The following is a 56,423-nucleotide window of genomic DNA, read 5'->3' on the forward strand; positions in this document are numbered from 1 at the left end:
TTCGCGCGCCAGAAGCTGGATGAGCTGGCGATCCTCAAGCTTGCACTGGTCGAAGGCCCGTCTGTCGTGCAGAAGGCGCTTGATGAGAACCGCGCCGCCATCGCCTCACGTACCGAATCGCGTCGCGTGCACAACGCAGGCGTCAAGAAGCGCGTGGCCGCGATCCGCGCAGAAGATGCCGACCGCGCCGCGCCCTACGCTGCCCGCGCTGAAGCGCAGCAAGCCCGCCTGAACCTGCCGCTGCTGCCGACCACCACCATCGGCTCGTTCCCGCAAACGGCCGAGATTCGCCAGGCACGCGCACAGCACAAGCGCGGCGAACTGCCCGCGTTGGATTACCTGCAACGCATGCGCGCCGAAATTACCGATGTCGTGCGTCGCCAGGAAGCCCTGGGCCTCGACATGCTCGTGCACGGCGAAGCCGAGCGCAACGACATGGTCGAATACTTCGGCGAGCTGCTGTGGGGCTACGCCTTCACCGCCAACGGCTGGGTGCAGAGCTACGGCTCGCGCTGCGTGAAGCCGCCGGTCATCTACGGCGACGTGTACCGCCCCGAAGCGATGACGGTTGAATGGTCCAAGTACGCGCAAAGCCTGACCGCCAAGCCGATGAAGGGCATGCTGACCGGCCCCGTGACGATGCTGCAATGGTCCTTCGTGCGCGACGACCAGCCGCGCGAGCAGACCGCACTGCAGATCGCCCTGGCCCTGCGTGACGAAGTGTGCGACCTGGAAGCCGCCGGCATTGCCGCCATCCAGATCGACGAGCCGGCTTTCCGCGAAGGCCTGCCGCTGCGCGCGTCTGACGTGCCGGGCTACCTGGAATGGGCGGCGCGCGCGTTCCGTGTGTCGGCCTCCGGTGTGCGCAACGACACGCAGATCCACACGCACATGTGCTATTCGGAGTTCAACGACATCCTTCCGGCTATTGCGTCGATGGATGCTGACGTGATCACCATCGAGACGTCGCGCTCGAACATGGAACTGCTCGACGCGTTTGGCGAGTTTGCGTACCCCAACGAGATCGGCCCGGGCGTGTACGACATCCACTCGCCGCGCGTGCCGCGTGTGGAAGAGATGGAAGCGCTGCTCGACAAGGCCGCGCAGGTCGTGCCGGTGCAACGCCTGTGGGTGAATCCCGACTGCGGCCTCAAGACCCGCGGATGGCCGGAAGTGGAAGCGGCATTGCAAGGCATGGTGGAAGCCACGCGCCGCCTGCGTGCCAAGCATGCGAATGCGCAGCATGCTGGCAGCAAGGCCACGCAGGATGAAGGTGCGACGGCTTAAACCTCAGTAGCGTCAAAGAAAAAACGCCAACCATTTTGTTTCAGGTTGGCGTTTTTTTCCTCAGGCTGAGGTGTTCATTCCTCCGTGCCGCCCAGCGCCACCCACAAATCGCGCTGCGCCTTCCACCCCTTCGGCAAAGACCATCGGCGTACCTCGCGCTCCTTCCTGCTGCAACGCTGCCGCCAACGGCAAATCCCACTGTGCGTACGCCGACGCCCGATCGGCCAGCATGCATTGCTGCGGAAACGCGGCGATGTCTCGGGCAAGCTTCTGCGCCGCGGCCAGCGACTCGCCGGGGCCGACCACGCGATTGGCAAGCCCCATGGCGAGCGCCTCGTCAGCGGGCACAGCACGGCCGGTCAGGATCATGTCCAGCGCGCGACCCATGCCAATGATGCGCGGCAAGCGCACCGTACCACCGTCGATGAGCGGCACACCCCAGCGGCGGCAAAACACGCCGAACACGGCGTCGCGCTCCATCACGCGCAGGTCTGCCAGCAACGCAAGTTCCAGCCCGCCCGCCACGGCATAGCCGCTCACTGCAGCGATGAGCGGCTTGGATAGCGCCATACGCGACGGGCCCATCGGGCCGGGCATGCCGCCATAGGGATCGAGATGATTGCGTCTTGAAGGATCGCCCACAGCCGTCAGATCGGCGCCGGCACAGAAGTGGCCACCGCTGCCGCCCAGCACGGCAATGCGTAGCGCGCCATCGGTTTCGAAACGCTCGAACGCGTTGAGCAGCGCCGCGGCAGTCGGCCCGTCCACCGCATTGCGGCATTCGGGCCGATTGAGCAGGATGGTGCAGACCGGGCCATCGGTCTGGAACAGCACGGCATCGGGCATGGGCGGTCTCCACAGCGCGGTACGTTGACAGACCGCCCGATGCTACACCTAGCGCGGGCCGTGCTCCGACGCAGCTTCCGCCCCGTGCCCGTGGTGGCGCACGCCACGGAACTTGCGCAGCGTCCACTCCTTGAAGTCATCCACCTTTTCGAAAACCACCGGCACCACCAGCAGGCTCAGCAGCGTAGAAGTCAGCAGCCCACCGATCACCGCCACGGCCATCGGCGCGCGGAAACCCGCATCGCCCTCCAGGCCCAGCGCCATCGGCACCATGCCGGCCGTCATGGCCACCGTGGTCATGACGATGGGACGTGCGCGCTTGTGGCATGCATCAATGATCGCCTCGGTGCGCGACATGCCGAGATCGCGCCGCGCAACGATGGCGTATTCGACCAGCAGGATCGAGTTCTTGGTCACGATGCCCATCAGCATGAGCAAGCCGATCAACGCTGGCAGCGACAGGCTGAAACCGAACAGCGCCAAGAGCCCGAACGCGCCGCCCACCGACAGCGGCAGCGCCGCCAGGATCGTCACCGGCTGCGTGAAGTCGTGGAACAACAGCACCAGCACTGCATACACGCACAGCACCCCCGCAAACATGGCGAGGAAGAAGCTGCTGAACAGCTCCTGCATGCCCTCCACATCGCCCGAGGCAATACGGCGAACGCCTTGCGGCAAGTTCTTGATGGACGGCAGCGCCTCCACCGCCATGTTCGTATCGCCCAGCGCCCGCCCCTCCAGCCCGACGCTGATGGTGACGTTGCGGCTACGGTCATACCGGTCGATCTGCGCGGGGCCGCTGCCGATGGAAATATCGGCAATGTTCTCCAGCGGCACAGCGCCGTTACGGCCCGGCACGCGCAACTGGCGGATCGTGTCGATCTGGTTGCGCGCCTTCGGGTCGAGTTCAACGCGGATGTACACCTGTCGCTCCGGCAGGTTCAGCTTCGGCAGGTTGACGTCGTAGTCGCCGGCGGTGGCCACGCGCACGGCCTGGCCGATGGCGGCGGCTGTCACACCTTGCTGTGCCGCGCGCGCAAAGTCCGGGCGGATGACGATTTCGGGCCGCAGCAGACTTGCGGACGAGGTCACCGCGCCGAGCCCCGGCACGGTACGCAGATCGCGCATCACGTCGCGCGCGGCCTGCTGAAGCGTGGCGGGGTCGTCGCCGGTCAACACCACCTGGAGTTGCTCGCCGGAGCCCACGGCGCCGAACGAGATCCGCACGCCCGGCACGCCTTCGAGCATTTCGCGCAGCTGGCGCTGAACGTCCTGCTGCTTGATGTGCCGATCATGCCGGTCGGTCAGCGAGATCGTGAGCGTGCCGTTGCGCACCTCGCCGCCGCTGGAGCCCGGCACGCCAGCCATCACGCCCGAGCCGATGGCCGTATAGACGTGGCGGACTTCCTTGTGCTGCATCACGATCTTGCGCACACGCTCGGTGTTGTCGCGTGTCTGGGCGATCGTGCTGCCGGGCGGGCTTTCCACCGTCATCTGGAGCTGTGCCCAGTCTTCGGGCGGCAGGAACGTTGCGGGAATCAGCCCGATGATGGCGACCGACACGACGAAGAACGCCGCCGCCATGCCGCCCGTTTTCCAGGGGTGCACGAGACACCAGCGTGCCGCCTGCAGGTAGCGCGTCATGATCCAGCCGTCGCGGTTGGGCTCGTCCTGCGGCTTGAGCATGTAGGCCGCCATCATGGGCGTGAGCAGCCGCGCCACCAGCAGCGAGGCCAGCACCGCCAGCGAGGCCGTCCACCCGAACTGCTTGAAGAATTTGCCCGAGATGCCGCCCATGAAGGCCGTCGGCAGGAACACCGCCACCAGCGTGAGCGAGGTCGCCACCACGGCCAGGCCAATCTCCTGCGCCGCTTCCATGGCCGCCTCCAGCGGCTTCTTGCCATCGCGCAGGTGGCGCACGATGTTCTCCACCTCCACGATGGCATCGTCGACAAGGATCCCGACCACCAGCGTGAGCGCCAGCAGCGTGATCCCGTTGAGCGTGAAGTCGAGCAACTGCATGGCCGCGAATGTCGGGATGATCGACAGCGGCAGCGCCACGGCTGACACAAACGTAGCCCGCCAATCGCGCAGGAACAGCCACACGACGATCACCGCCAGGATGGCGCCCTCGTACAGCGCGTGCATCGACGCGGTGTATGCATCCGACACCGGCTTGACCATGTTGTAGACCTCGGTCACATGCACGTTGGGCCGTTCAGCCTGCAGTGCAGCCAGCGCCTCGCGCACGCCCTTGGCCACCGAGATTTCGCTCGCGCCGCGCGAGCGGAACACCTGGAAGCTCACGACCGGCTTGCCGTCGAACAGCGCCATCTGGCGTGGCTCGGCCGCCGTGTCGCGCACGTCTGCAACATCTGCAAGGCGAATGCGCCGGCCGTCCGACAACGGGATGTCCATCTGCGCCAGCTCGCGCGCGCTCTTCACGGTGCCCAGCGTGCGCACCGCCTGCTCCTGCCCGCCGACGTTGCCGCGCCCACCTGGCGCTTCCTGCTGCATGCCGCGCACTTGCGCGCTGATGTCTGCCGCCGAGACATTCAGCGCCTGCAGGCGCACCGGGTCGAGCTGCACGCGCACTTCGCGGTCCACGCCGCCCTGGCGCGTCACCTTGGCCACGCCATGCACCGATAGCAACCGCTTGTTGACCGTGTTGTCGACAAACCAGGAGAGGTCCTCCGCGTCCATGTCGGTCGCTTCCACGGCGTACGTCAGCACGGGCATGCTCGCGAACGTCACGCGGGAGATGACCGGCTCCTGCACGTCGGACGGCAATTGCGCGCGGATGCGGCTGACCGCATCGCGCACGTCATTCACCGCTTCCTGCACATCCTTCTCAAGCTGGAACTCGACCATCGTGGTCGAGCTGCCGTCGTTGATGGTGGACGTGATGTGCTTGATCGCGCCGATGCTGGCAATGCTGTCTTCGATCTTTCGCGTGACTTCGGTTTCCATCTGCGTGGGCGTGGCGCCCGGCAGGCTGGCCGTCACGGATACGGCAGGAAAATCGATGTCCGGAAAGTTCTGGATCGACAGCATCTTGAACGACACCAGCCCCGCCACCGTGATCAGGATGAACAGCAGGATCGACGGGATCGGCTTGCGGATCGCCCAGGCAGAGAAATTCATGGCTTGGCTCCGGCTGCGGGCGACGATGCGGCGGGCGCGGAGGCTGTACCGGCGGCGGCCACACGCACCACATCGCCATCGCTCAGGAAGGCCGCGCCTGCAGCGACCACGCCGTCATTCGCGCCGATGCCCTGCACGATTTCGACTTGCCCGTCCTGGCGGCGGCCAACCGTTACCTTGGTCTGGCGCACGCGGCCTTGCTGGCCGATCACCATCACGTAGTCGTAGCCATCGCGCGAGAACACGGCGGTCTCCGGCAATGTTGCGGCCGGCGCATCGCCCAGCAGCACATCGCCTGAGAGGTACATGCCCGCCTTTACGCCCGAGGCTGCAGCTTCCGGCGGCAGGTCGACATAGACGAGACCATTGCGCGTGTTGGCGTCGACGGTGGGGGCGATCTGGCGCACGCGGCCGTTCACCAGGCCGCCATCCATGCGGCGCAGGCGCGCGGCCTGACCGGGCTGGATGCGGGGCAGGACGTCGCCGTGCATTTCAGCGCGCCATTCCAGGCGGTTCTTGCGGATGAGCTTGAAGAGTTCGGTGCCGGACGACACCACGGCGCCCACGGTTGCCGTGCGAGCGCTGATCACGCCATCGTCGGGTGCGACCACACGCGTGTAGCGCAAGCGCAATTGCTGGCTCTCGAACTGCGCGCGTGCTGCGGCCAGCTTGGCAGCCGCAGTCTTGGCCTGCGTGTCGTACTGGATCAGATCCTGTTGGCTAATCGCACCGCTCTTGTCGAGTTCATGCGCACGGTGGGCCTCGCCGGCAGCTTGCGCGGCCGACGCCTCGGCTTCGGCTAGGCTGGCGCGTTGGGCGGCCACATCGGCGCGCACGGTTTCATCCGACAAGCGCGCAAGCAGTTGGCCTTGCTTGACCACATCGCCCACGTTGACAAGCACTTCCGCCAGCTTCAACCCGTTCACCTCGGCGCCGATGCTGGCTTCCTGCCACGGCTGCACGGCACCGCTGGCCGTGGCAGCGCGCGGCCATACCTGCTGCGCGAGGTGCGCGACGTTGACGGCCAGCGCCGGCTTGGCAGGCGGCTGTTCCTTGTTCTTGCTCTCCGCAGATTTGCCGCACGCAGCAAGCGCGCCGGCCAGCATCACCGCCAGCGCGGCCATCCAAACTCGTTGTCCTGTCATGAAGCGCTTCCGGTATGCGCGCGGCCCTGTGCGGTCGGCGCAGTGGTCTTGTTATCGGGATAAGCGTTGGGCGCATCGTCGCGCCAGCCGCCACCGACGGCCTTGTACAGCGCCACCCAGGCCTGCGCGCGTTCGAGCTTGACGGCCGCCAAGGACTGCGAAGCCTGCAATGCCGTGCGCCGCACGTCTTCCAGCTGCAGCAGGCTGCCGGCGCCCAGGCGATAACGGGCGTTGGACGCTTCCAGCACCTTTGCGTATTGGGCGTCGGCCATCGTGGCTGCGTCGACACGGCGGTCGGAAGCGTCCAGGCGCACCAGTGCGTCTTCCACCTCCTGCACCGCCTGACGCACCTTGCTGCGATAGCTGGCCAGCGCCTGGTCGTAACGGGCCCGCGCTGTTTCCACGCGCGCCGCACCCGAGCCGCCGTCAAAGATGGGCAACGACACCGACGGCCCGAACGACCAGGACTTGGTCGTCAACGATTGCCCGCCAAGGCGGTAAGAATTGATACCGATGGAGCCCGCCAGCGTGATCGATGGCAATCGGCTTGCGACCGCCACACCGATATCAGCGCTTGCTCCCGCCACCGCGCGCTCGGCCGACGACACATCCGGCCGTTGCGACAGCACCTGCGCCGGCACATCGGGCACGCCGGCATCGGGCGGTGCCGGAATCTGCGCGCTGGCCTTGGACAGCAGGCCGTTCAGCGCATCGTGGTCAATGCCGGTGAGCGTGACGAGCTTGTCGATGCCCTGCGCACATTGCGCACGTTGGCCTTCCAGCGCATTGACGGCATCGCCTACCGTGGCTTGCGCTTGCGCAAAATCGGCCGGCGCGACAAAGCCCGCGCGGAACTTGCGTTCGGTCAGTTGCAGCGTTTCCTGCCGAGACGACAGTGTTGCCGCGCCAATGTCGACCAGCGCCTCACACTCGCGTTGCTGCAAGTAGGCATTGGCCACCTCGGCGGCGAGCGAAACGCGCGCGTCGTGCCAATCGGCTTCACTGGCGGTCAGACGCGCATCGGCGCCTTCCAGGCTGCGGCGTTTGCCGCCGAAGAGATCGATCTCCCACGACGCATCGGCCTGCGCCGCCAAGGTGGTGATCGTGCCCAGGCCCAGCGTGGGGCTCAGCGCACCGGCAGACAGCCCGCCCGCGCCACCGGCGAACTGGCTGCCGCCAAACCCGCCCTGCCGCGTGGCAGAGCCGGTGCCTTTCAGTTGCGGAAGCAGCCCCGCCTGGCTGGTTGAAACGCTCGCACGCGCCTCACGCACGCGGCCGACAGCCTGCGCGATCGTCGGGCTGGTCGCGTCCGCCTGCTCCACCAGTTGGGTCAGCACTGGGTCGTGAAACTGCTCCCACCAGTGCGCCAGCGCCATGCGGCTGCCGTGGTGCGGCAGCGTGGCGTGCCAAGCTTGCGGGGCTTCGGTGCCGCTCAGGGGCGGCGTGTGGTATTCGGGCCCGACCGCGCAGCCGGCCAGCACCAGAGCCAGCATCAGCGGAGCGAATCGGGCACGACCGCCGGGCGCGCGGCTAACAGCGTGTCGACCTGTCTTCATGGGAAGTGTCCTTCGGGAACGCAGCTGGGATTATGCCCAGTCAAGCGCCTGCAAGACACCTGCCCCGCTATGGTGCTCAGCCAACCCTCGGCAAGCGGTCAGGCGATGCTCAGAACCATGCGCACATCGGCATCGACGCGTGGCGTCAGATATAGCCCAGCAGCACAAGAATGACCACGATCACCACGATCAGCCCGAGCCCGCCCGTGGGCCCGTAGCCCCAACCTCGGCTGTACGGCCACGACGGCAGCGCGCCGATCAACAGCAAGATGAGAACGATGATGAGAATGGTGCTCAACATGATGCCTCCTGTTTCTGTGTTGGTATGCCGCCGTTCCGTCGTGGCGCAGCGGCTTACCCGGCATCTAGCACGCCCCGTTCCCGTGCTGGCTCTATCTACGGTTTTCCTGAATGCCTGGCGGTTAATTGCGAATTTGTAGAAACGGCGGATGTCCCGTGTGCCAGTTCTTACGTCAGGCGGAAGACTTGGGCGAAGACAACGTCTTTGCGCGACCACCACGCGTGGCAAGCCAGCACAGGATCGACCCTGCAACCACCATCGACGCGCCCTTCCAGAACGCGAACGACAGCGGGGCATGCAACAACGAAGCGGCCAAGGCAGCGGAAAACACGGGGATGAAATACGACGCGGTCGCCAACACCGTGACGTTGCCGTGCAAGATGCCGACGTTCCAGGCCGCGTAGCCGAAGCCCATTGCTGATGCCGCCAACGCAAGGTAGACCAGCGCCGACACGCTGAAATGCATCGCCCCGCCGCCCGTGGCGAAAAACTTGATCCACAGGGCCAGCGCCGTCAGGATGAAGAACAGCGTTGCACCGTTCTTGCCCTCGGCGATCCGGCTTGTGACCGTGCAATACGCCGCCCAGATCACCGCGCCCGTGAACGCCAGTCCATAACTGAGCGGGTTGTCCTTGACGTTCTCGGCCATGCCGCCGATATCGAGCCCTTGATCACCGCCAAGCACGAAGCAAATGCCGAGGATGGAAATAAGGACACCCGGCACGATCAGAGCATTCGCCCGCTGTTTGTTGAAGGCAATGGCCGACAGCATCGTGAACGTCGGCCACAGGTAATTGACCATCCCGACTTCGATCGCCTGCCGCCCGCTGTTGGCGTAGCCGATCGACAGCGAGAGGCACAGCTCGTACGACACGAACAACAGGCTGCCCCACACCAGATAGCGCCGCGGAAAGGTCTTCAAATTATGGAAGCCGACGGTGAATACCAACAGCACCGACGCGACGGTATAGATCATGGCAGCGCCACCCACGGCCCCCAGATGCTGGCTCACGCCCCGGATCAACCCGACGATCGAACTCCACAACAGCACCGCGATGAGCCCGATGAGGGTTGCCCTACTTTTGCTTTGCTTAACGCCTGCCTGCACTGACATGTCCGCCTGAAGAAAACCGTTTGCTCACGCCCGGCCAAACGCTGCCGGCAAAGGCGTGCAGTTTACCGGCCGTACCGCCCGACCGCCTGATTGGCGCATCGCGGTGTACTGAAGTGGCTTCGCTATAAGATGCGGACCATGAAAAATCGAGGTTTGCCATGACGTCTTTTGCAATCGAAACGCCGGTCTCGGTGGGCTGGATTGGCGCGGGGCGGCTGGCGCGGGCATTGGCCACACGGGCGCACGGCACGGGCGTACGCACCGTGGCGGTTGCCAACCGTTCAAGCGCACCCGCCGCGTGGCTCGCGCAAGCCACAGGCGCCAAGGCGGTCGACCCGCAAGGCGTGGCGGATACCGCCGACTGGGTGTTCGTGACCGTGCCGGATGACGCCATCCCGGGCGTGGTCGACAACGTACGCTGGCGGCCCGGCCAACTCGTCATCCATTGCAGCGGCGCCGGCGAGCGCGACTTGCTGGACGGCGCCCGCCGGTGCGGCGCGGATACCGCCAGCTTTCATCCGCTGTTTCTGTTTGCCGGCTTGCCCGACGATGCCGAACGTCTGGGCGGCGCGTCCATCGCCATTGATGCTGATGCGCCGCACGACGCGGCGCTCGCCAGCTTTGCACTGCGGCTCGGCTGCACGCCGTTGAAAGTGCGTGCCGGGCAACGTGCTCTGTATCACGCCGGTGCCAATTACGCCGCCAGCTTCCTGCTGTGCGCACTCCACGAAGCCGCCACGTTGTGGGAGGCCGCAGGCATCGACCGTGATGCCGCTGTGGCCGCCATGTGGCCGCTGGTGGACGGCACGCTGGCTGCGGCACGCGCCCGCGGCCTGGCTGGGGCACTGGCAGGCCCGGTCTCGCGCGGAGACGGCGGCGTCATCGACAAACACCTGCAAGCGCTCGATGCATTGGGCGCCGATCACGCCGCGCTGTACACCGCACTCACACGGCGTGCGCTGGCATTGGCAGCCGAACGCGGCGCGCCTTCCGCAGACGTGCTGGCCGACCTCGCTGCGCGACTCAACACCGCTTAATAGCGTCGTCGGCATCATTGGCATTGGACTGCGCGCATGCACCAATCGGGCGCGCAGCCTACAATCGGCAGCTTGCTTGCATGCCCGTTCTGCCATGTCCCAACGTCCACACACATCGCCATCTCCTGCTGCGCATGACGCTGCAGACCGCCCGTCGTCTGGCGCGCTGATCCTGCTCGTTGTCGGGCTGGTGCTGGTGGGCGTGAACCTGCGGCCCGCGCTGTCGAGCCTGTCGCCGGTGTTGAAACAAGTGACAGCCGGCACTGGGCTGTCGGGCGCCACGGCAGGGTTGCTGACGACGCTGCCCGTGCTGTGCCTGGGCCTGTTTGCGCCTGCGGCGGCGATGTTGGCTCGGCGTTTTGGTGCAGAACGCGCCGTGGGCGGCTTGCTCATTGCGCTGGCGGCTGGCATTGCGTTGCGCAGCGCAGGGGGCGTTGCACCGTTGTTCATCGGGACGCTGGCAGCGGGCGCCTGCATTGGCGTCACGGGCGTTCTGTTGCCGGGCATCGTCAAGCGGGATTTCGGCCGCCAGGCTGACCTGATGACCGGCGTCTACACCATGGCGCTGTGCTTTGGTGCCGCGGTGGCAGCCGGGGCAAGCGCGCCGCTTTCGGCATGGCTGGGCGGCTGGCAGCCCGCGCTGGCATTCTGGGCGCTGCCCGCGCTGCTGGCCTTTGTTGGCTGGTGGCCGCACATGCGGCATGCGCACGGCAAGGGCGCGGCCACTCGGCTTCAGCGCGTGTCACTGTGGAACAAGCCGATCGCCTGGCAGGTGACGCTCTACATGGGGCTGCAATCGTCGCTGGCGTATTGCGTGTTCGGCTGGCTGCCTGTGATCCTGCAAGACCGCGGGCTATCCGCCGTGCAGTCGGGCGTGGTGGTGGCGGTGTCGATTCTTGTGCAGCTCATCACTGCGCTGGGCGGGCCGTTCGTGGCGCGGCTCGGGCGCGATCAACGCCCCGCCGTGTTCCTGATGATGCTGATGTGCTGGGCCGGCCTGATCGGCTGCCTGTATGCACCACTGTCAACGCTGTGGTGGTGGGCGGTGTTGCTGGGGCTTGGCCAGGGCGGCAACTTCAGCGTGGCGCTGTCGCTGATCGTGCTGCGCTCGGCCGATGCTCGCGTGGCGGCAAGCCTGTCGGCCATGACGCAGGGCATTGGCTACACCATGGCTGCCGCGGGGCCGTATCTCATGGGGGTGCTGCACGATCTGACCGGCAGTTGGGCCGTGATGGGCTGGTTGTTCAGCGCAATTGCGCTGGCCTCGCTGATGGCGGGCTCGCTCGCCGGGCGCAACCGCACGCTGCACGCCGGCGAGTAATTCATTTACTGCAAGGCTTTATTCAAGCCTTGTGCTTCAACGTCCAGTTGGCCAGCGCCTGCATCTGCTCGGTGATCAGGCCCGCGATACGCTCGTCTGTGAGATCGCCATCAGCAGAGAAGCCGCCAGCAAACGCGTTGGCAAACACTTCCGGCTTGTTCAGCGGATGCAGGTCCAGATACACGCACACCTGACGCAGGTGGTACTGCGCGCGCGACGTGCCCATGCCGCCGCCCGCACCCAGGATCGCGACGGGCTTGCCTGCCAGCAGCGCGTTGTTGGGCTCGCGCGAGGCCCAGTCCAGAATGTTCTTCAGCGCCGGCGCCAGCGAGTAGTTGTATTCAGGGCAGGCCAGCACCAGCGCATCGGCACGCCCGATCTGTTCGAGCACGCGCACCACCGAAGCAGGCTTGTCCGTGATGTCGGCGTTATAGAACGGAATATCCGTCAGGTCGGCCACGTCCATTTCAACGCCGGCGGGAAGGCGAGCGGACGCCGCACGGAGCAGACCCTGGTTGGTGGATTTGCGGCGCAGGCTGCCGGCAATGCCGAGAAAATTCAGCGACATGAAGAACGACTCCGTCAATGTTGGGACTGGCGAGAATAACGGACATTCGCCGGATCAAGAAGAGGTCACCGCCTGGGCAGCATGTGCCTGCCGGCGATACCACACGCCATACACCACCAACAGCGCGACCATGAACGGCACGCCGCAGAGCAGCGTCATCCGGAACTCGGGCGTGAAGTAGGTGGTAACCAGCGCCGCCGCCATCAGCCCCGCACCCGCCAACGACGTCACCGGGAACCCCCACATGCGAAACGCCAACACCTGGCCGCGGTGCTGGCGGCGGAAGAACAGGTGCGTGATGAAGATCATCAGCCACGTCAGCATCGCGCCGAACATCGACACCGACATCATCAGCAGGAAGGCGCTGTCCGGGTACATCGCGTTGAGCACGGTGGCCACCGCAATACCAACTGCCGAAAGCAGCAAGGCCCCCGTCGGCACACCGCTTGCATTCAGACGGCCGAGCGCCTTGGGTGCATAACCAGCGCGCGACAGGCTGAACATCATTCGCGTGGTGATGTAGAGCTGGCTATTCATGGCCGACAGCGCGGCCACCAGGATCACGAAGTTGCAGACGCCGGCAGCGCCAGGCACGGATGTCGCGGCCATCACTTTCACGAACGGGCTTTCGTTGGCACCGGCCTCCGTCCACGGCACGATGGCAAGCATCAGCGCAAGCGTCAGCAGATAGAACACGACGAGCCGGATCATCGTAGCCCGGAAGGCGCTCGTGATGGCCTTGTGCGGATCGCGCGCCTCGCCGGCGGCCACGGCAATCATCTCGATGCTCAGGTAGCTAAAGATTGACACGATCACGGCCACCCACGTGCCCCACGCTCCCTTCGGAAAAAAGCCTCCCTGCACCCGGTAATTCGCCAGGCCAATGCCTGAAGCTGCCGGCGCGCTGAACACCACGTACGCCCCCAGCAGGATGAAACCGACGATGGCCGCGATCTTCAACATCGAGAACACGTACTCGACTGCGCCGAACATCTTCACACTGACCACGTTGACGCCGATGAGCGCCGCCGAAAAGCCCACGATCCAATACCAGCCGGGCACCGCGGGAAACCAGTACTTCATGTACACAGCGATGGCCGTCACCTCCGCACCCACCGCCAGCACGATCGAAGACCAGTACGCATAGCGCACCAGAAACCCGGCCCACGGCGCGATGTAGTGCTCGGCATAGGCGCCGAACGAACCGGAGGTCGGATGGGCGACCGTCATTTCGGCCAGGCAGCCCATGAGCAGCAAGGCAATCAGCGCGCCGATCGCGTAGCTCACCAGAACGGCGGGCCCGGCAAACCCGATGGCGAAACCGCTGCCCAGGAACAGACCCGTGCCAATCGCACCACCAATGGCAATCATCGACAGCTGACCGGTGGACAGGCCTCGGTGCAGCCCCTTTTCCCGCTCGACGATCGCGTCGAATCCGCGTTGTTGCTTCACGGCGTGTCTCCTTGCTGCGGCCGGCGCCACACCAGCGCGGCCGCTTGTTTGTCGTTAGATTGCCGGGGTGCCTGGTCTGTGGCTCAGGTCACCGACTTGCGCGCGAGGAATTCAGGTGCGTTCCACGCGCAGGTCGCGATGATGTCCTTGAGCGCGGCGATGGTGTCCCAGATATCGACGTAGCGGACATAGAGCGGCGCGAAGCCGAAGCGCAGAATGTCGGGCGCCCGGAAGTCGCCGATCACGTTGCGGGCGATGAGCGCCTGCATGATGGCGTAGCCAGCTTCGTGCGTGAGCGAAACCTGGCTGCCACGCTGATCGGCATCACGCGGCGACGCCAGCCCGCAGCCGAGGCCAACGAGTTCCTGATCGGCCAGCGTGATGAACAGGTTGCCCAGCGCAACGCTCTTCGCGCGCAGCGTGTCGAGATCCACGCCATCGAATACCTCGAGCGCGCTTTCCAGCGCAATCACGCCGAGCTGCGGGGCGGTGCCCGTCAGCATGCGGTCGATGGCAGGATGTGGTGCGTAATCGTGCGTGAACTCAAACGGCTTGGCATGGCCATGCCAGCCCGTCAGCGGTTGGCGAATTGCCGCCAGATGGCGCGACGCAACAAACACGAACGCCGGTGCGCCGGGGCCACCATTCAGATACTTGTAGCCGCAGCCAACGGCAAAATCTGCCCCGCACGCGTTCAGGTGCACGGGCATGGCACCCGCCGTATGGCACAAGTCCCAGACGATCAACGCGCCGACTTCATGTGCCCGGCGGGTGACGGCTTCCATGTCATAACGTTTGCCGGTCTTGTAGTTCACGTGCGTGAGCGACACGATGGCGACGGTCTCGTCGATGGCGCCCAGCACGTCGTCCGGATCGACACAGCGAAGCTCGCAACCGGTCATCTCAGCCACGCTGCTCGCGATGTACACGTCGGTCGGGAAGTTCGTGCGCTCGGCCAGGATCACCCGGCGCCCCGGCTGCATGCGGGTGGCAGCCACGAGCACCTTGAACAGGTTCACCGACGTGGAGTCGGCCACGATCACCTCGCCCTGCCCTGCACCGATCAGCTTGGCGATCTTGTCGCCGGTGCGCTGCGGTGCGGGGTACCAGTCGGCGTCGTTCCACGAACGGATCAGGCCATGGGCCCACTCGTGCTCCAGCGCCTGTTTCATGCGTGCCGGCACATGGGCCGGCATGGCACCCAGCGAGTTGCCGTCGAGGTAAATCGTGTCCGCAGGCAGGTTGAAGCGCGTGCGGCAATGGGCCAGCGTATCGGCGGCATCCAATGCGGCGCACGCGTCCCGAGTGATCGTCAAAGTCATGGTGTCTTGCTGTGTATTGAAAGGAGCGTGGTGCGGCCGTTCTGGATCAGGCTGCATCGGGCAAATCGAAGAAGCGCGCGGCATTGCCGCCCAGAATCTTGGCCTTGGCGGCGTCGCTCAGGTCTGCATGGTTGGCCACGAGGTCGCCAATCTTTTGTTCACCCAGCGGGAACGGGTAGTCGGAGCCAAGCAAGACGCGGTCTTCGCCCATGGTGTCGACAAGCAGGCTCAAGGCACGCGGGTCGAATACCGCGCTGTCCACGTGGAAGCGGTCGAGATACGAGGCGGGAGGATTCGGGCAGTCTTCACGCACGATGTCGCGCTGCTCCCATGCGTTCTGCACGCGTCCGAGCAGGAACGCGAAGCTGCCGCCGCCGTGCGCGAAGCACAGCTTGAGCGACTTGGGAATCCGCTCGAACGCGCCGGAAAGGATGAGCGAAACCATACTCAGTTGCGTCTCTGCCGGCATGGCAACCAGCCACGGCAGCATCCATTTCTTCATGCGGCCGTCGGTCATCATGTCCCACGGATGCACGAGCACGGGAATGCCGTCGTCAGCGCAGTGCGTGAGGAACGTGACGAGGTGGGCGTCGTCCAGATCGCGCGGCCCCAGGTGATTGCCGATCTGCACGCCGTGATGGCCTGAGCGGTGCGCGCGCGTCGCCTCGCAGCATGCCAGGTCGATGTCTTGCAGCGGCACCTGCGCGAGTGCCTTCAGGCGCTTCGGCGCATACGCGCAAAGTTCGAGCGCACGGTCATTCATGCGCATGGCCCAATCATGTGCGGTGGCGCCGTCGTAGCCGTAGCCAAACATCACGGGCGTGGCACAAACCAACTGCACGTCCACGCCGAGCGCGTCCATCTCTTCGATGCGCTTGGCGGGGTCCCACAGCGCGCGGTAAACGGGGCGAAAGGCGCGGTCGCCCGCCATGATCATGCCGCGTTCGCCATCGGCATCGATGCGCAGCCACGGGGCTGTCTCTGCATCAAGCCGCGCTGCCTCCTCCCGTGTGACAGGCGGGAAGAAGTGCGAATGCATGTCGATTCGAAGTGTCATCGTCGATTGCGATTTCTTGATTGCGTGTGATGAGGCGCCAGAGCGTCAGGCTGCCTTGCCCGGGTGGATATGGCCGCATTGCGGGCAACGGCGTTTGTCTTCAGAGGCGTAGAACGCTTCGAACAGCGGCGGAAGATCACGCACAATGCTCTTGAGCTGCACCTCGACGCGGTGCACGAGATGCCCACACGCATCGCAGTACCACTCGAAACCATCCAACGCGCCTGCCGGACGCTGCCGCTCGATGACCAGGCAGACGCTGCCCGCCTCCGGCCGTTGCGGCGAGTGCCGTACGTGCGGGGGCAGCAGAAGGATGTCGCCTTCCTTCAAGTCGAGGCGCTCACGTTTGCCGTCAATCCAGAGGTTCAGGTACGCATTGCCGCGCATCTGATAGAAAAACTCTTCGAACGGATCGTCGTGATAATCCGTGCGGTGGTTCGGCCCACCCACGACCGTCACGATGAAATCGCTGTCCTGCCACACCTGCTGATTGCCGACAGGCGGCTTGAGGAGGTGCTCGTGTTCATCGATCCATCGCTGGAAGTTGAACGGCTTTCCGTACGTCAACATGTCTCGCTCCTTGCGGCCTGGCGTTGTCGTTATCGTTGTTCGCGGTGCTGCCTGCGTTATCGCTTGGGCGCGTACGCAATCGCCTTCATCTCGATCACCAGATGCGGATGCGGCAACTGGTGTACCGCCACCGTCGTACGCGTCGGGCCGGTCTCGTCAAAGTACTCGCCATACACCGCGTTGTAGCCGGCGAAGTCGTTCATATTGACTAGGAAGGACGTGATCTCGACCAGGTTCGACAGGTCTGCGCCTTCGCTGCGCAGGATGTCCCGGATGTTTTCGATCACGACACGGGTCTGTTCGCGAATGTCGAGTTCGGTCGTGCCCAAAGCGTCGGCGGAGGCACCTGCAATCGTGTTGTCCGGACGGCGCGAGCTGGTGCCCGAGACGAACAGGAAATCGCCCGCACGCGTAATGTGCGGGAAACGGCCACGCGGCTTGGCCTTGCCATCAACGAGGCGTCCTTGCGGACTGGTTTCAGTGGTCATAGCAATCTGGCGCGCTGTTGGCGCTCAATAGGTCATGGCTCAATAGGTCGTGAATTCCGTGGTGCCCAGTGCGCTGACCACGCACTGCACGTGCGCGCCGCGCGGCAGCGCGTGTGCGGCAGTCGCCGCGCCGGCCATGATGAGCGAGCCGGACGGCAGCACAAGGCCGCTCTGCGAGACGAGACGCGATGCCTGCACGACAGAGCGCAGCGGGTCACCCAGAATGGCCGCAGTGGAGCCAACCTGCACGGCATGTCCATCCACACGCATGAGGACGCCCGCATTACGCAGCGTGTCAAAGCGACGGGACCACGGTCCAATAACGAGCCCCGCAGACGAGCAGTTGTCGGCCACCACGTCTTCCAGCGTGAACTTGAAGTTGCGGTAGCGCGAATCGATGATCTCCATGGCAGGCGCCACGGCTTCCAGATAGCTCGCGGCTTCCAGCGGCGTGAGCGGTCGGTCAATCTCTCGGCTGGTCAGGAAGCACACTTCCGGCTCCACACGCGGGTGAATGAAGCGATCCAGCGATACCCGCCCGCCGTCTTCTTCAAGCATGCTGTCGGTCAGCCAGCCCCAGATCAGGCTATCGACGCCCATCTGCACCATCTTGGCCCGGCTGGTAAAGCCCAGCTTGACGCCCACCATGCTTTCACCGCGATGGATGCGGCGCTCGATCGACGCTCGCTGGATTTCGTAAGCTTCGTCCAGCGAAAAGCCCGCGTCGTCGGTCAACTGCGCAATGGGCTCTGCATAGCGCGCTGCGTCGTCAATACGTGCGGCAATGGCGTTGAGATCGGTCATGCGGCCTCCTTGCCCGGCAACTTCAGCGCGGACTCGCGTGCTTTCAGCATGTCGAGCGCTACGTCGACGATCATGTCTTCCTGACCGCCCACCATGCGGCGGCGGCCTAACTCGACCATGATGTCGAACGCAGACAACCCGTACTTGGCCGCTGCTGTTTCGGTATGACGCAGGAAGCTCGAATACACACCGGCGTAGCCCAGCGCCAGCGTTTCGCGATCGACGCGCACGGGGCGCTCCTGCAGCGGCCGCACGATATCTTCTGCCGCGTCGATCAGCTTCTTCACGTCGCAACCGTGGTGCAAGCCCATGCGGTCAACTGCAGCAATGAAGACTTCAAGCGGCGCGTTGCCGGCGCCCGCTCCCATGCCCGTTAGCGAGGCGTCCACGCGGTCACAGCCGTGTTCCAGCGCAACGATGGAGTTCGCTACACCCAGCGAGAGGTTGTGGTGCGCATGCATGCCCGTTTGCGTCGCGGGGTCCAATACGGCTTTTAGTGCGTCGAAGCGCTCGGCCACATCGCGCATGCTGAGCGCGCCGCCAGAATCCACCACATAGACGCATTGCGCGCCGTAGCTTTCCATCAACTTCGCCTGCACGCTCAGCGCTTGCGGGGAGGTCATGTGCGACATCATCAGGAAGCCGACTGTATCCATGCCGAGCGAGCGGGCGTACTCGATGTGCTGCCTGGAGATGTCCGCCTCGGTGCAGTGGGTGGCGATGCGCACGACACGTGCACCGGCATCGTAGGCGGCGCGCAAGTCATGGACGGTGCCGATGCCGGGCAGCAGCAACGTCGCCACGCGGGCACGTTTGACGGTGCCGGCAACGGCGGCGATCCACTCCAGATCCGTGTGTGCGCCAAAGCCGTAGTTGAAGCTCGAACCCGACAATCCGTCGCCGTGCGCAACTTCGATGCTATCGACACCCGCCTCATCCAGCGCCCGGGCAATGGCAACCGCCTGCTCGAGCGAATACTGATGGCGAATCGCGTGCATGCCGTCGCGCAGCGTCACGTCCGAGACGTAGATTTTCTTGGCGTCGGTCTTGGTAATCGTGGTCATGGCCGATCCTCCGTCAGGCTGCTGCGCGGCTTGCCGCGATCTGCTCGGCAGCAGCCAGCGCTGCCGAGGTCATGATGTCCAGGTTGCCCGCGTACGACGGCAGGTAATGCGCGGCGCCTTCCACCTCCAGGAAGACGCTCACCTTCAACCCTGCGCGACGGTCATTCGCGTGCAGTGCCAGCGGGCTGTCAGCGGTGTAGCGGTCAAACTGGACAGCCTGTTTGAGCCGATAGCCCGGTACGTAGCTGGCGACGGCCGCCACCATGGCTTCGATCGAGTCTGCAATGGCGGCGGTGTCTGCATCTTTGTCGGTGAGGCAATAGACGGTGTCGCGCATCATCAACGGCGGCTCGGCAGGGTTCAGCACGATGATGGCCTTGCCACGCGCCGCGCCGCCCACGGTTTCGACGGCCTTCGAAGTCGTCTCCGTGAACTCGTCGATGTTGGCGCGCGTACCGGGGCCGGCAGAACGGCTCGCGATGGAAGCAACAATCTCCGCATAGTGCACAGGAGCAACCCGCGAGACCGCAGCCACGATGGGAATCGTTGCCTGGCCGCCGCAGGTCACCATGTTCACATTGGGCGCTTCGACATGCTCGAACAGGTTCACCACTGGCACGACGAAAGGTCCGATGGCTGCGGGCGTCAAGTCGATCACCTGAACGCCATGCTGGCGCAGCACCTTTGCGTGGTGGGCGTGCGCGCTGGCGGAGGTCGCGTCAAACGCGATCCGGATATCGCCAAAGTTGGGCATCGCGACCAGCCCGTCGATGCCGCCCGAGGTGTTGGGCACACCAAGTCGAGTGGCGCGGGCCAGCCCGTCGGAATTGGGGTCGATGCCGACCATCGCGCCCATCTCCAGATGCTGGGCGTTGCGCAGCACCTTGATCATTAAATCGGTACCGATATTGCCGGAGCCAATGATGGCGACAGCTTGCTTGGATTTGCCCTTCATTGCGCGGGATCCGGTTGGGTGGAAAAACAAGCGCTCACACTGCCGAGGCCTTCGATATGTGCGGTAAAGACGTCGCCTGGGATGACAGCCGCCATCGGCCCGAGTGCACCTGTGAGCACGATGTCGCCGGCCCGAAGCGGCGCGTTCACACGGGTCATGGTGTTGGCCAGCCAGAGCGCAGCGTGCAGCGGGTTACCGAGGCATGCTGCCCCGGCGCCTACGCTCACCTGATCGCCGCGACGCTCCATCACCATGCCGCACTGGATGGCGTCGAACGCATCGAGCTTGACCGGACGGTTGCCGAGTACAAACAAGCCGCTGGACGCGTTGTCGGCCACCGTGTCGGTCAGGCGGATGTCCCAGTTGGCGATACGGCTGCCGACGATCTCAATGGCGGGCAGCGCGTAGGCCGTCGCGCGAATCAGGTCGGCAATGGTGTGGCGCTCGTGCGGCAGATCGTGCTCCAGCACCAGCGCGATCTCGGCTTCCACCTTCGGTTGCAGCGTGCGAGACAAGGCAATCTCTTCGCCATCGGCAATCGCCATGTCGTCGAACAGCATGCCGAAGTCGGGTTGATCGACGCCCAGTTGAGCCTGCACCGCCTTGGACGTCAGTCCAATCTTGCGGCCGACCAACCGCCGGCCACTGGCAAGCTTGCGCTCCGTGTTGACGCGCTGCACGGCATACGCCGCCTCCAGCGGATCGCCGCCAAGCGCGGCAATCGCGTCACGCACGGGCGCGCGTGGTGTGCTGTCCTGCTCGGCTTGCCACAGTTGATGCGCCAACGCGACGGCCGCGTTCATATCGATGGTGCTCATGCGACCCTCACGCAGACGTTGGTCAACTCGGAATAGAAATCGAGCGAATGCCGCCCGCCCTCACGGCCAATGCCGGAGAGCTTTGCGCCACCGAACGGCGTACGCAGGTCGCGCACGAACCAGGCGTTTATCCACACGATGCCCGTTTCGATCTGCTTGGCAACGCGATGGCCGCGTGCGAGCTGCGTGGTCCAGATGCTGGCGGCCAGGCCATAGGCGCTGTCATTCACGCGGCGGATCACCTCGTCCTCCGCGTCAAACGGGGCGATGTGGCACACCGGCCCGAAGATTTCCTCTTTCACGCAGCGCGCCGTGTCTGGCAGCCCGGTCCAGATGGTCGGCTGGACAAAGGCTCCGTCGTCTCGGGCGTCGCCAAACTGCGGTACACCTCCGCCGGTGACGACTGTCGCGCCCTCTTCCACGGCCAAGCGGAAGTAGGACAGCACCTTTTCCCGATGGCCGCGCGAGATGAGCGGCCCCATGGTGGTGGCCGGGTCGTCCGGTGCGCCGACACACAGCTGCTCTGTGCGTTCTTTCAGCGCTGCAACAAAGCGATCGAAGATCGGTCGCTCAACATACACACGCTCGCTGCACAGGCACACCTGCCCGGCATTGGTGAAGCTCGATTTGACGACGCCCTCCACCGCAGCGTCGAAATCCGCATCGGCAAACACCACTGCGGCGTTCTTGCCGCCCAGCTCGAACGAGATCTCTTTCACACCGTCGGCGACGGTCTTCATGATGGCGCTGCCGGTGCGCGATTCACCCGTGAAGGTGATGGCGCTGATGTCCGGATGTCGCGTGAGGAACTCCCCTGCGGCGTTCGGGCCATGACCGTGGATCAGGTTGAACACACCAGGCGGCAAGCCCACGTCGTGCATGACCTCCGCCAGTAGCGTGGCTGAACCCGGCGTCTCTTCCGACGGCTTGGCGACAACGCAGTTGCCCATGGCCAGCGCAGGCGCAACCTTCCACGTAAAGAGGAGCAGCGGCAGGTTCCACGGCGAGATGATGCCGATCACGCCCAGCGGCTTGCGTCGCACGTAGTTGATGTACTCGCTGCCGTCGGGCGTATGCGTCTCGAAGAACTCGCTGTTGGCCGTGCGGATCAGGTCGGCAAACGTGCGGAAGTTGGCGATGCCGCGAGCCACGTCCAGCGTGCGGGCCTGCGTAAGCGGGCGGCCGGTGTCGGCCACTTCAGCGGCAACAAAGTCGTCGAAGCGTGCCTGGATGCCGTCGGCAATGCGGTGCAACCAATCGGCGCGCTGGGCGGGGGTGGTGTCGCGCCAGCCCGAGAGTTGAGCGGCGCGAGCGGCGCGCACGGCCTGGTCAACGGCAGCTGCATCGGCCTCGCATACCTGTGCGACCAGCGTGCCGTCGACAGGGCTGACATCGGCAAACGTGGTGGCGCTTGCCACGAACTCACCATCGATGTAGTGCCGTAAAAGCCGCGGTGTGCGCGCGGCGTCAGCCGGTTCCTGGTTCACAACGTCTCCTGCTCTTGTTGAAGTGTTGGCAGGAGTCTAGGGATGCGCGGCGAAGAAGAACAATGAAACATTCGGCGCCAAGTATCCCAAACCGGAATACCAGCGCACGCCTTGTCCCGCGTGGCTTTCAGGCAAATTTACCGACGCTGGGTGTGGTGGCTTGCGCAGCTTCCCGCAGACATTCGATAAAGACCCCGCAAGCTGCGCTCTGCTCCTTGTTTGAGCGCACCGAGAATCCCACGGTGCCAAACGCGGCCGTTTCCGGCAGGTCAAGAATGCGCACCAACCCTGCATCGGCAAACTGCTTTGCTGCCACGCGCGGCATCAGCGCAATGCGCGGCGTCTCCAGCAGCAGGCCGATGTTGGTCAACAGCGAGAGCGACTCGACGATATCGGTCGGCAGCGGCAGCCCTGCTGAGCGGAACAGGTGCTCCGCCGCCAGCCGCGCCGGGGAGTCCGGGGTCGGCAGAATCCAGGGCGAACCCGCCAGCTCCGACAGATGCGCCACGCGCTCCGGCAAAGCGCCATAGCCCTTGCCCACCACCACGCACAGCGATTCATCGAACAGCGCTTCGTGCGTCAACGGAAACGCACTGGCGATCGGCAGCTCCCGCTCGGGCAAGCGGCCAACGACGATGTCCAGATCGCCTGTCGCTAAAGCTGGAAACAGATGCGCCGTCGTCCCTTCGCGCACGGTAACGAGCACGTTGGGCGTGCGCGCCTTCACCATGGCAATGGCACGCGGCAGCAGCCGCGCTGATGCCGAGATCAGCGTACCGACGATCACATGTCCGCTGGTGCCGAGCCGGAAGTCATTCAGTTCGTCGGTCATATAGCGCAACTCGGCCATGAGCGACTTCACGCGCCGGCCGAGCATGAGCCCCAGCTCCGTTGGCACGACACCGCGGTTGGAGCGCGAGAACAGCGCGCCGTCAAAGCACGATTCCAATTCGTGAATGACCTTCGTCACGGCGGGCTGCGTCAGCCGCATTTCGTTGGCGGCACGCACGACCGAGCGCGTCTCCAGCACGCGCTCGAAGATCATCAGTTGATTCAGTTTCAGCCTGCGGATCAGAGAGATCTCGCTGAGCGGATTGGCTTGCATATCTGTTGTCATTCAAGGCGGGCGATGCACGATCGTAGCAGTCGCCCGCCCGTTCAGAACCCACACTCAGGTCAGAACACGCCCATCATGCGAGACAGTTCCGAGACGTATTCGCCGTAGCGGGGGTCGCGCTTGATCTCGTCCGGTTGCCGCGGGCGAGGCAGGTCGATCTTCACATCGTGCTGCACGCGGCCGGGGCGTGGCGACATCACCAGCACGCGGTCCGACAGGAACACCGCCTCGTGGATGCTGTGCGTGACAAGCAGCACCGTCAGCGTGCTCTGTTGCCAGATGCGCAGCAGTTCAACGTTGAGCTTGTCGCGCGTGAGGGCATCCAACGCGCCGAATGGCTCATCCATCAGCATCACACGCGGCTCAAGCAGCAGAATCTGCCCGATGGCCGCACGCTGACGCATGCCACCCGACAGCTCGTGCGGGTAGCGATCAACAAACTGCGTGAGTCCGAGCGTATCGAGCAGACCCGGCAGACGCGCCTCGGTCTTCACGCTTGGGAGGTTGCGCAGCTTGGCGCCCAGGCGGATGTTGTCGCCCACCGTGAGCCACGGCAGCATGTTGCTGGTCTGGAAGACCACACCGATCTCTGGGACTGGCGCTGCAATCGACTTGCCGTCGACACGGATCTCACCCGCATCACAAGGCACCAGCCCCGCTACCATGCGCAGCAGCGTGCTCTTGCCGCAACCGCTAGGCCCCAGGATGGAGACGAACTCGCGCTGCCGCACCTGCATCGAGATGTCCTCAAGCGCATTGAACGCTGCGGCACCGCCGCGCGCGGCAAAGCGCTTACCGACGTTGTCGACATCGATCATCACGCGGGCCATCAGGTCCTGCGCTGCGGGGTGGGCAGCGGCGATCACTGCGGTTTCGCGCGGCACGGCGCGCGACAGATTGACGATTGCCATCAGACCGTGACTCCTCTCCACCAGACAGCACGCGAAACCCAATCGACGGCGGCGTAGAACACCATCGCCAGCGCCGTGACCATCAGAATGGCCGCAAAGCACAGCGGCGTTTGCGCATTCGACGTTGCGAACACGATCAGATGCCCCAGCCCAGCTTCCGAACCAATGAACTCGCCCACGATGGCGCCGATCACCGCCAGCGGCATGGCGATCTTCAGGCCGTCCATCAGCGCCGGCATGGCGGCAGGCAGACGCAAGTGCCAGAACGTGCGCGAAGCTGAGGCGCCCAGCGCGCGGAAGTGCTCGTCCAGGTTCTGCGGCACGCCCGCCAGGCCGCCCATCGTGGCGACCACGATCGGGAAAAACGCAAACAGCACCGCTGCGGCCAGCTTGGAGGTAAACCCATAGCCAAACCAGACGATCAACAGCGGCGCCAGCGCGATCTTCGGCATGCTCTGCAAAGCCGTCACGAGTGGAAACAGCGTGCGCCGGGCGATGGCCGAGGTGCTGGCCAGCAGCCCCAGCCCGAGCCCACTCACCAGCGCGAGCATGAAGCCCGCAAACACTTCGCCCGCAGTAGTAATGGAGTCGCTCAGCAACTGCGCGCGCATCTCCCAACCGGCCGAAAGCACGGACGACAACGATGGCCACACATACTCGGGCGCGCCGCTCCAGCGCACGCCAAATTCCCACACCAGCCCGACGACGATCCAGAACGCGGCGGTTTCCAGCGCGCGCCTCATGACTTGTCTCCGGGGGCATCCTTGTCGGCAGATTCGCCCTTGGGTGCCGCTGCGCCCGCCTTCTGCGCCACGAGGTGCGGGGGCGGCGGCACGACAAAGCGCTCGAAGCGGTACTGGTCGAACGACTCGATGCTGCGCTCCCACACCTGGGCTTGGCGCGGGTCGCGTTCGCCAATCTGTTCCATGTTGCAGTAGACCTCGACGTTGTTGCCGTCCGGGTCTTTGAAGACGAGGAAATAGTTGTCACCCGGGCCGTGGCGGCCGATGCCACGCACGATCTCCACGCCGTGCTCCTGCAGCACCTTGACGGAGCGCTCCATCTCTTCAACGCTGTCGATCAGGTAGGAGAAGTGCTCCAGCCCGGGGCGCGAGTAGCGCGGCAGGTCGTTGAAGTCGGGCGAATCCTTCGGCAGCTGGGACAGCGCCAGGTCATGGTGGTCAGCGCCAGCGCGCAGGAAGACCATCTGATCGCCAATCCAGTCCGACACCTTCAGGCCCAGGACTTCCGTATAGAACTTGGCCGAGCGCTGGATGTCCCGCACCATCAAAACCATGTGTCCGAGCCGCTTGGGACGCAAGCTGTTCATATGTCTCACTCCAATGTGCCCGTACGTGGCGGGCGGGTTGGGCAGTAGCCCCGAATTCAGTAGCCGCTCATTCAACGAAGCGGTTGGTGTACAGATCAGCTGGCTTGACCTTGCCGCCCAGGTCAAACGCACGCGACAGGAAATCGACGGTCCCGTTGATGCGTTCGGGGCGCAGCCAGCCGATCTTGTGCTTGCCTGGTTCGTCCGAGATCAGGCTGTTGGTTTCGGCAATCTGCTGCTGCAGGATGGCGCGATCGAGCAGCGGCTGCTGCGCGACGATCGCATCCACCGCAGCCTTGGGCTGGTCGCGCATGAACGCGTAGCCGCGGTACGTCGCTTCAACAAAGCGCTTGACCACATCCGGATGCTGCGCGATGTAGCGGTCGGTCGTGACAATACCGCTGCCCATCATGTCGAGGCCGAAGTCGCGGTAGAACACTTTGCCCAGCTTTTGCCCCGCGCGCTGCGCAAACGCCTGTTGCACAGCCAGGCTGGCGCCCTCCCAGCATTCAGACAGATCGATACGCTTTTGCAGCAGCGCCGTGTTGATCACCGCCGGATCCAGCCGCACCAGCTTGATGGCGTCGGGCGCCATGCCGTTCTGCTTCAGCCACGCCGGCACGATGTTCTGCACCGCCGATGCCCCGCCCCCGCCCAGCGTCATGCCGGCCAGATCCTTGAGCGAGGTCACCTTGAAGCCAGGCCGCTCCACGTAGCACATGGCACCCGGCCAGCGCGTGTTGACTGCGCCCACCATCACCGTGTGGCCACCGTGGGCACGGTTCAGGGTCACGCTCACGGGGTCGCCGTAACCGAACTCGAACAGCCCCGCGTCGACCTCGTTCACGGTGCGCTGGCCGCCATAGCCACGCATGACTGTCACGTCCAGGCCGGCCTCCTTGTAGTAACCCTTGGCCTGCGCAACCAGGATGCCGCCTGTGCTGCCCTGCGGCAGCCACGCCAGATTGACGCGCACGGCATCTGCCGCATGCGCTGCCGACAACATCCCTGCCCCCAGGCCTGCCGCGCACACGAGCCCGCGCGCCAGGGCACTCAACCGTTCCAGCATGTCTCCTCCGTCAAGATGGGTGTGACCGGACTGTGATCCGTGCGCGAAGTGCGTTATCCCTGCACCAGCGGATTCTCGATCGAACCGATCCCGTCGATGGACGCCACCATCACATCGCCGGGCTTGAGGTAGATGCCGCGGCCCATGCCAACGCCCGTCGGCGTGCCGGTGGCAATTACATCGCCGGGCTGCAGCGTCAGGATCGACGACAGGTAGTGGATCTGCTCGGCCACGCTGAAGATCATCTCCGACGTGTTGCCGTCCTGCATGGTCTCGCCGTTGACCGTCAGCCGCATGCGCAGGTTCTGCGGCTCCGCAATACACGAACGGGGCACCAGCCATGGCCCCAGCGGCCCGAAGGTATCGAAACTCTTGCCGCGAAACCAGTCGTGTTTGAACGGATAGTCCGTTCGGCGGTTCAGATCGCGCGCGCTCACGTCGTTCAGCACGGTGTAGCCGGCCACGTAATCCAGCGCATCTTCAATGGCGATCTGGCGGCCGGGCTTGCCGATCACCACGGCCAGCTCCACCTCCCAGTCGACCCGTTCCGCCTGCGGCGGGATGCGCACCTCGGCCAGCGTCGGCACCACGCTGGTCTCGGCCTTCATGAACATGTAGGGCGTGCTTTCCTCGCGCGGGGCCAGCTCGGTGCCCATCTCGCGGGCATGCTCGTAATAGTTGGAGGCAGCGGCAAAGATGCGGCGCGGCGTGAACGGCACGCGCAGGCGGTAGGCGATGAGCGGCTTGGCGGCGATGGTGCCCTCGGCAATGGCGCGCGCCGCCGCCTCGAACTGCTGCACCGCAGCTGCGCCGCTACGGTCCCAGTCCCGGACGAGGGCATCGACGTCGATGGGCGTTGTGTCTCCCGTGGCCTCCCTCAACACGGTCTGCATGTCATACAGCGCGTCGCCCACGCTCAATCCAGCAGCAACGCGGCCATTCATTTCATAGCTTGCAATCCCGAAACTGATCACTTGTGTCCTCACTGTCGTGATGAGTGAATTTGTTTTGTATACATATACCAATCCATGTATCCAACATGTAACTAGCGTATACTCCCATTCCAGAAAAACCGGCGGACCATGGGGTTCTCCCGAGGCCAGCCGGCATTGCTGATACAGCGTGCGATGCATCGCATCGGGTTGCCCTGGGGGGCGGCTGGCGCATAATGCGACGCACGTCTGCGTAGACCACCGTTGCGCCCAACCCCACCGCTGACACGATGACGACGCTCTCTTCCAAAATCTATCGACTGCTGTGCGACGAGATCATCGACGGCACGCTTGAGCCAGGTCAGAAGCTCGAAGAAACGGCGCTGGCCGAGCGCTTCAATGCGTCGCGCACGCCCATCCGCGAGGCTCTGCGCGAGCTGGCCGTCCGTGGGCTGGTCGAACTCACGCCGCGCAAGGGCGTGGTGGTGGCGCAATTCAGCATCGAAGAGCTGGCCGACATGCTCGAAGCCATGTGCGAGCTGGAAGCCCTGTGCTGCCGCCTGAGCGCGCAACGCATGAGCGTGGTGGAGAAGAAGCAGCTCGAAGTGCTCGAGAGCGACATGAACGAGGCCATCGCGCACGGCGACGAAGCGCTCTACTTCGAGCTCAATCGTGAGTTCCACGAGCTGATCTGCAAGGGCGCGCAGAGCAAATCGCTGGCGTCGATCATTGCGGTGCAGCGCCAGCGGCTGGCTGGTTTCCGGGCGGCGCAACCGGCATCGCCCACACGTTTTGAAGCCGCCACCGACGAGCACCGCGAGATCGTCTCCGCCATCCTCAGCGCAGATCCGGAGCGCGCCTACAACGCGATGCGCGATCACACCGCACGTCTGTCGATCGTCGTGCTCGGTCGCTTGAAGAAGCAGCACCGCAACCGCGCGAACGCCTGAGTCCTCATCCAAAACATTCATGCCGCCACCTGCTCGACCGGCGGCATCGAGAACCCCAGCGCATCGAGCTGCGCCAGCAGCGCCGCCGCCTGCACTGCACTGAACGCCGTCAAGGGCGGGCGCACAACGCTCCAGCCTTCGTGTTGCATGTGATGGGCCACCACGGCCTTTAGCGCCGGGATCATCGGCAGCGCCTGCACGATGGTGCGCAAGGCCGTCACCTTCGCTTCCCAGGTCGCTTGCTCTTCAGCCGTCGTAGCGGCAAGCAGGCGGGCAATCGCATGCGGCTGCAGGTTGGCCGTGGCAGAGATGCAACCGGCCGCGCCCAGCGGCAGCGCCTTGCAGAGCAGCGCTTCGGACGCTGGAAACACGGCAAATCCGGGAAAGCGCTTGAGCATCGCCTCGGTATTCGCCCAATCACCTGAGCTGTCCTTGATGCCGACCACGGTGTTCGGATAAGCCGCAACCAACCGCTCAATCAGCGCATGCGAAATCGGCACGCCCGTGAACTGCGGGATGTGATACAGCAGCACGCGCAAAGCGTCCGAGCCAACGGCCTGAATGACCTCGGAGTAATACGCGAACAGGCCGTCGTCGCTTACGCCCTGGTAGTAGAACGGCGGCAGCATCAGCACACCGGCGCAATGACCAGTCACGGCATGACGCGTCAACTCGATCGCTTCGGTCAATGCGCAGGCGCCCGTGCCCGGCAGCAGTTGCGCCGGGTCGATGTCGGCGGCAAACACAGCGTCGAGCATGGCGCGGCGCTCGGCCAGGCTCAGGGAATTCGCCTCGCTATTGGTGCCGAACACCGCCAGGCCCGCGCCCTGCCCGACAAGCCAGCGGCAAAACGCGACAAAGCGCGGTGTGTCGACGCCAAGGTCGGAGCGAAACGGCGTGACGACGGGCACGAACACGCGTGGCTTGCCAAATGCGGACATGCAGATCTCCTAAAGGGATGAACGAAGCGGAACGGCAACCGTCAGGCACGAAAGAAATCGAGCATCGCGTTGCCGAGCAACGTCTCGCCGGAATCGAAATGCGCGACCACCGAGGTGTGGTTGTGCCGGAGCATCTGCACGAAGCGCGGTGCCTGCACGGGGCGGCCCGTACGTTGGCGTGCCTGGGCTACGCGCTCGAAGAACGCCGCCCCATAGGCATCGAGATACGGGTTCTCGAATTCGGCCACGACCACCATCAGCGGCACGTCGATGTGGTGTGCATGGGTGAGCGGGGAGCGCTGTGCGTACAGCGAGGTGTCATCCCCGAAATACGCGCGTACGCCGGCGGCGTTCGGGTTGTCGGGTAATACGTCGGCGGCCACGCGGGCGCTGATCAGCACCGCGCCTGCCACGGGCGTTGTGCGCCGCACGGCCAATGCCGGATCGGCAAGATACGTGGCGACATGCGCGCCACCGGCCGAGTGGCCTACCAGAAACACCCGCTCCGAACTGCCACCGAGTTCTGCGGCATGCGTGCGCACCCAGTCCAGCGCAGCGGCCACGTCCTCCGCCCCGGCGGGGTAAGGCGCGTCTGGCGCCAACCGGTATTCCACGTTGACGGCCACGCACCCTTGCCGCGCAAACCAGCGCGATACGTTGTCGTAAATCAGCCCATTGAAGCTCTTGCTGCCGCGCAGGAACGCACCGCCGTGCACGAACACCACCACATCGGCGTGGCCAGCCAAACGCGTTGCGGTATGGACAAACACATCGAGACGCTGCCGCTCATGCGGGCCGTACGGCACATCACGCCGGAGTTCACATCCATCGGCCGCGTCATTGGCGGCGGCGGCCACCAGCGGCGTGTATGCGTTGATCACCAGATCGCGATGCGCATTGATGTCGCGCCCCCAAACCGCGCCAATCTGCGCGAAGCGCTGCCGCAGCTCGGCGCAAAGATTGCCCAGCGGTTCCTGCAAAACCTGCATCCACAGCCTCCTGCATAGCACCCGAAAACAAGGTTCGGGACAAAGCGCATTGGCGCCAACCACCATCGGGTGATGACTGGAAGCTATTCTGGTATATAAATTCATCTTTGTGTATACACAACATGTAAGTAGTATACCTAGTGAAGAGCGCGGTGAACTTAAGTCACAGTCGTGCCACTTTCCATCCCGGCGCACGCCGCCAAGCTTTGAGGACGTTCATGGACAAACTCCGCCACATCGCGCTTTCGGTTGAAGACCCGGAAGCCGCTGCCCAGTTCTTTGAGAAGGCCTTCGGTATGCGCCGCGCCGGCAACGCCATGCGCGGCATCTACATGACGGACGGCACGATGAACGTCGCGCTGCTCAACTTCAAGGACGAGACCGTGCCTGGCTACGCCGGCTTGAAAGACGTGCGTGGCGTGATCCACTTCGGCATGTGGGTCGACAGCGTGGAAGACACTGCCGCGCGCGTAGTCGCGGCAGGCGGCACCTACCTGACGGGCCGCCATGAAAAGGACCCGAACGTGTTCTACGAGGTGAAGTACCGCATGCCGGACGGCACGGTCTTCGACATCACGGAAAACGGCTGGAATGGCGCGGTGAAGGAAGTGGCGCCCACGCAGTCATGAGCACCCTGGTGCCGCCCGCGGTGCTTGCGTTGATTGCGTTGCCCGAATCGACAGTCGATGCGCTGCGCAGCCAGTACGCGCTGCACTACTGCCCAGACGGTATGCCGCCCGATGTGCCGTGTGCTGACACGATCCGGGCCGTTGTCACCAATGGCTCGACGGGGTTGTCTGGTGCCCACATGGCGCAGTTGCCTGCGTTGGAAATCGTCTGCGCTTTCGGCGCAGGCTACGAGAACGTTGACGTTGCGGCTACAGCGCGGCGCGGCATTGTCGTGACGCATGCACCGGGCACCAATGCAGAAACGGTTGCCGATCACGCCTTCGGCATGTTGCTGGCATTGGCGCGCGGCTATGCGCCGCTCACCGCTGCCGTGCAGCACGGGCGGTGGCAGCAGTCGCGCCAGGCTCGGCCTACGTTGACGGGAGCCTCGCTCGGCATTGTCGGCATGGGCCGCATCGGCCGGTTGATTGCCGCTCGCGCGCAGGGCTTTGCGATGAAGGTCGGCTATCACGGCCGCCGCGCGCAAGCCGACGCGCCGGGCCGCTATTACGCCAGCCCCGCCGCTTTGGCCGCCGCGAGCGATTTCCTGGTCATCGCGTGCAATGGCGGACCCGAGACACGGCATCTGATCAATCGCTCGGTCCTGCAGGCGCTCGGCAGCTCCGGCTATGTCGTCAACGTATCGCGCGGCTCGGTGCTCGACACGCGGGCGCTGCTCGATGCGCTGGATGCAGACGAAATTGCCGGCGCGGGGCTCGACGTCATCGAGAACGAGCCCGAGGTGCCGGCCGAGCTGTTCCGCCATCGCGATGTCCTGATCACGCCGCACATGGCGGGACGTTCGCCTGCGTCTTGGTTGGCACAGCGGGATGCGCTGCTCGCCAGCTTGTCGCAGCACTTCGCGCGCAAGCGCGTGCAACTGGCGGTGCCCACCGCCTGACCGCGCGGCGCGGCCAGCGCAAGTTGCGCCGCGCCTCCCTGCCCACTCCCAAACTTCTGGGGGATCTTCATGCACGTTCGCTCGTTGCCGGCGCTGGCCCTTTGCGTGGCCGGCCTGTCGGTCTCTCACTGCGCCTGGGCGCAGACCTCTGTGACGCTGTACGGCCTGGTTGGACTCGACATGGCGAGCTCCAAACGCAGCGGGGGCCCACCCGCAACGCTCATGCAGCAAGCCCCCGGCCTGACCGCGCCCTACTGGGGCATCAAGACCGCCGAAGACCTGGGCGGTGGCACCCGCGCCATCGCCGTGCTGGAGAGCTTTTTCCAGCCTGACACCGGCGGCATGGGCCGCACGTCGGCCGACCCGTTCTGGGGCCGCAACAGTTACGTCGGTCTGGAAGGCAGATTCGGCAAGCTGACCTTCGGGCGGCACACCAATCTGATGTATCTCGGTGAGCAAACCCTCAACCCATTCCACGCGTCGATCCTGTTCTCGCCGCTGGTGATGCAAACGTTCGTCGCCTCATATGGCGGTGCCATCGCAGGCGACACAGTCTGGAACGACGGCATCCAGTACAGCAGCCCCAACCTGAATGGCCTCAAGGCCACAGCAGTGTATGCCTTGGGCGGAAAACCCGGCGCGCCGGGCATCTACAACACTGCTGCATCGCTGCACTACACGTCGGGGGCGTTCACCGCCGTCGCGACCGTGCAACGCAACCGGATCGTTGCAGGAGCCGCCGCCCCAAGCCAGGACGCCTACCTGGCCGGCGCCGCCTACGATTTCACCTGGTTGAAGCTGTACGGCGCCATCCAGGGCACGCGCACAAACGCCACGGACATCGGTTCGCATACCTATGAGGTCGGTGCGTCCGTGCCGCTGACCGCGCAGTTGTCGCTGTTGGGCGAATGGGCAAACACCCGCCGCACGGCGCCGCACGGCGTAGCCACCACGCGCAACACGGCGGCAGCGGGACTCGACTATGCCTTCTCCAAGCGCACAGATGTCTATGTCGTCAGCGTCTACGACAGGCAAAGCGGCGGCGCAACGGCCATGACCTACGCCCTCGGCATCCGGCATCTGTTCTGACGCGCACTGGCTATCCGGGTCTACCCGCTATAACCAAATCAGCGTTTTGTATAAAAAAATAAAGCTCTAAATCCAAATGATTCTCTACGTATAATTTTTTCCGTCTGTGTATACACGAAAGCATCAACACAGACAGGAAGGGCCTTAGAGCCGGCTACGCAAGCCACGAGCAGACAAAACGATCTGCCGCTGCGCAAGCCGCCCTCCCTGCAGCAAACACACAAAAACTCGGAGACCCAATGAAAAGGAACCTCATCGCCGCCGGCGCCCTGCTGTGCGTGTGCGCCACCGCGCAGGCAGACTCGCGCGTCTGGCTGTCCGGCTACGTCGATCTGAACATCTCGCACCTGATTTCTTCGGGCAACGGCACCACCACGCGCATGTCGAGTGGAGGCTTGAACAACTCGCGCTTCAACATCAGCGGGGTTGAGGATCTGGGGGACGGCAACCGGGCCGTGTTCACGATCGAGCCGATGTTCTCGGCCGATGACGGCAAGCAGGCGACTCAGTTTCGCCAATCCTTTGTGGGTCTGAAGAGCGACAAACTGGGCGAGATCACGCTTGGCCGCCAGTTCACGCCGTCGTACTGGATTGCCGGCTATGCCGACCCGAGCTGGGCGGCCGATTTCAGCATGGTCAACAACATGGAGTTCTTCTACGCGTCGTACCGCGTAGACAACGCCATCCAGTACAAGACACCAAGCTTCTTCGGTTTTACCGGCCGCGCGATGTACGCCACGGGCCTGGAAGACACCACGCGTGCAGGGCGCTTCCTGAGTACAAGCCTGGAATACCGCAGCGGCCCCCTGTTCCTGGGTGCCGTGAGCGAGCTGCAATACACGCGCGACATCTTCAACAGCAGCCGCATCAACTCGTCCCGCGACAACTATTTCTCAGCCGTGTACAAGATCGGCGGCTTCGAGCCCACGGCCATCTTCCACACGTACAACGGTTATTACGCCTACCCGCCGTACGTTGCGTTCAACTCGCGCGGGTGGGACGCGCAGCTCGGCGCGCGCTGGAACATCGACGGCCGCAGCCGCGTCTACGCAAGCGCCGTCTACCGCCACGACGACAACAACACGAAAGTCTCCAACGCCGTGGGTTTCGTAGCGGGCTACATCTACGGGCTATCCAAGCGGACCGACCTGTATGCAACCGTCGCGCACATCAAGCTGAAGAACAACGTGTCGGTCCCGTATCCGGTGACGTGGCAGGCCTACCCGAACGCAGGCCAGAGTCCCACCGGCTTCCAGATCGGCATCCGCCACGCATTCTGATCCGTCTTCATTCCAAGGAGAAACCCCATGCTTCGATCGCGATATCCGCGTCTGAAAACAGCCCTGACACAGGGCGCGACGCTCGCGTTCATTCTGGCCACGGCATCATCGCAAGTGATGGCGTCCGGCCCCGCGCCTACGGCTGAGGCAGCACCCAGCCAGGCACCGGCCGCTGCGCCTTCGGGCACACCCGGCACGCCCAACGTGAAAGACCCATACCTGGCCGGCTGGTTGCGCCTGACGCCTGACCGCAAGCCTGCCCCGCTCAAGGCGGGTGTCGACTACGGCATGGACCCGGCCACCGGTAAGTTCATCTGGCCGAAGGCCACGCCGGAAGTGCATGAAGGCAAGCGCTTCCCTGGCGAGATGACCTCGTGGGACAAGAAGAGCTACGCCAAGAACGTCAAGGTGCTGGCGTTCTATCCGGGTGTCGGCTCGCCCTTTCATGCGTGGAACAACATCCTCGACTTTCAGGGCAAGCGTTACCTGTACATCCACGACCGCGACTACCTGCGCATCATGGACGTGACCGATCCGGCCAACGGCAAGGTCGTATTTTCCAAGGGTGGCGTGTGGGGCCCGAAGGGTTCGAGCGAGAAGTACGATCCGAACACCGTGCAGGACTATCTGGGCGGCGCCACCATCGCGTGGAGCAAGAAGCTCGGCAAGCCGGTGCTCGTCGCTTCGTTCGAGATCGGCCGCTATGGCCTCATGACCGAAAAGATCGATCAGCCCGACAAAGTGGCCGCACAGCGCAGCTACAACTCGCTCAAGGGCTTCAAGGTATTCGAGATGGACGGGCCGCTGCCTGACCAATGGAAGCTGATCGCGACCCGGACGACCGACTACCAGCATCCCAACGCGCCAATCGGCCAGCAGCAAGGCTCCGGCTCGCTGGACGCGCCTGAATACTATGGCGGCAAATACATGATCCTGTCGTCCGCGCCGGATGACAGCTACGCGCTGACGGAGTATCCGAACTATCTGTACTCGCCGGGCTACCAGGTGTGGGACATGTCTGATCCGGCCGATCCGAAGTTCGTCTCGCAAATTGCGGTGCCAGGCCAGATCCTCGGCAATCCTGAACACGAACAGGCTTATCTGATGAACCCGCGCGCGGGCAACCGCACGTCATGGATGGGTTCGCGCAACCCGATCTTCCTGCCCAAGCCACTGGAAGCGGGCGGCAAGATCGGATTTGGCGCGATGGGCGGCCTCGGGTTGTATTCATTCGATCTGTCCGACCCGGCCAATCCGAAGATGCTCAGCAACGTGAACACACCGCCAAGCTTTGCCGGCACGGAGTACGACAACGCCGACGTAAGCCAGTACGCGCGCACGGGCTATGTGTTCACCAACGGCTATCCGATGAACCGCGATTGCTATGAACCGTACAAAGACATCTTCGTGGTCGATGCACGCGACCCGAAGCACCTGAAGATCGCGACCAAGCTGCCCGAGCCCGAGATTCCGCAGGGTGCGCCATTCACGAGCTTCTGCCAGCGCGGAGGCAACTACGGCCCGAAGCGTGCCAATGCCATCGGCCAGCCTGGCGGCTGGAAACAAGGCATCGTTCCGTACTCGTTCTACAACGCGGGCGTGCAGATCTATGACGTGAAAGACCCGGCACATCCGTCCATCGCGGGCTATTTCATCCCCGCGCTTGCGGATCAGACACAGCTCCCTTCGTACACGCTGGGCAAGGGTGTGTTCGCGATCTACACCGAGTACGACCGCAACATCATCTGGGCCTTTACGGAGGATGGTGCCTACGCGCTGTCGACGCCGTTGCTGGGCGAGCCTGTGATGGGCGCACCTGCCAAGCCCTGGCCGCATCGCTAGTCAGCCTTTCGCACCGGGCGCCCGCCTGCACAGGCTTGCAGCGGGCGCCTGCATCTACCAAATGCAGAATCCATGACATTGAAGAAATCGGCAGTGCTCTCCATGTTTGCGGCGTTGTCCGGCATGCTGGTTGTGCCCGGGCACGCCGCGCCTTCTTCCAGCGAAGAGACGTGCCGTGCGTGCCACACGATGGACACGACCAAGATCGGGCCGCCCTTCCGCTCGATTGCCGAGCACTACAAGGACGATCCTGATGCGGTTGCCAAACTGAAGAACAGCATGCTCAAAGGCAGCAGCGGCAAATGGGGCGCCGGCACCATGCCGCCGAACGCGATCACGCCGGAAGAGGCCGACCGGTTCTCACGTTGGATCTTGCAGCTCAAGCCAGTTGCCGCCAGGTAGTTGGTGACTAGACCTTCCCGGCGCGAAAGCACCCGGCCTCGTGGTCATCGACCATGCCGGTGGCCTGCATGAAGGCGTAGCAGATGGTCGGGCCGACGAACTTGAAACCGCGCTTGACCAGCGCCTTGCTCATTGCCTTGGACGCATCAGTCGCGGCGGGGGCGTCGCGATAGCTGTCCCAGCGGTTGACGATGGTCTTGCCATCGACAAACGCCCACAGGAATGTGTCGAGCGAACCCATTTCTTCCTGAAGTTCCAGCACCTTGCGCGCGTTGATGACGGCGCCTTCCACCTTGGCGCGATTACGCACGATGCCCGGATCAGCGAGCAGCTTTTCGATGCGTGCCGGCGTGAAGCGCGCCACGCGTGCGGCATCAAATCCCTCGAACACTTCCTGGTAGCGCGCCCGCTTGCGCAGGATGGTCTGCCACGACAACCCGGCCTGCGCACCCTCCAGGATCAGCATCTCGTAGAGGTGACGATCATCGTGCGAGGGCACGCCCCATTCGTTGTCGTGGTACGCGATCATCTGCGGGTCTTCGCCCGCCCAGCAGCAGCGCGCCATGTGTTGTCTCCTAGATCCAGCCTGATTTGCGCAATTTGCGATACAGCCACACGCAAGCGGTAGCCGTGCACGCCAGCACGATGGGGTACCCAGCCGGATGCTCCAGCTCCGGCATGCCCTTGAAGTTCATGCCGTAGTTGCTGAACACCACGGTTGGAATTGCCAGAATAGCGCCCCACCCGGCCAGGCGCTTCACGATGTCGTTCTGCGTGACCGACACCAGCGCCACGTTCACGGAGATGGCCGTGGTCAGCATTTCGCGAATCACGTCGAGTGCGCCCACCGCGCGGTGCGCATGGTCCGCAATGTCGCGAAAATATGCGCGCAGCTCTTTGGGCACCACGTCTTCATGCAGGCGCACGAGTTGGCCGGCAATGTCTTCCACTGGCAATGCCGCGTTGCGCAGCCGCAGAAGCTGGCGCTTGAGCGTATAGAGCCGCTCGATGGCCGCGCGATCGAACGTGTCGCCAAAGATCTGGCTTTCGATGTGCTCGAACTCTTCCTGCAGGCGTTCGAGCACGGGCTGATAGTTGTCGACCACAAAGTCCATCACCGCGTACAACGCAAACGGTGCGCCCTTGGCCAGCAGTTGCGGCGTGCGCTCGCAGCGCTCGCGCACCGGCGAATACGACGCCGACGGCCCATGCCGCACCGAGACGAGAAAATCCCTGCCGACAAACAGGTGCGTCTCACCAAAGACGACGTTGCCGTTTTCCATCTGCGCGGTGTTCAGCACGATGAAGAGCACATCGCCGTACAGCTCGAGCTTGGGCCGCTGGTGCGCATTGCGCGCGTCTTCAATGGCAAGATCGTGCAGGCCGAACTCCTCCTGCACGCGGTCGAGCATGGCGTTGTCCGGCTCATGCAGACCCAGCCAGACAAACGAGCCCGGCGTGTGCAGCACGTCGCTGATGGCCTCGACGGAAAGGTCACGCTCGCGCTTGCCGTTACGGTACAGCGCGCTGTTGATCACCATGGACATGGTTGTCTCCGGAACGCATTCAGCGCGCATTAGCGGTCTGCGGGCTGATCTGCGGTCTTGATATCGGATGCAGTGGAGGCCGCAGCGGCCAGCGCCGGCACTTCTGCCAGGCGGGTTTCGATTTGCGCCAGCGCTTCGGACAGCGCGTGGACGAGATCATCCGGCAGCCCGTCGAGCGTGGCATTGATGAAGGCGATGCGGCGCGGCATGCATTCGAGCACGATGGCCAGGCCGGCGTCTGACAGCGACACGTTGGTCAGGCGGTTGTCGCGCGCATCCGTTGTGCGTTCAATCCAGCCGAGTTGCTCGAGCACCTTGAGCTGGCGGGTGAGCGCGCCGGGGTCCATCTGCAGGCGCTCGGCGAGCTGCTTCTGGGCCATGCCGCCGCCAGTGTTGTCGTGCAGCGCCAGCAGAATGCGCCAGCGCGGCATCGGCTGGCCGACATGCGCCTCGAAGGCGGCCATGAACGCACGATAGGTGCGCCCAAACTGGTGCATGACGGCGAAGCGTTCGCGTTCAGAGGTCATCGATCAGGGCTGAGATTGCTGGGGAACCGCGCATCCTAACCGCTCCTGCGTGTCTCGCCTATTCCGTATGTTGCACAGGCTCGACATGGTGCAGCACCACGGGCGGCACGCGGCGCACATACCAAAGGCCGATCAGCGCCACCACCGTCGCCACGATCAGGCCGATATGGATGGCACCCACCAGCACATGGCGCGCAGCTTCGAGCAGCGCCGCACCGTCGTGGCCGGCAGCATGCAACTGCGAGAGCAAGGCGGCTTGCGAGTCATGATCGATGAGAATTTCGGGATCTGCAAGCTGGCGCAGCCATTGCATCGCACTGTCTGCGCTTAGCGCATTGGCAACGCCCGAGGCATAGCGCTCGCTCACCAGCGTGCCGACCAGCGCCGTGCCCACCATGCCGCCCACCATGCGCAGCGATTGCAGCAGCGCCGTGGCAATGCCCAGATGCGCACGGCCGGCCGTCTGCTGGGCAAACACCGTCAGATTGGGCAGCACGAAACCGAGGCCCAGCCCAGCTAGCAGCATCAGCAGCGTCAGCACCGTATGCGGCATGCCCTTGGACGACACCGACATGCCGGCCACCGCTACGGTCAGCAGCGCAAAGCCCGCATACAGCATGGCGTTGGGATTGGGAATGCGCGTGACGATGCGCCCGTTGATGATGCTGCCCAACGTGATACACACCACCAGCGGCGTAATCACAAGACCGGCTTCCTGAGGCGACATGCCAAACCCGCCCTGGAACAGCAACGGCGCATAGAACAGCACCGCAAACATCGAGAAACCCGACAGCAACGCCAGCATGAACAGCGCGGCCAGCGCAGGATTGCGCAGCATGTCGAACGGCAATAGCGGCTGCTCGGCACGCTGCTCCCACCACCACAGCGCAACGAACGCCGCGGCCGACAGCACCAGCCAACCGAATAGCGGCAACGACAGGCCATGCCGCGGCAGCCATTCCACGAACAACTGCAGCGCACCAAGCGCCACCGTGATCAGCACCGCGCCCTGCCAGTCCAGCCGGATACGCCCGGTGTGCACGTTCTGGCGCAGATGCGGCAGGAAGCGCCAGGCAAACCACAGCCCCAGCACGCCGAACGGAATGTTCACGTAAAACACAGAACGCCAGCCGAACGCCTGCGTCATCCAGCCGCCCAGCGTCGGGCCGATGGCGTTGGCAATACCAAACGACGCACTCAGCATCACCTGCCAGCGCAAACGTACACGCGCATCGGGAAAGAGATCGGGAATGCACGCGTAAGCCGTGCCGACCAGCATGCCGCCACCAATGCCCTGCAGCGCCCGCGACCACACCAGGAACGTCATGCTGCCCGCCATGCCGCACATGACCGAGGCCAATGTGAACACCACGATGGAGGCAATCACAAACGGCTTGCGCCCGTAAAAGTCTCCCAGGCGGCCAAAAATCGGCACCGTCACCACCGATGTCAGCAGGTACGACGTCGCCACCCAGGCATACAGCTCAAAGCCTTTGAGTTCCGCCACCACCGTGGGCAGCGCCGTGCCGACCACGGTTTGGTCGAAGGCGACCAGAACAACGACAAAGCAGATGCCGATCATCGCCAAGAGCGATTCCTTGAACGGCAGGACCTGGGTATGGGAGTGCGGGAGCGCGGTGTGGACGGCCATGGCGGCGGGGAGGAATACAAATGATGCATCAACGATTGATGCGTCAACTAACAGTGTAATGGAATCGTGCCGTGTTTGCTGGCTAAGCTGATCGGGAAAAATAAAGTCCGTCGGATGTAAATTAAGTCTGTCGAGGTAGCTCGTGGTTCGCATGGGCGCAGGCGTGCCAAGGCGGCTCTCCTTCTCTTTACTGGCCATGCTCGGAGACCGCCGTTCCCGTTTGTGCGATCTCCTTAGTAAGTTGCATCACCGTGCGGCTGGCCAGCGTCAGATCGCCATGCCGCGACATCGCCAGCGCGATGTATCGATAGACGGTCGGTTCCACAACCTTGGCCGCTTGCAGCCGTCCTTCGCGCACGGCGTTGGCGATGGCATATGGGCCCAGCAGCGCGTACATGCCGCCGTCCTCAACGATGCGTGTCTGCAGGCTGAGAGAATCCGCTTCCACCTCGACGTTTAGAGAGACGCCGCGCTGGGTCGCGAGGTGGTCGAGCCAATCACGCCAACTGCTGGGCCGGCAGAACGAAACCAGCGGTAGACCGTTGAGGGCCGCAAACGGCACGGTGGGCTCAGCCAGAAGTGGATCGCCGGGAGTGCCCACCAGATAGGTCGCCGCTTCGGTGAGGTAGATGTCGCCGTGCTTTGGCGTCGGGCTGTGCCGGAACAGCAGGGCCAGATCGACGCTGCCTTCTTCCAGCCACGTTTCCAACTGCGCACCCTGGCCTTCGCGCACGCTGAGCTGCACGAGCGGATAGCGGTCGCGCAGGCGGTAATACAGTGTGCTGACCAGAGGGTGCGCCGTAGAGGGAAGGATGCCCAGGCGCACGGTGCCGATCGGTTTGCCGGCTGAGCTTTGAATGTCGTTGGCCAACTGCTCCGTGCCCGCCAGCCATGCCCGTACCTTCGGTGCGATGCGCTGACCCAGTTCCGTCAGCACGACGCCGCGGCCCGTCCTCTGAAACAACCGGCCGCCGGCTGCCTGTTCCAGCTCAGCAATCTGACGACTGATATGGGGCTGCGTGGTGCCGTGCGCCAATGCCACCTTGCTGAGGCTGCCAAGCTCGGCGGCCTCGATGAACAGTTTCCAGCCCGCGTAATCCACGGTGTCCCCCACATCTTTGATATGTCAATTCAGTATATCTGAAATGCCGGAATTCACTCTTCCGGCATGCCTAGTGCCTCCCTAGACTGCATCGCAAGCACGTTGACCACCAGGCGTTCCAAGGCTTCGCCGGCGACGAGCGCTCCCCCGGGGCTCGGGCATGACGGCCCCCGGAGAGACCTATCGATCCACTAGTGAGGAGACTCCATGAAAGACATTGATCTGCGCGGCCTCGTACCGGCCCCCGTGACCCCGTTCACCCGCGATGGCGCTGTCGACCACGCGGCCATCCAGCGCCTGGGCAAGTGGCTCGGTAGCTTTGACGGCGTGAAGGGCCTGGTTGTGCTCGGGCATGCCGGCGAAGGCACCTTCCTTTCACAGGATGAACAAACCGCCGTGATCGAGAGTTTCGTGAAGTCGGTCGACGGCAAGCTTCCGGTCATCGCCGGCATCACGCTTGAGGGCACGCAGGTGGCCGCGGCTGAGGCCAAGCGTGCCGTCAAGGCTGGGGCCTCTGCCGGTCTGGTCTATCCGTCGCACGGCTGGTTGCGCTTCGGTTACCAAAAGGGCGCACCGCAGGACCGCTATCGCGCCATCTATGAGGAAAGTGGCCTGCCGCTGATCCTCTTCCAGTATCCGGACGTGACCAAGGCAACGTACAACCTGGAGACGCAGCTGGAGATTGCCGCGCAGCCGGGCGTGTTCGCCATGAAAAACGGCGTACGCAACATGCGCCGTTGGGATACCGAAATTCCCGTGATCCGTCGCGAGAACCCGGAGCTGCAGATCCTGACCTGCCACGATGAATACCTGCTGCACACCATGTTCGACGTGGACGGCGCACTGGTTGGATACGGCAACATCGCGCCCGAACTGCTGATCGAACTGATCGCGGCCGGCAAGGCGAAAGACTACCCGCGCGCGCGCGCCCTGCACGACAAGCTGTTGCCGATCACGAAGAACGTCTACCACCGTGGCTCGCACATGGAGGGCACCGTGGCGCTCAAGCACGCGCTCGTCGCACGGGGCATCCTCGAGCACGCCACTGTGCGCCCTCCGCTGCTGCCGCTGGAACCCGGCGCGGAGATCGACATTGCCAACGCGATGCGCTCGGCCGGGCTCACCGGCCCCGGTGCCGGTGTGGTGCAGCCGCTTGCCGCGTAAGGCAAGCAAGCTGCCGGCCACGCCTCAGGGCGTGCCACACGGTGTGAGCTGCCGCGTTGTCGGCGTGTGCACGCCATAAGCGGTACCTGTCCGGGCGTGATACAAGCGCTATCAAAGCGCCACGCCCGGCACCACAGCCGACCAACGGCTGCCACCAGAACAACAAGATCATCGATGCCGGACGCAACCCGTGGCCTCGCATCAGAACAATGACATCTGGAGACAACATGACCATCACCACGCCCGCCATGGCACACCACGGCGTGCAGGAGACCGCGCACACCGCGTCAGCCGATTCCGGCGCGCGCGCCGCACAGCTCCTCTTCCGTATCGAGAACGTCCCCTTCAGTCGCTGGCACACGAAGGCCCGCATCATCATGGGCAGCGCCACGCTGTTCGACGCCTTTGACGCGCTCTCGCTGGCCTTCGTCATGCCGGTGCTCGTGGGACTTTGGCATCTCTCACCAGGCGAGATCGGCGTGCTGATCGCCGCCGGTTATCTTGGCCAGGTGATCGGCGCGCTGCTGTTCGGCTGGCTGGCTGAGCGTCTGGGCCGGGTGCGGAGCGCCACTATCACGGTCGGGCTGATGTCGGCTATGAGTGTGGTGTGCGCGTTTGCCGGAAACTTTCAGATGCTGTTTCTATGCCGGTTCCTGCAGGGCATCGGTGTTGGTGGTGAAGTGCCGGTGGCGGCGACCTACATCAACGAGCTGTCGCAAGCGCACGGGCGCGGACGCTTCTTCATCCTGTACGAACTGATCTTTCCGCTGGGGCTGCTGGCGGCGGCCCAGGTTGGCGCGTTCCTTGTCCCGCGCTTTGGCTGGGAATACATGTTTCTGGTTGGGGGCATTCCGGGCATCCTCGTGGCGCTGCTGATCATGCGCTTGCCGGAGTCGCCGCGCTGGCTGATCGGCAAGGGTCGCTATGACGAAGCAGAACAGGTGATCCGGGACATTGAAGCCAGCACGCCCCGACGCAATCTCGACCCGCAACGCGACAGCACCGAAATCGACACGCGAGTCGCCACGCTGCTCGATGGCATTCGCACACGTCGCAAGGGCTCGTGGAAGGAACTGTTCTCGCCTCTATACCGGGGCCGAACTCTTGTCGTGTGGCTGCTGTGGGCGAGCTCTTACTTTGTTGCCAACGGCATCAATAATTGGCTTCCGAGCCTGTACAAGACTGTGTATCACTTGCCGCTGCAGGAATCTCTGCATATGGCGTCGGTGTCGAACGTACTTAGCACCTGTGCCGTGCTGGTGTGCGCCCTCCTGGTGGATCGCGTCGGTCGTCGGCGCTGGGCCATGGCGTGCTTCCTGATCAGTGGGGCCTTGCTGGCGGCACTGGCGGCGATCGGTGCCGGCAGTGCGCTGTCCGTGATGATCCTGGCGTCCTCTGCCTACGCTGTAATGGGCACGACCACCGTCCTGCTGTATCTGTACACGCCTGAAATCTATCCAACCCGTATGCGTGCCATCGGCACGGGGCTGGCGACATCATGGTTGCGTGCCGCATCGGCTGCTGCACCGGCGATCGTCGGTGTGGTTCTCGCTGGCTACGGCATCGCCTCAGTGTTCCTCATGTTCGCGCTGGTGAACGTCATCGGCCTGCTGGCGGCCATGCGCATGATCGAGACCACCAACCGGGCGCTCGAAGACATCTCGCCCTAGGTATCGAGGCGCCGCCGCGCGCCATCCTTCCGCCTTCCATCCTGCATTGCCCAAAAAGGGGTCGCCATGCGCGGCCGCCTCTTGGCGGAGCGCACCCCAAAAAACCATACAAAACCCGTCGCGGTGCCACGCGCGGGTACAACACAGAGGAGACCTCACCATGAAAACCACGTCCTGGCTGATCGGCATGAGTATCGGTGCAGCCGCCCCGATGATGGCCGCCGCACAGTCCGTCACGCTCTACGGCCTGGTGGATACCGGCGTCGAATACGTCAACAACGTTGGGGCCACGAAAAGCGGGCTGGTGCGCATGCCAAACCTCACAGGCACCGTTCCGTCGCGGTGGGGGGTGCGCGGCAAAGAAGACCTGGGCGGCGGTCTGCATGCCGTCTTCACGCTTGAATCCGGCTTTGCGCCGGACTCCGGCGTCTCCAATCAGGGCGGACGGCTGTTCGGCCGGCAAGCAAACATGGGGCTCATCGGGCCGTGGGGCGAGGTCACGTTTGGTCGGCAGAACACCATGCTGTTCTGGGCGATTCTCGACTCGGACATCCTTGGACCCAACGTCTATGGCGGTAACGCGTTGGACAGCTATCGCCCGAATGCGCGTGCCGACAATGCCATCGCTTACAAGGGCAAGTTCGGCGGGTTCACCGTGGGCGCCACGTATAGCTTTGGCCGGGATACGGTCAATGCCGGTGCCAACCCGGCCGGCACCAACTGTGCCGGCGAACTGGCATCGGACAGCCGCGCGTGCCGCGAGTGGTCGGCCTTGCTGATGTACGAAGCCGGCACCTGGGGCATCTCAACCGCGTACGACTCGCTGCGAGGTGGCCCCGGCGCAGCGGCCGGCCTCACCAGTAGCAAACTCAAGGACGATCGTCTGCTCCTCGGAGCTTACGCATTGTTCGACAAAGCAAAGGTGGGTATCGGCGCTTCGCTCCGCAACAACGGAGGTGGCACGCCATCACACAGCCAGTTGTACTACGCAGGTGCCTCCTACGACATCACACCCGCATTCAACCTTGCAGGGCAGGTCTACTATCTGCACTTCAACAACAGTGCCAACAAAGCGTGGCTAGGTGCCATCCGGGGTACCTACGCATTCTCAAAGCGGACGTCGGTGTATCTCACCGGCGGGTACATCGATAACGGTGGTCAGTCGAATCTGTCCGTTAGTGCCGGCGGCAGTGGAGGAACGAGCAACCCCACTCCTGGCGGCAATCAGCTCGGGGTGATGGCAGGCGTGAAGCATTCGTTTTAACAGCCGCTGTTTAGTCGTCATCACCCTATCCAAAATCCGCAGGGGCGACAGGCCTTCACCGGCCTGCTGTGAGCGCCGCTCTACAAATAGGAGGCCCCTGCGCGCTTCGGTTTTCCGTTCTTCTACTGGGTACCAGTTGCTCCGGGTGCCGACCACCTCGCCGTTCATCTGGATCGTATTCAAGAATGGTCAACGCACGATAGCTTCGCTGCAAATTAAAGTCGGCGTTGATCGGTCCGGTCTCAGCTAGCCTCGTGCCAGCATGCTAGAGCCTGTCTTGCCCTAATGAAGAGAAACGGACCGGGTCCCGGGTGCAGAGTCGATTCGCCACGATCCACCCTATCGCCGCCGATACCGGTACAAGACAAAGCAGTGCTGCCGAGATGCCTTTGCTGGCACCGGTGAGGACATGAAAGTTTGCCACTGCGAGTGCAAGAACCGTGCACAGTGCCAGACCGGCGGTCACGGGCAGCAACCTCACCCGCGCGAAGCTGTACCTGATCGCCGTTTCGCTTCTTCATCAATCTCTAGATCGGACGCTCCGGGGTTCAGAGAGATTAGGCGCGTGCGCCACTCTTCATAGTTGGTGCGTGTCTCAGCGGTAGTTCGGATCGCATCGATTGTGACCTCCCCACGCAGTACGACAAACTGCGACCAAAGCCCCTTCAATATATGTTCGATCCAGCTGTCACTTCCGACATGCCAGTTGGGTACTACAACGGTGGCTTCAGCGATCTTCTTGCGAAACTCATCCCAACCATCGCCAATAATCAACGCCATAGAGTTCCTCACGTCCTGCGCCGGACGCACCCTTTCTCAATGAAGTACTGGCGTCGATTGTCGACGATCCTGCCAGCACAGTCGAATGCCCGGTTCGGTCCGAGAACTGTGTGAGGGGACTTCTTGCCCCACTTCGGATACTCCTGGTGGCGGTAAACGATCAGAGCGCGACGGGGGCACTTTCTCAATCGCGCTTCCCGGCAAATGCTTGTCACGCTTGGCCTCGACAGACTATTGCTAAATTTCGCACGGGCCACGAAGCCAAATTGAGGGGGCTCGACAGACTTGTTGCCCTTTTTTTGAGCGCCACGACCCTTTATAAATCAATGGATTAGGAATCCCCTTTCCGACCGACTTTATTTTTACGGATCAAAGCGGGTGCAGCCAGAAGCGGCGCAACGCCAGCCTGCGCAGGATGCACGCAAGGAATCAGCTGCCGTGCTGGGCTTTACGCCCCATCATCAGCGCGCATGGCGGGTTTTTCATCCCGAAGAGCTTCGGCATCTCGCTGGAGCTGACGGGCTCGGTCAACACTGCGCTGCACTGCTGCATCGCCGCCTACATGCGGTGCGTGCTGGTGACGTAGGCAGTCTATGCTCGACGCAACGCACCGCAGCCTTGCTAAGCCATTGAGGAACCCGGCGAGCCGTTGCTGCCCACATGCTCGTGGGCAGTGCTGGCAGGCTGCGCGGCCAGGTAGCGACCGGGCCGATGGTTCAACGCAATGCTGAGGTTGAGCGCGACCGCCCCGACCAGCGAGGCCGCAAGTGCCATCGGGCTGACCACGACCAGCGAGGCCAACACGATGCCCACATCCACCGCCATCTGCAGCTTGCCAGCGCGAATGCCGTACTTGTCCTGCAGATACAGCGCGACGATGTTGACGCCGCCCAAGCTGGCCTGGTGCCGAAACAGGACGATAAAGCCCACGCCCATCAACGTGCCGCCAATGACACCCGCATACAGCGGATTGAGCGATCCCAGCTGTACGAAATGCGCGTGCACCTCGCTCAGCCACGACACCAGCGCCACTGCACAAAACGTCTTGAGCGTGAAGCGCCATCCCATGTGCCGCACTGCCAGGTAATAGAACGGCAGATTGATGGTGAAGAACACCACGCCAAAGGGCAGCGATGTGGCGTAGTGAATCAGGAAGGCCACGCCGGCCGTCCCGCCTGACAGCAGACCGCCCTGCTTGAACAGTGTGATGCCGAGCGACACGAACAGCGTACCGGTAACGATGGCGAGCACATCCTCAAGCAGGCTATGCCGGGTAACGCTTGGGACATTGTCGGGAGCATTCATGGGGGGCTCCTTACGGATACCGTGGACACGGCGCCGACTATGCCGCCGGTACGTCCGTCGGTTCTTTGATCCAAGCCAACCGTGCGTGAATCAGCCTAACCCCGCGATGCAGACGTTGTGTACTCGCCGCAGCCGTTCGGCGTCGTGCCAGTCGGAACCCGCCAAGAACTTGAACGCGTCCGACAGCAACCGGCGATGGCCTGGATCGCCACACGGCTTAACAAGCTTTCCATCCATGTGCGGCAACCTCATACCACTGCAGTTTTGAGGCTCTGTCCGGCGTCTGCCTAGACCGGCTGAGACAGCAATCGCTCGAGCGCCTCAAGCCTATGTCTGCGTATTGTGGTGATGGCGTAGAAGCGTTCCTGTAATTGCGTGGACTGCCCTACAGTCACCAGGATTCCCGCTCGCAACTCATCTTGAACGACAACTTCGGGCAACACAGCCAACCAGCCGCTGTCACGTGCAATCAGACGCAGCATGGCCATGTCGTCTATCTCCGCCCGCAATCGGGGGACCACACCCATTGACGCGCACAGAGCGTCGAACTGCGTTCTAAGCGCGTGGCGCGGCCCAGGTAACGCAATCTCAAGCCCATCAAGATCTTCTGGGATGTGCAGGGTTCGACCTTTCCAGATTGCTGCTGGCCCTACCAGGGAAATGGATTGACTCCCAAGATACTGACAGTGAAGCGGGCGGTCCGGATTGGTGGGCACGCTTTCATTGGCGAGCACCACGTCAAGTTGGTGTTCGACCAGCCGGCCGAGCAAGTCTTCGAGAACCCCGGATTCCAGGGTGAGTAGCACTTCGGGGTCGGCCAAGAGCGGCTTGATCCAGTTCTCCTGATAGTTTCTTGAGAGGGTCGCCACGCTTCCAACGCGAAGTCGCGTCATTCCCTCGCTTCGGCCAACCAATCTTCCGAGCATCTCCTGGCCGAGCCCGAAAATGTCTTCAGCGTAGGACAGCACGACCTGGCCGGTCTCGGTCAGCACCAGGCTGCGTCCTTCCCGGCTGAATAGGGCATCGCCAAGTCTTTCTTCCAACTGGCGGATCTGAGCGGAAAGCGCCGACTGGGAGGTGTGCAACTCGCGGGCGGCGCGCGTGAGGTGTCCCAACTTGGCCACGCGCCAAAAGTAGAACAAGTGATGGAAGTTAAGCTGCTCCAGCCTGATCATTCTGTTTTATATATCAAATCGTTCTGATCATTGAATTTTACAGAATGATTTCCAGGGGAGAAGATGCGGGCACACGAATTTTCGCCAGCGCTTCCTATGGACATCGTTCACGTTCTTACGGCTGTTTCGACACTCCTGCCGGCAGGTTTGATGGGGGTGGCCGCCCTCCTTCCTCGGTCCGCCCGCGCGAGTACGCCGACACTTTGGCACGGCTTTATCGCGCTGTCGGCGATCTCCTTGTGTGCTGCCATATTCTCTTTGGCCTGGGCGACTTGGAGTTCCGGCGAGCCTCTTGGCAACTCCGTCCTCTCGCCTTGGCTGCACCTGTCCCTGATCGGCGGTTGGATGGCCGTGCTTGTCCAACTGCTGGGCACCTGCATCGGCGCGTTCTCTGCGCGGTACCTGCAAGGCGAGCAAGGGCAACGCAGCTATCTCGGCGCGCTTGCCGGGGTGTTGGCATCTGTGCACCTGCTGCTGCTCGCAGACCATTGGGTGGTGTTGATCGCGGCCTGGGCGACGATCGGCGTCGCGTTGCAGCGTTTGCTGTGCTTTTATCCCGACCGACCATTCGCAATGCTTGCCGCGCACAAAAAGCGCTTGGCAGACCGGTTGGCAGATGTCTTCCTGGTTACGGCAGCAGCGATTGCCTGGCACGAGGTGGGCAGCGGTTCTCTGTCGCAGTTATGGCTTCACATTGCGCGCGAAGGGATATCCGCCAGCCTTCAGGTCAGCGCGGTCTGCGTCGCCGTCAGTGTGATCTTGAGAACAGCTTTGCTGCCCGTGCACGGATGGCTCATCCAGGTCATGGAGGCTCCGACGCCCGTATCGGCGTTGCTGCATGCGGGTGTAGTGAACCTGGGCGGCTATGTGCTGATCCGATTTGCCCCTCTGCTCAGCCCGAGCGCGCCGGCTCGCTGGCTGCTGATCACGGTCGGGCTGACCACGGCGGTCATGGGCGGGTTGATCATGCTTACCCGGATCAGCATTAAGGTCCGGCTGGCCTGGTCCACGGTGGCGCAGATGGGGTTCATGGTGATGGAGTGTGGATTGGGCCTGTACACACTGGCAGCGCTTCACCTCCTCGGCCATTCGCTTTACAAGGCGCACGCATTTCTCTCCGCGTCCTCGGTGGTCGATCGGCTTCGCGTGGAACAGCTCCTTGGCCATGAAACGCGCTCGCGCTTGAGTTTGTACGCAGCCCCCGCCATCGCAATCGGCATCGTCGTCCTTCTTCATGCGCTGGCGGATCAGATTCCCTGGCCTTGGTGGTGGAGCGGCATTCTGGCGCTTGCGTGGGCGCCAATGCTCTGGCTGCCATCCGTCAAGGAAGGCTCCACCACTGCAATGCTGCTGGCCCGACTTGTCGCAAGCCTGATCAGTATTGCGGGTCTCATGGGCGCAGCAATCGTCCTCCACCTCTTGCCAACTGGCATAGCGGACCACGCCGACACAGGTGGCGGCATTGCAGCGTTGCTCGGTATGGCTGCCATGCATTGCGTCTTGGTGGCGTTGCAGACATCTCCCCACGCTTTGGCTTCTCTGCGCCGTGCCTGTTATGCGGGCCTTTACTTGGATGAGTTCTACACCCGTCTGGCGTTGCGCTCCTGGCCGACCAAATGGACGCCAAGTCGCTCGGATGTCTTCCCACTCGCAGTAGCCCGGGCCGCCAAGGCGAATGCAAACCAGTAAATGCTGCTCAAAGAGGTTCACATGAACAACGGTATTGCCTCCTCCACCAATCCCGGCCCGACGTCGGAACATAACGCAGCCTGCGTCAACCTTGAAGCCGAAAAGTACACGGACGCTGCGCGGCTGGAGCAGATGGAAGCCGCCTGCAAACAAGCATGCGCAGCGATCGCGCCGGCATGGCCGTTAGATCGGGCAATTGCGGTCAATCCTCATTGGGGCCGGGTGAGCATGCCTGTTCGCCAGGTGGCAGCTCGGATGGCAGTGCTTGGGGGCATCCAGGTGTTTCCCAGCCGCCCAAGCCTGCGCCAAGCATGGCAATCTGGCCGCATCACCAAAGACGACGTCGAATATGCGCTTGCGGCCTTGCCCGCCGCCAACGTGTCCGGTCTGACGGCTTCGCAATGTCTGAATGCCATCAACACCGATTGGTCAGCGCCACGTTTGCCGTTGCTGATCGACATACTTGACACCGATCCATTGCGCCATACGAGGCTTTCTTGGCGCGAGGCCATCACGCACCAGGTTAGCCAAAGTTGCGCCGCTTACTTCGACGAGAATCAGTCGGACTGGGCAATCCAGAAAAACGATGGGCTGTATGCCTTCTGGCGCGACACGTTGCGGCACGATCGCGGCATTGGCTTGCTGATGGGCATTCCGCATCTTGATCAGCATCTGGCGGAGTTGCCGCCTACGTTCCGGGACGCGGAGCACTGGGCGCTGGAGCAATTGGATCTGCCCAGCGATGTCTGGCCAGATTATCTGGAAGCCGTATTGCTCACGGTGAATGGCTGGGCATCTTGGTGCGCCTACCTTGGGTGGCAAGCCCATCAGAGCGGAAAGGAAGATCCAAACCTGCGTGAGTTGCTAGCCATCCGGCTTGCCTGGGGCGCCGTTCTGCAGAAGTGTCATGACGACTACAGCACGAAGACCGCCATTTCAACCCTTCGCAATGCCTGGCGCCGCGCAGCTTCAACGCTTGCAGAGGCCGAGGACGCTTTGCTGATCGACGAGGTTTGGCAGTACGCCCTGGAAGCCGGGTACCAGCGCCAGCTAGCGCATCGTGTAGGAGCGTCCTGCGTGGCGCCTGAGCCCTCCGAGATTGAAGTACAAGCAGCGTTTTGCATTGACGTCCGCAGCGAACCCTTGCGGCGTTCTTTGGAGGCCGTCTGGCCGGCGGTCCAGACGGTGGGCTTTGCGGGATTCTTCGGGATACCCATCGCCTATACGCCGCTCGGAACAGGGGCACGGCGCCCGCAACTACCCGGCTTACTGTCGCCCTCGATGGAGGTGACAGACAGTGTCCACCTCAGTACAGGCCAAGACGGACCCTCTGCTGACGGTACGGTCACACGCGCACGGCGCACCCGTCTCGGGGTTGCCGCACAGTTGAATCAATCCAGTCGCTGGCCCAGCGGTGCGTTCTCGTTTGTCGAGATTGCAGGCGTTGGCTACGCCGGCGCGCTGTGGCGGTGGGTCCGTCCGTCGACGCAGCGGCGCGCGCGTGCAGACTTGGCAGGATTGCCCTCCCGGTACAAGAAGGTATGCAGACCCGCACTGCTATCGCAGTCTCCACGTGAAAAAGCTGACCTGGCGGCGCGCGTGCTCCGCGCCATGGGGCTGGCTCACAATCTGGCCCCGCTAGTGGTGCTCGTCGGTCATGGCAGCCAGTCGAACAACAATGCGCATTCGGCATCTTTGGATTGCGGCGCATGCTGTGGCCAGAGCGGTGAGGTCAATGCCCGCACCTTGGCCCTGCTCCTCAATGACCCGAAGGTGCGCGCCGAGCTAGTCAACTTGGGCGTCGACATTCCTGCACGCGTGCAATTTGTGGCGGCGCTGCATAACACGACAACCGACGAGATCGAAGCCTTCGACCTCGATCTGTTGCCCGAATCCGCGCTTGAGCGCTGGGCATGCTTTGAAGACGCAATGAAACACGCTTGCGACCAGGTCAGACGCGAGCGTGCGCCCAAGCTGGGTGTCGATGCACGTTTGCCGCATGATCAACTCTTGACCAAGCTCCTGCGGCGCGCCAACGACGGCGCACAGACGCGACCGGAATGGGGGCTGGCCGGCAATGCGGCATTCGTGATCGCTCCGCGTTATCGGACCCAAAGTGCGGTGCTCGACGGACGCGTGTTCTTACATGATTACGACCACCGCACCGATCCCGACGGTAGCCTGCTCGATCAATTGCTGACGGCGCCCATGCTCGTGACCCACTGGATCAACTGGCAATATCACGCGTCAACATGTGATCCGCAACATCTGGGGAGCGGCAACAAACTCCTGCATAACGTCGTCGGCAGCTCAATCGGGGTATTTGAAGGCAATGGAGGCGATTTGCGAATCGGCCTATCCCGGCAGTCGCTTCATGACGGAGAGCGTTGGGTCCATGAGCCGCTTCGGCTGACTGTTCTGGTGGACGCGCCACAGGAAGCCATTGACCGGGTAATTGAAAACCACATCGTCGTCCGGCAACTTGTCAGAAACGGTTGGCTTCACCTCTGGCGGTTCGGACACAACGAGCTTCAACGCTACACCGATGGCAAGTGGCAACCGACCGGGCTGAGTGCGGCGTGAGACAACCACGTCAGACCGCCGGGGGGACTTCCTTCTGGCAGCTCGGACCAAGATAGTCTCTACACAGTGCAGCCAAATCGCGTGAGCGTCTGAATCAGTATCCCGATTCATGAAAGAGGAAGCGCGAGCGCAATCACCAGGTTGAATGTTCGAGCAGTTCCTCTCAGCGCGCGACGACGGGAGCATGGATATTGATGCATTTCCGACTCATCAACGGGCATTGTGGTTGGCTGTAGAGAAATGCGCTGTTCGCCGTTGTAACGGGGCATTACCCTACAAGGGTGATGAGGAGGACTCGTGAAAAGGCTCTACAAGTCATTAGCCCCCAGGCATTACCGAAGCGGCGAAGCAGCAAAACTGGCTCGGATGCCGGCATCCACGCTGCGCATTTGGGAGCGCAGATACGCTGTAGTCTCGCCGCCGAAGAGCGCTTCGGGCCAACGCCTCTACACAGAGGAAGACATAGAACGCCTGCGCCTGATCAGAGGCCTTGTTGATCGTGGGCACCCAATCAGTGCCGTGGCGAGCTTGAATGCGGAATCTCTGAAAGCGCTAGTGGAATCATCTGGCGTCGTTCAAGCGACCCACGTTGAGCCCATTTCGCTTCTGATCGTAGGCCCGGTGTCATTTGACATCGCCAATTGCGCTTGCTCCCACATGCGTGTCTGCGGGCACCCCAGATCGCTTGAAGAGGCAATTCGAAGTGCACGCACAGGTATGAGGGCAGATGCACTGCTAGCCTCTGTTCATTGGCTTCAGGAAGAAACGATTTCACGCATTGCGGCACTGGCCGAAGCGGTGCACGCGAAAGCCGTCAGCGTGATCTGCTCAGAGGCGTCAGCGCGCGCGACCGAGCGCGCGGGCCTGGGCGGCATACGCGTCATCCGACAATCCGACGCTGAAGCCAAACCGGAACCGCTCGTCGCAGAGCTTGTCGATTGGGCTACGGCGCTCCGCCAGGCAGACATATTGAATGCCGACACTCGCAGGCGCTCGGCCCGCCGCTTCGACGACAAGGCACTCGCCGCACTAGCCGGGCACGCCTCAGCGATTCAGTGCGAATGCCCGCGGCATTTGGCTGAACTCGTGAGCCAGCTCAGCGCGTTCCAACGCTACAGCGATGAGTGCATATACCGCTCGGCACGTGACGCCCTGTTGCACCGCCGGCTCGGGAACGTCGCAAACCGGGCGGTACAACTGCTTGAGACCGCGCTTGCCGAAATCGTCCGTCAAGAAGACTTGCTCAACGCGGCTGAGCGCTAAACCGCTCCGACACACCACGCAACGCAACGCAACGGTGACCATGAGCAGCTTCAAGCGATATTTCCAAAGACCCCTGCCCCTGCGCCTTTGCTGTTCAGTTGGGCACACGTCAGGAAGTCATCATGGGATTTGTTTGGATTACCGGAGCTAGCGGCGCTGTAGGCGCTGCTCTCGCTCGACGATTGAACAGCGCAGGCATTCCGCTTGTGCTGACTGCACGAGACGGGAGCAAGCTGGAAGAGCTTGCTGGCTCGCTCAAGTCGGCCCCGACACTGATATGTCCAGCCGATGTTACGGATCGGAATAGCGCTCAGCTTGCAGTCGAGGCCGGTGTCGCTCAGTTTGGCGCGCCGGAAGGCCTCGCGCACTGCGTCGGCTCGATCATCATCAAGCCGCTGCATCTGACTTCGGAGGACGAACTCAAGCAGGCATTCGACGCCAATTTTTTCTCGGCGTGGAATGTGTTGCGTCTGTTTGTACAGCAGGCTGTTCGCCACAGAGTGCACGCAAGCGCGGTCTTGATCGGCTCGGTTGCCGCCACTGCCGGCTTCCCGAATCATGAAGCAATCGCCAGCGCGAAAGCTGCCGTCGGAGCGCTGGCGCAGTCGGCAGCGGCAACGTATGCGGACCGCAATATCCGCGTCAATTGCATTCATCCGGGGCTGACCACGTCAGCAATGTCTTCTCGCCTGACAAGCGCTCCAGCAGTTGCGGAGCGACTCGCAAAAACGAACCCGATGGGCCGGCTCGGAAAAGGCGAGGACACCGCGGCGCTCGCGGAATTCCTGCTCAGTCCTGCAGCCTCTTGGATCACCGGCCAGCAGATCGGCGTGGATGGCGGCCAAGGGCGACTACTCGTACCAACCAAGTCATGAGTACGCAGCCGAAAGATTTGCGCGGCCTGGCTGTCCTGCTCGGCATCGGCGGCCTCGTCCCGTTTATCGCGTTGGCGTGGCTTTGCCTGCGGGACGCCTCGGGGAGCAGCGAATACCAGCATTCGCTGGTGGTGTACGCGGCGTGCATTACATCGTTTGTAGGTGCGGTGCACTGGGGGCTCGTACTTGGCGAGGCAAACGCCACGCGCAGGCATGCCTTGCAGCTTACCTGGAGCGTTGTGCCATCGCTCGCAGCGTGGGGCGCAACCATCAGTGGCGAGCCCCGCACCGCGCTCGTCAGGATGGCGCTGGTGCTGGCAGCCTGCTGGCTGACGGATGCCGTTTTTTTACGTTGGGGGGCAATACCGGTCTGGTACTTCCGGTTGCGCAGTCTATTGACCTTCGTAGCGGTGGCGTCGCTCATGCTTACCGGTCTTGCAAGCTCGGGGTGAGCGCTGAAGATCGTTACCCCACAAAGACGAGCTTTGCGCCAAGTTCATCAACTTCATCTGTGTCTGGAGTCTGTTCGGAGGGCCACGTGGCAATCAATTCAGAGAGTGGAACCGTCATCTACAGGAACATCGGTTTGGGCGACATTGCCCGTTACCGCTTGCCCTGGGCCGGTAAGGTGTCCATCTTGCACCGTGCCAGCGGTGCGCTGATGTTCCTTCTTCTTCCGTTCGTGCTGTACTTGTTCGAGCAAAGTCTCACGTCGGAAATCAGTTTCGCCAAGTTCACGGCGCTTCTGTCCAACGGCTTTGCCAAGGTTGTCGTCCTTGCCCTCATCTGGGCATACCTGCACCACTTCTGCGCCGGCATCCGTTACCTGATCCTCGATCTGCATATCGGCATCGACAAGGCCTCGGCCTCCAAGTCGGCTGTGAGCGTGCTGATCGTCAGCCTGCTGCTGACCGTCGTGTTCGGCGCCAAGCTGTTCGGCCTGTTCTGAGGAGTCGAATGATGGCAAATAACAATATCGGTCCCAAGCGCCTGGTTGTCGGCGCGCACTACGGCCTGAAGGACTTCCTCGCGCAGCGCGTCACCGCCGTGATCATGGCGGTGTACACCGT

At 63.3% G+C, this 56,423-nt stretch carries 52 protein-coding genes and 2 pseudogenes (1 of these 54 cut by a window edge); 21 read left to right on the forward strand and 33 right to left on the reverse strand.

Going from position 1 to position 56,423, the window contains the following annotated elements:
• Nucleotides 1–1,287 carry the 3' portion of a 5-methyltetrahydropteroyltriglutamate--homocysteine S-methyltransferase gene (gene metE / locus ACCD03_RS11630; RefSeq protein WP_413411637.1) on the forward strand. Its footprint begins 1,035 nt before the window's first position, so only the last 1,287 of its 2,322 coding nucleotides appear in the window; its start codon lies off the left edge, out of view; its stop codon occupies nucleotides 1,285–1,287.
• A gap of 60 nt (nucleotides 1,288–1,347) precedes the next feature.
• On the opposite strand, the gene ACCD03_RS11635 is transcribed toward metE, so the two are convergent.
• From ACCD03_RS11635 to yddG, 6 genes are all read right to left on the reverse strand, one after another.
• The gene (locus tag ACCD03_RS11635) at nucleotides 1,348–2,133 is read right to left on the reverse strand and encodes a crotonase/enoyl-CoA hydratase family protein (RefSeq protein WP_413411639.1); all 786 of its coding nucleotides are present in this window, start codon (nucleotides 2,131–2,133) and stop codon (nucleotides 1,348–1,350) included.
• A 48-nt stretch (nucleotides 2,134–2,181) separates the two neighbouring features.
• Entirely contained in the window at nucleotides 2,182–5,277 is a 3,096-nt protein-coding gene (locus ACCD03_RS11640) for an efflux RND transporter permease subunit (protein WP_413411641.1), read from the reverse strand.
• Nucleotides 5,274–6,422 (reverse strand): efflux RND transporter periplasmic adaptor subunit, encoded by a 1,149-nt coding sequence (locus tag ACCD03_RS11645; protein ID WP_325648869.1) that lies wholly within the window; start codon nucleotides 6,420–6,422, stop codon nucleotides 5,274–5,276. Before ACCD03_RS11645 ends, ACCD03_RS11640 begins: the two co-directional genes overlap by 4 nt.
• Nucleotides 6,419–7,978, reverse strand: coding sequence for an efflux transporter outer membrane subunit (locus ACCD03_RS11650; protein ID WP_413411643.1), 1,560 nt, complete (start codon nucleotides 7,976–7,978; stop codon nucleotides 6,419–6,421). The genes ACCD03_RS11645 and ACCD03_RS11650 overlap by 4 nt, the downstream gene beginning before the upstream one ends.
• Nucleotides 7,979–8,123: 145 nt before the next feature.
• Nucleotides 8,124–8,279 carry a DUF3309 family protein gene (locus ACCD03_RS11655; protein WP_004634893.1) on the reverse strand — a complete coding sequence of 52 codons (156 nt, stop codon included), beginning with the start codon at nucleotides 8,277–8,279 and terminating at the stop codon, nucleotides 8,124–8,126.
• A 172-nt stretch (nucleotides 8,280–8,451) separates the two neighbouring features.
• Entirely contained in the window at nucleotides 8,452–9,393 is a 942-nt protein-coding gene (gene yddG / locus ACCD03_RS11660) for an aromatic amino acid DMT transporter YddG (protein ID WP_413411645.1), read from the reverse strand.
• Between the two features lie 158 nt (nucleotides 9,394–9,551).
• Between yddG and ACCD03_RS11665 the strand changes: the two genes are divergently transcribed.
• Together ACCD03_RS11665 and ACCD03_RS11670 are read left to right on the forward strand one after the other, a co-directional pair.
• A complete protein-coding gene (locus tag ACCD03_RS11665; RefSeq protein WP_413411646.1) occupies nucleotides 9,552–10,430 on the forward strand; it encodes a Rossmann-like and DUF2520 domain-containing protein in 879 nt (292 codons plus the stop codon).
• A gap of 94 nt (nucleotides 10,431–10,524) precedes the next feature.
• A complete protein-coding gene (locus ACCD03_RS11670; protein WP_413411647.1) occupies nucleotides 10,525–11,751 on the forward strand; it encodes a CynX/NimT family MFS transporter in 1,227 nt (408 codons plus the stop codon).
• A gap of 22 nt (nucleotides 11,752–11,773) precedes the next feature.
• Here the strand turns inward: ACCD03_RS11670 and ACCD03_RS11675 are convergent, their stop codons facing one another.
• The 17 genes from ACCD03_RS11675 to ACCD03_RS11755 all read right to left on the reverse strand — a co-directional run bounded on the left by ACCD03_RS11675 (nucleotide 11,774) and on the right by ACCD03_RS11755 (nucleotide 27,707).
• Nucleotides 11,774–12,319, reverse strand: coding sequence for an NADPH-dependent FMN reductase (locus tag ACCD03_RS11675; RefSeq protein ID WP_253542482.1), 546 nt, complete (start codon nucleotides 12,317–12,319; stop codon nucleotides 11,774–11,776).
• A gap of 54 nt (nucleotides 12,320–12,373) precedes the next feature.
• Nucleotides 12,374–13,771, reverse strand: coding sequence for an amino acid permease (locus ACCD03_RS11680; protein ID WP_413411649.1), 1,398 nt, complete (start codon nucleotides 13,769–13,771; stop codon nucleotides 12,374–12,376).
• Between the two features lie 83 nt (nucleotides 13,772–13,854).
• Nucleotides 13,855–15,093 (reverse strand): kynureninase, encoded by a 1,239-nt coding sequence (kynU, locus tag ACCD03_RS11685; protein WP_325648883.1) that lies wholly within the window; start codon nucleotides 15,091–15,093, stop codon nucleotides 13,855–13,857.
• A 46-nt stretch (nucleotides 15,094–15,139) separates the two neighbouring features.
• Nucleotides 15,140–16,150, reverse strand: coding sequence for an amidohydrolase family protein (locus tag ACCD03_RS11690; protein WP_045206474.1), 1,011 nt, complete (start codon nucleotides 16,148–16,150; stop codon nucleotides 15,140–15,142).
• A gap of 45 nt (nucleotides 16,151–16,195) precedes the next feature.
• Nucleotides 16,196–16,720 (reverse strand): 3-hydroxyanthranilate 3,4-dioxygenase, encoded by a 525-nt coding sequence (locus ACCD03_RS11695; RefSeq protein ID WP_413411652.1) that lies wholly within the window; start codon nucleotides 16,718–16,720, stop codon nucleotides 16,196–16,198.
• 56 nt (nucleotides 16,721–16,776) lie between these two features.
• Complete coding sequence (locus ACCD03_RS11700) at nucleotides 16,777–17,208, reverse strand: RidA family protein (RefSeq protein ID WP_413411653.1); 432 nt, start codon at nucleotides 17,206–17,208, stop codon at nucleotides 16,777–16,779.
• A 39-nt stretch (nucleotides 17,209–17,247) separates the two neighbouring features.
• Nucleotides 17,248–18,012 carry a 2-keto-4-pentenoate hydratase gene (locus ACCD03_RS11705; protein WP_413411655.1) on the reverse strand — a complete coding sequence of 255 codons (765 nt, stop codon included), beginning with the start codon at nucleotides 18,010–18,012 and terminating at the stop codon, nucleotides 17,248–17,250.
• Nucleotides 18,009–19,076, reverse strand: a complete 1,068-nt coding sequence (dmpG, locus tag ACCD03_RS11710; protein WP_045206470.1) for a 4-hydroxy-2-oxovalerate aldolase — start codon at nucleotides 19,074–19,076, stop codon at nucleotides 18,009–18,011. Before dmpG ends, ACCD03_RS11705 begins: the two co-directional genes overlap by 4 nt.
• Nucleotides 19,077–19,089: 13 nt before the next feature.
• Nucleotides 19,090–20,031, reverse strand: coding sequence for an acetaldehyde dehydrogenase (acetylating) (locus ACCD03_RS11715; protein ID WP_413411658.1), 942 nt, complete (start codon nucleotides 20,029–20,031; stop codon nucleotides 19,090–19,092).
• A complete protein-coding gene (locus ACCD03_RS11720) occupies nucleotides 20,028–20,849 on the reverse strand; it encodes a fumarylacetoacetate hydrolase family protein (protein WP_413411660.1) in 822 nt (273 codons plus the stop codon). Before ACCD03_RS11720 ends, ACCD03_RS11715 begins: the two co-directional genes overlap by 4 nt.
• Nucleotides 20,846–22,336, reverse strand: a complete 1,491-nt coding sequence (locus tag ACCD03_RS11725; RefSeq protein WP_413411662.1) for a 2-hydroxymuconic semialdehyde dehydrogenase — start codon at nucleotides 22,334–22,336, stop codon at nucleotides 20,846–20,848. The genes ACCD03_RS11720 and ACCD03_RS11725 overlap by 4 nt, the downstream gene beginning before the upstream one ends.
• Before the next feature lie 127 nt (nucleotides 22,337–22,463).
• Nucleotides 22,464–23,441: a LysR family transcriptional regulator gene (locus ACCD03_RS11730; RefSeq protein WP_413411664.1), complete on the reverse strand. Its 978-nt coding sequence runs from the start codon at nucleotides 23,439–23,441 to the stop codon at nucleotides 22,464–22,466.
• Nucleotides 23,442–23,512: 71 nt separating this feature from the next.
• Complete coding sequence (locus tag ACCD03_RS11735; protein WP_253542440.1) at nucleotides 23,513–24,364, reverse strand: ABC transporter ATP-binding protein; 852 nt, start codon at nucleotides 24,362–24,364, stop codon at nucleotides 23,513–23,515.
• On the reverse strand, nucleotides 24,364–25,107 hold the full coding sequence (locus ACCD03_RS11740) for an ABC transporter permease (protein ID WP_253542438.1): 744 nt from the start codon (nucleotides 25,105–25,107) through the stop codon (nucleotides 24,364–24,366). The genes ACCD03_RS11735 and ACCD03_RS11740 overlap by 1 nt, the downstream gene beginning before the upstream one ends.
• Entirely contained in the window at nucleotides 25,104–25,694 is a 591-nt protein-coding gene (locus ACCD03_RS11745) for a VOC family protein (protein WP_045206464.1), read from the reverse strand. Before ACCD03_RS11745 ends, ACCD03_RS11740 begins: the two co-directional genes overlap by 4 nt.
• Nucleotides 25,695–25,761: 67 nt before the next feature.
• Nucleotides 25,762–26,763 carry an ABC transporter substrate-binding protein gene (locus ACCD03_RS11750; protein ID WP_253542436.1) on the reverse strand — a complete coding sequence of 334 codons (1,002 nt, stop codon included), beginning with the start codon at nucleotides 26,761–26,763 and terminating at the stop codon, nucleotides 25,762–25,764.
• Between the two features lie 53 nt (nucleotides 26,764–26,816).
• Nucleotides 26,817–27,707: a fumarylacetoacetate hydrolase family protein gene (locus ACCD03_RS11755; protein ID WP_325648900.1), complete on the reverse strand. Its 891-nt coding sequence runs from the start codon at nucleotides 27,705–27,707 to the stop codon at nucleotides 26,817–26,819.
• A gap of 278 nt (nucleotides 27,708–27,985) precedes the next feature.
• Between ACCD03_RS11755 and ACCD03_RS11760 the strand changes: the two genes are divergently transcribed.
• A complete protein-coding gene (locus tag ACCD03_RS11760; RefSeq protein ID WP_413411667.1) occupies nucleotides 27,986–28,645 on the forward strand; it encodes a GntR family transcriptional regulator in 660 nt (219 codons plus the stop codon).
• Nucleotides 28,646–28,662: 17 nt separating this feature from the next.
• On the opposite strand, the gene ACCD03_RS11765 is transcribed toward ACCD03_RS11760, so the two are convergent.
• Both ACCD03_RS11765 and ACCD03_RS11770 read right to left on the reverse strand, forming a co-directional pair.
• Entirely contained in the window at nucleotides 28,663–29,586 is a 924-nt protein-coding gene (locus ACCD03_RS11765) for a dihydrodipicolinate synthase family protein (protein WP_325648904.1), read from the reverse strand.
• A 41-nt stretch (nucleotides 29,587–29,627) separates the two neighbouring features.
• Nucleotides 29,628–30,575 carry an alpha/beta hydrolase gene (locus ACCD03_RS11770; RefSeq protein ID WP_316678009.1) on the reverse strand — a complete coding sequence of 316 codons (948 nt, stop codon included), beginning with the start codon at nucleotides 30,573–30,575 and terminating at the stop codon, nucleotides 29,628–29,630.
• Nucleotides 30,576–30,793: 218 nt separating this feature from the next.
• On the opposite strand from ACCD03_RS11770, the gene ACCD03_RS11775 reads away from it, so the two are divergent.
• The 6 genes from ACCD03_RS11775 (at nucleotide 30,794) to ACCD03_RS11800 (ending at nucleotide 36,758) form a co-directional block, all read left to right on the forward strand.
• Entirely contained in the window at nucleotides 30,794–31,204 is a 411-nt protein-coding gene (locus tag ACCD03_RS11775; protein WP_413411670.1) for a VOC family protein, read from the forward strand.
• Complete coding sequence (locus ACCD03_RS11780; RefSeq protein ID WP_413411672.1) at nucleotides 31,201–32,145, forward strand: 2-hydroxyacid dehydrogenase; 945 nt, start codon at nucleotides 31,201–31,203, stop codon at nucleotides 32,143–32,145. The genes ACCD03_RS11775 and ACCD03_RS11780 overlap by 4 nt, the downstream gene beginning before the upstream one ends.
• Before the next feature lie 69 nt (nucleotides 32,146–32,214).
• Nucleotides 32,215–33,234: a porin gene (locus tag ACCD03_RS11785; protein ID WP_325648911.1), complete on the forward strand. Its 1,020-nt coding sequence runs from the start codon at nucleotides 32,215–32,217 to the stop codon at nucleotides 33,232–33,234.
• 239 nt (nucleotides 33,235–33,473) lie between these two features.
• Nucleotides 33,474–34,514 (forward strand): porin, encoded by a 1,041-nt coding sequence (locus ACCD03_RS11790; RefSeq protein ID WP_253542424.1) that lies wholly within the window; start codon nucleotides 33,474–33,476, stop codon nucleotides 34,512–34,514.
• Between the two features lie 27 nt (nucleotides 34,515–34,541).
• Nucleotides 34,542–36,356 (forward strand): hypothetical protein, encoded by a 1,815-nt coding sequence (locus ACCD03_RS11795; protein WP_325648915.1) that lies wholly within the window; start codon nucleotides 34,542–34,544, stop codon nucleotides 36,354–36,356.
• 72 nt (nucleotides 36,357–36,428) lie between these two features.
• A complete protein-coding gene (locus ACCD03_RS11800; protein WP_052672888.1) occupies nucleotides 36,429–36,758 on the forward strand; it encodes a c-type cytochrome in 330 nt (109 codons plus the stop codon).
• Between the two features lie 7 nt (nucleotides 36,759–36,765).
• Here ACCD03_RS11800 and ACCD03_RS11805 read toward each other — a convergent pair whose 3' ends face one another.
• The 5 genes from ACCD03_RS11805 to ACCD03_RS11825 form a co-directional block, all read right to left on the reverse strand.
• The gene (locus ACCD03_RS11805) at nucleotides 36,766–37,323 is read right to left on the reverse strand and encodes a DNA-3-methyladenine glycosylase I (protein WP_045206445.1); all 558 of its coding nucleotides are present in this window, start codon (nucleotides 37,321–37,323) and stop codon (nucleotides 36,766–36,768) included.
• A 10-nt stretch (nucleotides 37,324–37,333) separates the two neighbouring features.
• Nucleotides 37,334–38,305, reverse strand: a complete 972-nt coding sequence (locus ACCD03_RS11810; RefSeq protein WP_045206444.1) for a magnesium and cobalt transport protein CorA — start codon at nucleotides 38,303–38,305, stop codon at nucleotides 37,334–37,336.
• Between the two features lie 29 nt (nucleotides 38,306–38,334).
• Complete coding sequence (locus ACCD03_RS11815) at nucleotides 38,335–38,832, reverse strand: MarR family winged helix-turn-helix transcriptional regulator (protein WP_045206442.1); 498 nt, start codon at nucleotides 38,830–38,832, stop codon at nucleotides 38,335–38,337.
• A 58-nt stretch (nucleotides 38,833–38,890) separates the two neighbouring features.
• Nucleotides 38,891–40,483, reverse strand: a complete 1,593-nt coding sequence (locus ACCD03_RS11820; RefSeq protein WP_045206440.1) for an MFS transporter — start codon at nucleotides 40,481–40,483, stop codon at nucleotides 38,891–38,893.
• A gap of 187 nt (nucleotides 40,484–40,670) precedes the next feature.
• Entirely contained in the window at nucleotides 40,671–41,585 is a 915-nt protein-coding gene (locus ACCD03_RS11825) for a LysR family transcriptional regulator (RefSeq protein ID WP_413411676.1), read from the reverse strand.
• Between the two features lie 207 nt (nucleotides 41,586–41,792).
• On the opposite strand from ACCD03_RS11825, the gene ACCD03_RS11830 reads away from it, so the two are divergent.
• The 3 genes from ACCD03_RS11830 to ACCD03_RS11840 all read left to right on the forward strand — a co-directional run bounded on the left by ACCD03_RS11830 (nucleotide 41,793) and on the right by ACCD03_RS11840 (nucleotide 45,683).
• A complete protein-coding gene (locus tag ACCD03_RS11830; RefSeq protein ID WP_112187612.1) occupies nucleotides 41,793–42,749 on the forward strand; it encodes a dihydrodipicolinate synthase family protein in 957 nt (318 codons plus the stop codon).
• A 248-nt stretch (nucleotides 42,750–42,997) separates the two neighbouring features.
• The gene (locus ACCD03_RS11835; protein ID WP_413411686.1) at nucleotides 42,998–44,419 is read left to right on the forward strand and encodes an MFS transporter; all 1,422 of its coding nucleotides are present in this window, start codon (nucleotides 42,998–43,000) and stop codon (nucleotides 44,417–44,419) included.
• Nucleotides 44,420–44,579: 160 nt separating this feature from the next.
• Nucleotides 44,580–45,683 carry a porin gene (locus tag ACCD03_RS11840; RefSeq protein WP_413411678.1) on the forward strand — a complete coding sequence of 368 codons (1,104 nt, stop codon included), beginning with the start codon at nucleotides 44,580–44,582 and terminating at the stop codon, nucleotides 45,681–45,683.
• Between the two features lie 477 nt (nucleotides 45,684–46,160).
• On the opposite strand, the gene ACCD03_RS11845 is transcribed toward ACCD03_RS11840, so the two are convergent.
• Entirely contained in the window at nucleotides 46,161–46,463 is a 303-nt protein-coding gene (locus ACCD03_RS11845) for a hypothetical protein (protein WP_413411679.1), read from the reverse strand.
• Between the two features lie 387 nt (nucleotides 46,464–46,850).
• Between ACCD03_RS11845 and ACCD03_RS11850 the strand changes: the two are divergent.
• Nucleotides 46,851–47,049 (forward strand): annotated as a pseudogene (locus ACCD03_RS11850) (nitrate/nitrite transporter); the annotation flags it as partial.
• Between the two features lie 35 nt (nucleotides 47,050–47,084).
• Here the strand turns inward: ACCD03_RS11850 and ACCD03_RS11855 are convergent.
• Together ACCD03_RS11855 and ACCD03_RS11860 are read right to left on the reverse strand one after the other, a co-directional pair.
• Nucleotides 47,085–47,768, reverse strand: coding sequence for a YitT family protein (locus ACCD03_RS11855; protein WP_316677988.1), 684 nt, complete (start codon nucleotides 47,766–47,768; stop codon nucleotides 47,085–47,087).
• A gap of 287 nt (nucleotides 47,769–48,055) precedes the next feature.
• Complete coding sequence (locus ACCD03_RS11860) at nucleotides 48,056–48,940, reverse strand: LysR family transcriptional regulator (RefSeq protein ID WP_045206584.1); 885 nt, start codon at nucleotides 48,938–48,940, stop codon at nucleotides 48,056–48,058.
• A 99-nt stretch (nucleotides 48,941–49,039) separates the two neighbouring features.
• Between ACCD03_RS11860 and ACCD03_RS11865 the strand changes: the two genes are divergently transcribed.
• The 7 genes and pseudogenes from ACCD03_RS11865 to ACCD03_RS11895 all read left to right on the forward strand — a co-directional run.
• On the forward strand, nucleotides 49,040–50,632 hold the full coding sequence (locus ACCD03_RS11865; protein WP_413411681.1) for an NADH-quinone oxidoreductase subunit L: 1,593 nt from the start codon (nucleotides 49,040–49,042) through the stop codon (nucleotides 50,630–50,632).
• Complete coding sequence (locus ACCD03_RS11870; protein WP_413411682.1) at nucleotides 50,633–53,215, forward strand: YbcC family protein; 2,583 nt, start codon at nucleotides 50,633–50,635, stop codon at nucleotides 53,213–53,215. It abuts the gene before it with no gap.
• 297 nt (nucleotides 53,216–53,512) lie between these two features.
• Nucleotides 53,513–54,478, forward strand: a complete 966-nt coding sequence (locus ACCD03_RS11875; RefSeq protein WP_413411683.1) for a MerR family transcriptional regulator — start codon at nucleotides 53,513–53,515, stop codon at nucleotides 54,476–54,478.
• A gap of 98 nt (nucleotides 54,479–54,576) precedes the next feature.
• A complete protein-coding gene (locus ACCD03_RS11880; RefSeq protein WP_413411684.1) occupies nucleotides 54,577–55,353 on the forward strand; it encodes an SDR family NAD(P)-dependent oxidoreductase in 777 nt (258 codons plus the stop codon).
• A complete protein-coding gene (locus ACCD03_RS11885) occupies nucleotides 55,350–55,805 on the forward strand; it encodes a DUF3429 domain-containing protein (RefSeq protein WP_253542408.1) in 456 nt (151 codons plus the stop codon). The genes ACCD03_RS11880 and ACCD03_RS11885 overlap by 4 nt, the downstream gene beginning before the upstream one ends.
• Before the next feature lie 86 nt (nucleotides 55,806–55,891).
• Nucleotides 55,892–56,302: a succinate dehydrogenase, cytochrome b556 subunit gene (gene sdhC / locus ACCD03_RS11890; RefSeq protein WP_413411685.1), complete on the forward strand. Its 411-nt coding sequence runs from the start codon at nucleotides 55,892–55,894 to the stop codon at nucleotides 56,300–56,302.
• An 8-nt stretch (nucleotides 56,303–56,310) separates the two neighbouring features.
• Nucleotides 56,311–56,423: pseudogene (locus ACCD03_RS11895) on the forward strand (succinate dehydrogenase, hydrophobic membrane anchor protein); the annotation flags it as partial.

The sequence above is a fragment of the Ralstonia sp. Ralssp135 genome (genome assembly GCF_047304345.1).
GTDB lineage: Bacteria > Pseudomonadota > Gammaproteobacteria > Burkholderiales > Burkholderiaceae > Ralstonia > Ralstonia chuxiongensis.

Bases quoted from the DNA above. Each gene is read 5' to 3' on its own strand.
- ACCD03_RS11635 (WP_413411639.1), bottom strand. From the start codon at position 2,133: ATGCCCGATGCCGTGCTGTTCCAGACCGATGGCCCGGTCTGCACCATC.
- ACCD03_RS11640 (WP_413411641.1), bottom strand. From the start codon at position 5,277: ATGAATTTCTCTGCCTGGGCGATCCGCAAGCCGATCCCGTCGATCCTG.
- ACCD03_RS11645 (WP_325648869.1), bottom strand. From the start codon at position 6,422: ATGACAGGACAACGAGTTTGGATGGCCGCGCTGGCGGTGATGCTGGCC.
- ACCD03_RS11650 (WP_413411643.1), bottom strand. From the start codon at position 7,978: ATGAAGACAGGTCGACACGCTGTTAGCCGCGCGCCCGGCGGTCGTGCC.
- ACCD03_RS11655 (WP_004634893.1), bottom strand. From the start codon at position 8,279: ATGTTGAGCACCATTCTCATCATCGTTCTCATCTTGCTGTTGATCGGC.
- yddG (WP_413411645.1), bottom strand. From the start codon at position 9,393: ATGTCAGTGCAGGCAGGCGTTAAGCAAAGCAAAAGTAGGGCAACCCTC.
- ACCD03_RS11665 (WP_413411646.1), top strand. From the start codon at position 9,552: ATGACGTCTTTTGCAATCGAAACGCCGGTCTCGGTGGGCTGGATTGGC.
- ACCD03_RS11670 (WP_413411647.1), top strand. From the start codon at position 10,525: ATGTCCCAACGTCCACACACATCGCCATCTCCTGCTGCGCATGACGCT.
- ACCD03_RS11675 (WP_253542482.1), bottom strand. From the start codon at position 12,319: ATGTCGCTGAATTTTCTCGGCATTGCCGGCAGCCTGCGCCGCAAATCC.
- kynU (WP_325648883.1), bottom strand. From the start codon at position 15,093: ATGACTTTGACGATCACTCGGGACGCGTGCGCCGCATTGGATGCCGCC.
- ACCD03_RS11690 (WP_045206474.1), bottom strand. From the start codon at position 16,150: ATGACACTTCGAATCGACATGCATTCGCACTTCTTCCCGCCTGTCACA.
- ACCD03_RS11695 (WP_413411652.1), bottom strand. From the start codon at position 16,720: ATGTTGACGTACGGAAAGCCGTTCAACTTCCAGCGATGGATCGATGAA.
- ACCD03_RS11700 (WP_413411653.1), bottom strand. From the start codon at position 17,208: ATGACCACTGAAACCAGTCCGCAAGGACGCCTCGTTGATGGCAAGGCC.
- ACCD03_RS11705 (WP_413411655.1), bottom strand. From the start codon at position 18,012: ATGACCGATCTCAACGCCATTGCCGCACGTATTGACGACGCAGCGCGC.
- dmpG (WP_045206470.1), bottom strand. From the start codon at position 19,076: ATGACCACGATTACCAAGACCGACGCCAAGAAAATCTACGTCTCGGAC.
- ACCD03_RS11715 (WP_413411658.1), bottom strand. From the start codon at position 20,031: ATGAAGGGCAAATCCAAGCAAGCTGTCGCCATCATTGGCTCCGGCAAT.
- ACCD03_RS11720 (WP_413411660.1), bottom strand. From the start codon at position 20,849: ATGAGCACCATCGATATGAACGCGGCCGTCGCGTTGGCGCATCAACTG.
- ACCD03_RS11730 (WP_413411664.1), bottom strand. From the start codon at position 23,441: ATGCAAGCCAATCCGCTCAGCGAGATCTCTCTGATCCGCAGGCTGAAA.
- ACCD03_RS11735 (WP_253542440.1), bottom strand. From the start codon at position 24,364: ATGGCAATCGTCAATCTGTCGCGCGCCGTGCCGCGCGAAACCGCAGTG.
- ACCD03_RS11740 (WP_253542438.1), bottom strand. From the start codon at position 25,107: ATGAGGCGCGCGCTGGAAACCGCCGCGTTCTGGATCGTCGTCGGGCTG.
- ACCD03_RS11745 (WP_045206464.1), bottom strand. From the start codon at position 25,694: ATGAACAGCTTGCGTCCCAAGCGGCTCGGACACATGGTTTTGATGGTG.
- ACCD03_RS11750 (WP_253542436.1), bottom strand. From the start codon at position 26,763: ATGCTGGAACGGTTGAGTGCCCTGGCGCGCGGGCTCGTGTGCGCGGCA.
- ACCD03_RS11755 (WP_325648900.1), bottom strand. From the start codon at position 27,707: ATGAATGGCCGCGTTGCTGCTGGATTGAGCGTGGGCGACGCGCTGTAT.
- ACCD03_RS11760 (WP_413411667.1), top strand. From the start codon at position 27,986: ATGACGACGCTCTCTTCCAAAATCTATCGACTGCTGTGCGACGAGATC.
- ACCD03_RS11765 (WP_325648904.1), bottom strand. From the start codon at position 29,586: ATGTCCGCATTTGGCAAGCCACGCGTGTTCGTGCCCGTCGTCACGCCG.
- ACCD03_RS11770 (WP_316678009.1), bottom strand. From the start codon at position 30,575: ATGCAGGTTTTGCAGGAACCGCTGGGCAATCTTTGCGCCGAGCTGCGG.
- ACCD03_RS11775 (WP_413411670.1), top strand. From the start codon at position 30,794: ATGGACAAACTCCGCCACATCGCGCTTTCGGTTGAAGACCCGGAAGCC.
- ACCD03_RS11780 (WP_413411672.1), top strand. From the start codon at position 31,201: ATGAGCACCCTGGTGCCGCCCGCGGTGCTTGCGTTGATTGCGTTGCCC.
- ACCD03_RS11785 (WP_325648911.1), top strand. From the start codon at position 32,215: ATGCACGTTCGCTCGTTGCCGGCGCTGGCCCTTTGCGTGGCCGGCCTG.
- ACCD03_RS11790 (WP_253542424.1), top strand. From the start codon at position 33,474: ATGAAAAGGAACCTCATCGCCGCCGGCGCCCTGCTGTGCGTGTGCGCC.
- ACCD03_RS11795 (WP_325648915.1), top strand. From the start codon at position 34,542: ATGCTTCGATCGCGATATCCGCGTCTGAAAACAGCCCTGACACAGGGC.
- ACCD03_RS11800 (WP_052672888.1), top strand. From the start codon at position 36,429: ATGACATTGAAGAAATCGGCAGTGCTCTCCATGTTTGCGGCGTTGTCC.
- ACCD03_RS11805 (WP_045206445.1), bottom strand. From the start codon at position 37,323: ATGGCGCGCTGCTGCTGGGCGGGCGAAGACCCGCAGATGATCGCGTAC.
- ACCD03_RS11810 (WP_045206444.1), bottom strand. From the start codon at position 38,305: ATGTCCATGGTGATCAACAGCGCGCTGTACCGTAACGGCAAGCGCGAG.
- ACCD03_RS11815 (WP_045206442.1), bottom strand. From the start codon at position 38,832: ATGACCTCTGAACGCGAACGCTTCGCCGTCATGCACCAGTTTGGGCGC.
- ACCD03_RS11820 (WP_045206440.1), bottom strand. From the start codon at position 40,483: ATGGCCGTCCACACCGCGCTCCCGCACTCCCATACCCAGGTCCTGCCG.
- ACCD03_RS11830 (WP_112187612.1), top strand. From the start codon at position 41,793: ATGAAAGACATTGATCTGCGCGGCCTCGTACCGGCCCCCGTGACCCCG.
- ACCD03_RS11835 (WP_413411686.1), top strand. From the start codon at position 42,998: ATGGCACACCACGGCGTGCAGGAGACCGCGCACACCGCGTCAGCCGAT.
- ACCD03_RS11840 (WP_413411678.1), top strand. From the start codon at position 44,580: ATGAAAACCACGTCCTGGCTGATCGGCATGAGTATCGGTGCAGCCGCC.
- ACCD03_RS11845 (WP_413411679.1), bottom strand. From the start codon at position 46,463: ATGGCGTTGATTATTGGCGATGGTTGGGATGAGTTTCGCAAGAAGATC.
- ACCD03_RS11855 (WP_316677988.1), bottom strand. From the start codon at position 47,768: ATGAATGCTCCCGACAATGTCCCAAGCGTTACCCGGCATAGCCTGCTT.
- ACCD03_RS11865 (WP_413411681.1), top strand. From the start codon at position 49,040: ATGGACATCGTTCACGTTCTTACGGCTGTTTCGACACTCCTGCCGGCA.
- ACCD03_RS11870 (WP_413411682.1), top strand. From the start codon at position 50,633: ATGCTGCTCAAAGAGGTTCACATGAACAACGGTATTGCCTCCTCCACC.
- ACCD03_RS11885 (WP_253542408.1), top strand. From the start codon at position 55,350: ATGAGTACGCAGCCGAAAGATTTGCGCGGCCTGGCTGTCCTGCTCGGC.